Below are 57,671 nucleotides of genomic sequence, written 5' to 3' on the forward strand. Positions count from 1 at the left end.
CATGGCTAATTGGGAAATCAACAAAGGTGTAGGCCGGACGGTAGAGTTCAAGGGCTTGAAGGCGCAGTACCTCTTCCTCTTTGCAGGAGGGTTGCTGGCAGTCTTTATTCTCGTTGTCGTGCTCTATCTCTGTGGAGTCAGCCAAGTAGCCTGTCTTGTCATAGGTGTAGTGGGTGCCAGCCTTGTGGTATGGCAAACGTTCACCATGAATAGAAAGTACGGGCAGTACGGACTGATGAAGAAAGGAGCAGTGCGTATGCACCCACGCTACCTTGCGAACCGCCGTACGGTCTGCCACCTTATCCGTAACCTTCAACCAAAGAAAGCGAAGAAATGAGAAATAAAAGCAAGATAACAACTTTGGAATCGAAGTTTCCGCTGCTCTCCATAGAGCAGGGCTCTATCGTAAGCAAGGATGCAGACATCACGGTGGCTTTCCGTGTGGCGTTGCCTGAACTTTTCACCGTCACTTCCGCAGAGTATGAAGCCATGCACTCCGCTTGGAACAAGGCTATCAAGGTGCTACCCAATTACAGCATCGTACACAAGCAGGACTGGTTCATCAAGGAGGACTATCAAGGAAAGCTCTCCGATGGCGGACTGAGCTTCCTTGCCCGTTCCTCTGAACGGCACTTCAACGAACGTCCCTATCTCCACCACTCAGTCTATCTCTTCCTTACCAAGACCAACAAGCAGCGTATGGCACAGCAGAGCAACTTCTCTTCGCTTTGTCGTGGACATCTGTTACCCAAGGAAATCACCAACAAGGATGAGGTGATGAAGTTTATGGAAGCAGTGGACCAGTTCGAGCGCATCATCAATGATACCGAGCAGATAAGGATTGTCCGCATGACTGAAGACGAGTTAGTTGGCACAAATGAAAAGGGCGGTCTGCTTGACCGTTACTTCTCCCTTTCGGAAGAAGGACACGCTTCTTTGGAGGACATCCGCTTGGGCGCAGACCTTGTGCGGGTGGGCGACAATCGCCTGTGCCTGCATACGCTTTCCGATACGGATGACCTACCGACAACGGTCAGCACGGACAGCCGATATGAACGGCTATCCACCGACAGAAGTGACTGTCGTCTTTCCTTTGCCTCTCCCGTAGGGCTGATGCTACCCTGCAACCATATCTATAACCAGTACCTCTTCATCGAGGACAGCGATGCCAACTTGGAACGATTCGAGAAGCAGGCAAGAAACATGCACTCGCTGGCACGCTACAGCCGTAGCAACCAAATCAACGAGGAGTGGATACAAGAGTATCTCAATATCGCCCACTCGCAGGGGCTGACATCTATCCGTGCCCATTTCAACGTACTGGCATGGAGTAGCGATAAGGAAGAACTTCGCCAGATCAAGAATGACGTGGGCTCTGCACTTGCCTTGATGGAATGCCATCCTCGCCACAACACCATTGATGCGGCAACGCTCTACTGGGCAGGCATACCCGGCAATGCGGCAGACTTTCCTGCAGAAGAGTCGTTCTATACTTTCATCGAGCCTGCCCTCTGCTTCTTTACGGCAGAAACAAACTACAAGGATTCGCTCTCTCCCTTCGGCATCAAGATGGCTGACCGCCTTTCTGGAAAACCTGTTCATCTGGATATATCGGATTTGCCAATGAAAAAGGGAGTCATCACTAACCGCAACAAGTTCATCTTGGGTCCTTCGGGCAGTGGTAAGTCTTTTTTCACCAACCACATGGTACGCCAGTATTACGAGCAGGGGGCGCATGTCCTCTTGGTTGATACAGGAAACTCATATCAAGGATTGTGTGAGCTTATTCACCGCAAGACCAAAGGCGAGGACGGTGTGTATTTCACCTATACGAATGAAAACCCGATTTCCTTCAATCCCTTCTACACCGATGATTACTTCTTCGATGTGGAAAAGCGGGAAAGTATCTGCACGCTCTTACTGACCCTTTGGAAGAGTGCCGATGAGCATATCACCAAGACCGAGGCGGGCGAACTTGGTTCAGCCGTAAACTCCTATATCGAACTGATATGTGCAAATCACAGCGTTACGCCCTGTTTTAATACCTTCTATGAGTATCTGCGGGATGTGTACCGCAAGGATATGGAAAAGCGTGACATCAAGGTAACGCTCTCGGATTTCAACATCAATAACCTCCTGACGACACTCAAGCAATACTATAAAGGCGGTCGTTACGACTTTCTTTTGAACTCGGACAAGAACATCGACCTGCTCACAAAACGCTTCATCGTCTTTGAAATCGACCAAGTGAAGGACAACAAGGACCTCTTTCCTGTGGTAACGATTATCATTATGGAAGCCTTCATCAACAAGATGCGAAGACTCAAAGGCATCAGGAAAATGATACTCATCGAGGAAGCGTGGAAAGCCATAGCTTCGGCAAACATGGCGGACTACATCAAGTATTTGTATAAGACCGTCAGAAAGTATTTCGGGGAAGCCATTGTCGTAACGCAGGAGGTGGACGATATCATTCAGTCGCCCATTGTCAAGGAGAGTATCATCAACAACTCCGACTGCAAGATACTGCTTGACCAGCGTAAGTACATGACCAAGTTCGATGGCATACAGGCGATGCTTGGTCTTTCGGAAAAGGAAAAGAGCCAGATACTATCCATCAACCAGAACAACGACCCGAACCGACTCTACAAGGAGGTATGGATAGGGCTGGGCGGTATGCAGAGTGCCGTCTATGCCACAGAAGTGAGCATGGAGGAATACCTGACCTACACCACGGAGGAAACCGAGAAAGTGGAGGTGATGAACAGGGCTGCACAGCTCGGTGGGGACATCGAAACGGCTATTCGTCAGCTTGCCATAGAGAAAAGAAACCATAAAAAGAAATAAGTACAAACCATCAAAACTATAGTAACAATGAAAAAGTACATTTTCATGGCTCTCTTAGGATTGAGCCTTTCTGTTCCCAAAGCCCACGCACAGTGGGTAGTAACCGACCCTGGCAATTTTGCCGGCAACATCGTCAATTCAGTCAAGGAGATAGCAACAGCTTCGAAGACGGTGAAAAACACTCTTGACGGTTTTAAGGAGGTGGAAAAACTCTACAACGACACCAAGAAGTATTACGATGCCCTGAAGAAGGTGAATAACCTTATAGGAGATGCCTACAAGGTCAAGGAGTGCATCCTGATGGTGGGCGATATCTCGGAGATTTACGTCACCTCGTATAAGAAGATGCTCTCGGACAAGAACTTCCGCCCTTCGGAACTCGCTGCGATGGCTTCGGGCTATGCCAAGCTCTTGGAGCAGAGTGGGGAGAGTCTCAAGGAACTAAAGTCCATCGTCAAGTCGGGTGTCCTCTCGATGAACGACCACGAGCGCATGCAGGCCATCGACCGCATTTATACCACGTTGAGGGAAAACCGCTCGCTCGTGTCGTATTACACAAGGAAGAACATCTCCGTAAGTTACGTCCGTGCCCGTGAGAAGAACAACCTTGCCTCTGTCAAGGCACTCTACGGCAATACGGCAAGCAGGTATTGGTAAATCCACAGACAAAAAAAGAACTTGAAAGAACTTTCATAAAACACTTTTGCTTATGGATTTTGCCAGTTTACATGAGCTACTACGCTCCACCTATGACGAGATGATGCCGCTCTGTGCCCAGATGACGGGCATTGCCAAAGGCATTGCGGGCTTGGGTGCACTCTTTTATATTGCTCTTCGGGTATGGGCTTCCATTGCCCGTGCCGAGGCGATAGACGTCTTTCCCTTGCTGCGCCCCTTCGTGCTGGGCTTCTGCATCATGTTCTTCCCGACAGTCGTACTGGGTACGATGAATGCCGTTCTCTCGCCTGTAGTGCAGGGAACGGAGATGATGGTACACCAGCAGGAGGGGAACCTTGCAGAACTTACAGCCAAGCGGGACAAGTTGCAAGAGGAAGCCTACCTTAGGAATCCTGAAACAGCCTACCTTGTCTCCAACGAGAAGTTCGATGAGAAGATAGAGGAAATGGGCATCATCGGACCTGAAGATGCCGTGACGATAGCGGGTATGTATGCCGAGCGTGCTGCCTATCAGACCAAGCAGTGGGTGATGAAGATGGTGCATGACCTCATGGAGCTGCTGTTCCATGCCGCAGGACTTATCATCGACACGCTGCGCACCTTCATACTCATCGTCCTCTCCATTCTCGGTCCGATAGTCTTCGGCATAGCCGTATGGGACGGTCTTGCAGGTTCGCTCACCGCATGGTTCTCACGCTATATCTCTGTCTACCTGTGGCTGCCTGTCAGCTCTATCCTTACGGCACTGCTCACCAAGATACAGGTGCTGATGGTACAGAAGGACATCGAGGCACTCAGCGACCCCAACTACCTGCCCGACGCGGGGACGTGGTACTACATCGTCTTCTTCCTTATCGGCATCGTAGGTTACTTCTGCGTTCCCACCGTAGCAGGCTGGATTATCGAAGCAGGTGGTGGTATCGGCTCTTATGGTCGCAATGTCAATCAAACGGCACAGCGCGGTGCGCAAAGTGCCTACACGGGCGGAAGATATGCCGCAGCAGGTGCCGGGTCGGTCATCGGCAATGTCGGTGGACGTATCAAGGGTGCGCTGCTCAAAGGAAAATAGAAATCGAGCAATAATGCTTAATTAACCAACAGCTATAAAAGGAAAAAAGAAATGGAATTTAAATCACTTGGTAATATCGAGACCTCATTCAGACAGATAAGACTCTACGCCTTTGTCTTTGCCATCGTCTGCGTGGCAGTAAGTGGTTATGCCCTCTATGCCTCGTACAACTTCGCTAAGGAGCAGAGGGAGAAAATCTATGTGCTTGACCAGGGAAAGTCACTCATGCTTGCCCTCAGTCAGGATGCAAGTCGTAATCGTCCCGTAGAGGCAAGGGAGCATGTACGTCGCTTCCATGAGCTGTTCTTCACCATTGCGCCTGACAAGGATGCCATTGAGAAGAATATGGAGCGTGCCTTCGTTCTGTGTGACAAGTCGGCTTTCAACTATTACAAGGACTTGGCAGAGAAGGGCTATTATAACCGCGCCATATCGGGTAATGTCAATCAGCGCATAGAGGTGGACTCTATCCACTGCAACTTTAATACTTACCCTTATGCGGTAACAACCTATGCACGAGAGTTTATCGTCCGTCAGAGTAACGTTACAGAGCGTAGTCTCATTACGACCTGCACGCTGCAGAACTCTGTCCGTTCGGACAATAACCCGCAAGGTTTTCTTATGGAGAACTTCCTTGTGAAGGAAAACAGGGATATACAGACTTATAAACGATAAGGCTATGGCAAGGAAAAGAAACTTTTTACTCTCACGTCACTATCTGCGCTTTCACCTATGGCTCCGCCATCGTTGTGAAAGGCTCACGATAAGGCAGAGAAAGGAAATCGTCTATGGGCTGAGCTTCATCTATCTGCTCTGCTCACTCTGGATGATAGCGCAGTTCTTCCTTCCTCCAAAGAAGGAAAAACTACCCATCCCCACGGGAAAGCTGACGGACAGTCCCATACGGACGGACAGCACCTTACAGGAGTTACACGGCAATTTTTACCTACAACATCATCAAACAATCAAGGAAAATGGATAATAAACAGAAAGAACAAATGAAGAAAGGCTTGGTCTTCGGAGGATTAGGACTGCTGTTTGCCCTCTCGATGTGGTTTATCTTCGCGCCTTCGGGCAAGGATAAGACTGCAGCGGAGCAGGGGCTCAATGACAGCATCCCGCAGGCAACGACAGAAAAGCTCACCGAAAACAAGCTCAAAGCCTATGAATTAGGCGACAAGGCACACGAGGAAGAACAGACCCGTGAGGAGATGGGCAGACTATCGGACTATTTCGCACAGAACACTGCTCCATCAGAGGCGCAGCGTGCAGAGACAGCTGCTTCTACGGCAAAGATAGAAAGCTCCATGCATCGTTATGAGGAGAACAATCGCCTCTTGAACTCCTTTTACGCTCCCGACCCACACGAGCAGGAGCGTGAAGCCCTGCGCTCGGAGATAGATAACCTTAGAAAGGAACTCTCTGCCAAAGACAGCAGGGAGGACAATGAAGAAAAACGGCAGCTTGCCTTGATGGAAAAGAGCTATCAGATGGCAGCGAAGTATCTTCCCAAGGCTTCTGCCGTTCCACCATCTTTGGGTAATGACTTTACCGAGGGTAAAGGGCAAACGGCAACGAACAAAGGTCAGAGTATGGGCAGTAATATAAGCGGAGGTTCGGCCGACTTGCCTGCAATGGAAATCTTGGCGGAACGCAAACAGGTAGTGTCCTCACTGGGGCAGCCGATGAGCGACGCTGACTTCATCAAGGAGTATGGCACGAAAGCACGCAACTTGGGCTTCCATTCGCTCGCAAGTGCGGCTGCACCCACGATGCGCAACACACTCAAAGTGGTGGTGGACAGGACAACGACGCTCAAAGAGGGCGACAATGTCGTGCTTCGTCTGCTTGAAACCGCCAAGGTACAGGGACTGCACATTCCACGGCAGAGCCGACTGATAGCTATCGCCAAGATAGAAGGTAACCGTATGCACCTGCTTGTCAAAAGCATTGAGGTGGACGGCCATATCATAGCCGTCAAGCTCTCGGCATACGACATGGACGGGCAGGAGGGTGTGTATATACCAGGTTCGGAGGACATCAATGCGCTTAAGGAAGTCGGGGCGAACATCGGTGGTTCAATGGGCACATCTTTTACCTTCGCTTCCTCTGCCAAGGACCAGATTATCTCCGAGGCTGCCCGTGGGGTGATGCAGGGTGCAAGTCAGCTGCTTCAGAAGAAACTTCGCACCATCAAGGTAACGCTCAAGGGTGGCTACCGCCTTTTCTTGGTTCAGTCCAAATGAAACAATCGAAAATGATAAGTAAAAATAACATCAAATCAAAAGGAACAATGAAGAAAATTATTTTATCAATGGCTATGCTTACCTTGGTGGGAGCAACAGCCACAGCACAGGAAAACAATGATGGTCTGACACCAAGCCGTCCGCTTACTTCGGGAGAGCTTTTTCAAGGTATGAGCCGTTCCATTCCTAACGGGCGTGTCGTCCTGCCATACGGCTTGGACGTAACCTTTGACAAGACCGTGCATCTTATCTTCCCTTCTGCTATTCGCTATGTAGACTTAGGTTCGCAGAATATCATCGCAGGAAAGGCGGAGGATGCTGAGAACGTACTACGTGTAAAGGCCTCAGTGAAGGACTTTGAGACGGAGACCAATATGAGTGTCATCTGCGAGGACGGCTCATTTTACGCTTTTAATGTAAAATATGCCGATGAACCGGAAAAGTTAAGTATCGAGATGAAAGACTTTCTCTCTACAACAGAAGGCAGGCTGCCAAGCAATCGCTCTGACATTTACTTCAAGGAACTCGGTAATGAGTCGCCCGTATTAGTAAAGCTGATGATGCAGACCATCTATCAGAATGACATACGCTGCATTAAGCACATCGGTGCACAGCAGTTCGGTATGAAGTTCCTGCTTCGTGGATTGTATGCCCATAATGGCTTGCTGTATTTCCACACTCGTATGGAAAACGGTACGAATATGCCGTACTCGGTGGATTTTATCACCTTCAAGGTTGTAGATAAGAAGATGGCAAAGCGCACCGCCATTCAGGAGCAGGTGCTTCAGCCACTTCGTGCCTATCATCAGGTGATGCAGGTGCGTGGTATGGGTAGTGAACACACTGTGTTTGCACTCGAGCAGTTTTCTCTTGCAGAAGACAAGCAGCTTGAAGTGGCGCTCTATGAGAGAAATGGCGGTCGTACACTGACTTTTTATGTAACGGCAGAGGACCTGCTGCTGGCAAAGAGGATTGATAACCTCAAACTGAAATGGTGATGAAGAAGAACAATATCATTATGACAGTATGCGTTGCGGTGGCTATGACTTTCAGTCTGCCATCGCAGGCACAGCGACTGATACCCAAGCAAAGGGGCGTAGAGGTCGTTGGGAGTATTCCGCTTATCAAGGGTGAAAAGTTCCTTGTTGCTGACAATTTCGGCATGGGAGCATCACTTACCCGCTATCTGGGTCGTGAGAACTATACCTTTGTTATGGCAGAGTATGAACAGCAGAATATGCCGTACAGAAGTTATAACGTAAAACTCAAGGATGCACTCTTACAGGTGGGCTATATGCTCCCTGTTCTCTCCGACAGAGGTAAGAACGTATTTCTCTATGGTGGCATATCCGCCTTGGGTGGCTATGAGGAACTCAACAAGGATAAAAGGCTGCTGCCCGATGGGGCGACACTGCTCGACCGCTCCCGCTTTGTCTATGGCGGTGCCGTGCATGGCTCGGCGGAAGTGTTCCTAACAGACAGGGTTCTCTTTCTTGTCAAAGCGCAGGGCCGTTTCCTCTTTGGAACGGACGTGCATCGTTTTCGTCCGGCTGTTTCTGCTGGACTAAGGTTTAACTTTTAAGTAGAAGAAAAGATGAAGAAGATATTGAATACGATTTGGGTAATGGGTGTGCTGACCCTTGCTGTGTTTTGCCTATCTGCTTGTGATAGGGATTTGGATGTTCAGCAGTCTTATCCGTTTACGGTGGAGACAATGCCGGTTCAGAAGGATATCGTAAGGGGGCAGACGGCTGAGATACGCTGCACGCTCAAACGAGGTGGTGAGTTTGCCGACACCCGTTATACCATCCGATACTTCCAGCCCGATGGCAAAGGTATGTTGAAGATGGACAACGGCACGGTGTTCAAGCCGAACGACTGCTATCCGCTCACCAAAGATGTGTTCCGCCTATATTACACTTCGCTGTCAGCCGACCGCCAGACGATTGACGTGTATGTGGAAGACAACTTCGGCAGGGTGCATCAACTGACTTTCAGTTTCAACAACGAGCGAGAAGAGGGCAAGGACAAACTTGCATCTTCTCACCACTAAAAACGTAATTGATGCGAACGATAAATTCTTTCATTTTACTTTGTGTATTCTGCCTGTTCTGTCAGCCAACCCTTGCACAGCGCAGGGTGCGGCTGGCAGACTTGCCTCCTTTTGAGCGTGCAGTAGTTGTTGTAAAATACTTTGAGGGCATGCACAGCTGGAAGAATTACCCGTATGTTGGATATGGGCATCAGCTGCAACGGGGAGAGCGTTTCACAGCGGATATGACGGAACGGCAGGCAGACTCCCTGCTCCGTGCCGACCTTTGGAAATGCTTTGAACACTTCAAAGGCTATGGCAAGGATGCGCTACTACTGACCTTGCTTGCCTACAATGTGGGTGTGGGGCGATTGCTTGGTTATGGTAAGCACTCCAAGAGTAGGCTGCTACGAAAGATAGAAGCTGGAGATAGAAACTTCTATTGGGAGTATGTTTCGTTCTGCCGATATAAGGGAAAAGTTTTGAGAGGGTTGGTCAGGCGCAGACAGGTGGAGTTAGCCCTGTTCTTTCTTCCTTAGCAAATATGAAATATGATGGATTTGTTGATTATCAAGAAGTTTTGTTAAATAATAAATTGTTATCTTCGCTATAATTGTGTATCTTTGCAAAGTTTTTCATTATTAAATTTATTATGCTTATAGGGGACAACATAACGATACGAACGGTACATGGACTTGAGGATATTGATATGCAAAAAATAAGAGCATTCCTGCAAGGAGCTGTGTATTCTTGGTGTATCACTCGCAAAAACGAATGGTTTTGTGCCAGAGATTTTATAGGAGGGGATAATTATTATTGGGAGCACTATCCATTAGGTGTCTTGTATTTCCGCCATATAAATGCGGGGTATGGTCATGAATATGCCTTTGATCAAGCTGCCAAGGACGCAGGTAAAATATTGAAAGGTGTTCTACAAGATGACAATCGAGTGTTTGAAACCGAAGGTGGATATACGCGTCGTTATCGTTGGAAGAATCAATAAATATTTCTCTTAGATATAACAAAGGTGGTTATGGCATAAGTATGAACACCTCTTCCCATTCCGAACAGAGAAGTTAAGCCTTATTGCGCCGATGGTACTGCATATTCTGTGGGAAAGTAGGTACTGCCACGTCCATTAAACAGGCTCGGGACGTAAAGCCAATAACGGTAGGGTCTTTTATTTAACAAATTATTTACATATGAATACAAATAATGTTTTCAGAAAGTAGGTGATTGACTTAAGTAAAAAACTTAGTCAATCCCTCAAAAGGTTTATAACCAACAAGAAAGTTATGATTATATTTACAAATATAATTCCGCTGATTATTGGTTTGATAAATCTGAAAGCCAGTATAATAGTTACTGCTATTATAATGTGTTATTAGCTGTATAACAGCAAGAATGGAACGGATTAAGTTTCCGGGGGTGGAGCAACGTGTTTGCTCCACTTTTTTTGAGATATTAGTTACATGGCTTTTCTGCGACTTTCTTTTGCTTCTTTTCTTTGGTCGCCTACTCGTTCAAAGAGAAAGAAAAGAAGCCACGCAAATTTCGGCTTGCGTGGCTTTTACTATTATTCAGAAAGATATTTTTGCACTTTCGTTATTCTACTTATTCGTTTGTTGGGATGTCTGTCAAAAGCCCAATTTATTTCATCATCGGGCAAAGTGCAGTGAATGCTTCCACCCATGACTAGCCCACAATTTTGCAGGACTTTCTGCCGTGCTTCCTCCTTGCTCCCCGCAACCACATCAAACACTCCATCGAAGATGTATTGCGTTCGAACTCTATAAACCTTCTTCATAATCTTAAAATTCAACCTTTAATAATCTGTATTCTTTTGGCTCTCCATTGGACAGTCTGCGGTGTTTAAGCCAAAAGTGATGTGCGCCATAGCCGTATGCAAAGAACTTATCAAGCTCTGTTTCTTCAGCTATTTTGTTGATAGCTGACCTTAACTCCTCTTTGCTGTCGGATAGGGTTATTGCGTTGATAACCCTAATGAGAATATGCGGTATCTCATCCGTCCAATTGTAGATAATGTTTTCAATCTCTGTTTTCATATCTCTGATAATTTAATGGTTCATACTTTATGCTGTCGCTTTCATTCTTCGGCTTATAAGTCCTCGATTGGCATTGACAAGGTTTACTATCTGCTCGTGGTATTCTGTGTTCTTGTTGCACACCCCACGACTTTGCACCACTTCCAAAGTTCGTAATGATACTTCAATGGTCTCTATTCGCTTGCCTTCAATGGTAGCCGAAAGGATAAGGGAGTCCTCCTTGAGATAATATGCATTAGAGAATACGCAATGGTGCATTGATACACCTTCTTCCAAATGCTCCTGCACGCTCTCTAATACGTGGACTTGGATTGTGCCGTCCGTGAAACAAATACCGAAAAACTTGGATTTGAGTTCCTTGAAACGCTTTTCATCTTCCATTGCCTTCTGCTGCTTCTGTTCTATCTCCTCCCTTTCACGCACTCTGAGAAGTTCCTCGTGTCTGCGGTCGTGTTCGGCTTTAAGGTCTGTTGGGCATAAATATTTTGGATTATGAATATCCTTTCCTAATCTTCTAAGTGTATCTACATAATCACACCAAAGGGAAATGTCTGCTATCTCATAGCCATTACGGACTGCTATCTTGTAGGACTGCCATAGTTCCTCAAAAGTCCTCCTGTTGCCAAGAAAGTAACGTAAATGGTCTGTGCGACCTGCTTTTAACAATGTTTCCACACGGCTGTCTGTAAGTAATGCAGGAATAAGCTGGGTAGGCACGATGCCATAGAAATTATCCTTAAAACCATTTCTACGAAGTATATCTGTAACCTTGAACTTCGGATATATGGGTGAGTAGGCAATATGCTGATAGGCTTCATTATCGTTGCGTATCGCCATAGGACTATAATAGGAAAAGGTATCAACATAGTGTCCCAATACCCTCTGTATGGCAACCACAGCTTTTCGTCCCTGCATATTCCACCAATATTGCCCAATCTCAATGATTGAAGTTTGTGCTTTGTAACCTTTTTCCATACCCACAATAAGTAGGAACATACGTAATACTTGAAACTCTCCACAAGTGGTAAGTAGGGTGAAATACTGCTTCTGCTGCAACTTGCGCTCATAGGTTTCCTTGACTTGCAACTTTGCCCTGCAATGAGGGCAAGTGCAAGTTTTTCTATGTTTGTCCATTACCCAACTATGCCCACAATCCATACAAGTAGTGCGACCTTTTGGCAAGCGGTAGGCGAAGTGGTCTATGCACTCACGGAATGCCCACTTACTTTGTGTCGTGGTTATCGGGCGAAGATGCTTGCTTTGTTCCAAAACTGCCTTTTCAAATTTGTTTCTCGGTTTCATAGGCTTAAAAATCGAATAGTGATGGTTGTACTTGGGTTGCTATGTTCTCCGTCTTTTTCACTCGTGCGTTACGGCTCTGTATTTTGGCAAGTTCCTCACGCTGATATTGCTTAATGGCTTCCTGCCTTGCTTCGGCTTTTTCTTCTTCCGTTAGTTCCACAACGTGATTAACGGCTACTTGGCAGGAAACAGCCTTACCCACCTCTATATCGTCCTCATCGTAGTAGTGAACAGCCATAGAGAAGATTTCATCATCATCAAAGCCGTTGCAACCGCTTTTCTGCACTTCATTAAGAATGTAGGTGATGCACTCCTCGATATTCTTGTTCGGTTTCATCAAGTTAGGGGCAAACAAAGGGTCTGTCATAGCACGCTGATTGAGATACTCGGCTATTGTCCGTGTGAAATGTTCTGTTCCTTTCATTGTCGTATATGTTTTGATGTTGTTAATACTTGGGAATTTCTACTATTTGATTGATGCGTCCATACAGGTAGGCTCTTAGGCTTGTTCTGTCGGGTGCGTAATACTCTGTCCATTGTCCGTACTGATTGACAAGATATTTCTTCAGTACATCAAAGAAGTCAAAGCGATAGCCTTGCAGTGGAACGGCTATTCGGAAATAGGTGTTTGAGTTCACCGCTTCACATAGCCAATTCTTTTCCTCACGGCTCATACACTCACCACGATTGAGTTTCACACGTAGGAGATATACTTTGCTGTTACAAAGGTTCTCCAAAGGGGGGACGTCCCATTGTACAAACTTAATTGCCAACACTTGCTCACTTTTTTCAGCCGTAGGGTTAATGCGGTAATGAGAGGAGGAGCTATATCCTTTTCTGTTCATCGAAGATGTTGTATTTACTTTTTGCTTATCCATAGCGACATTTTTTTTATGCGTCCAAAGATCGGAGTATGCTGATTCCTTTTTGTAGCAAAATAGAGGTAGCGGGGCAGGCTTGCACAAGGTTTTGGCGGAAAATACTACCCGTAGGTGTGGAGATTTTCCAGACAAACCAAGCGGCATAGACCTTTTGAAAGCCACAAGCCCCGTACTACCTTTGCGGATAAAAAGGGAACAGCATCCGTCTTCTTGTCATCGCATATCGTGGAGCATTGGAAAAGAAGCAAAAGTGCAACGCCTGTAGTGGAAAATAGAAAAGGTGGCTATCTCAAAATGCGAGATAACCACCTGATGAAATAACATGAAAGGTTTTACAGAGCTGTGCTTCTCAAAGCACGCATAGCAGGATGGCACAGAGAATAGCCAACCAAAATAGAATGCTCAGCAGCGCAAATGTTACTTTTAGAATTACCCTGACTATAAAGCGTAGTATCAGAAAAACTGCAATGACTGACACAACAGTTACGACTTGTGGCGTTACTATCTTCGAGATAAGCCAAATGACACCGATAACGACGGAAAGCAGGATAGTGAGTTCGATGAAGCGTGTCCAACCGAAGCGGCGGACTTGCTTGGGAGAAGTCGGCTGCTGCTTGATATTATCGGTTTTGTTCGATGCGTCTGCCTTGATGAAGGCAGGTGTGTGAACGTCTTGATTCATGATGATTGTATTCATATCGGAGCTTTTAATAGTTCAAGAGCAATAACAAGATGCGCAGGCTACACAAAGACAAGTGTTGGTACAAACTCTTGGCGTGTGGAGCGGAGCGTTTATCTTGGCTCTTGACACTACAAAAGCTCCCGATGGTGCTGCATCAAGTCATGTTTTCACCGCCTATCGTTGGCAGACCATTGACCTCAATGAGCAGAACGATTGTCCCTGTCAGTTCGGTGTAGAGTTTCTCATACTCAGGACTTGCGCCAAAATCGTCCGTGAGTTCATACTTGTCGAAAACGCTTTGCATAGCCTTGTTCTTCAGAAGCATTGGTGCTAGTCTTTCAGGAAGAGGAGAAGGAAGTTCTTTCTCGAACTCATCCTCTAAGACAGACACAAGCGTGTCGTACTTGGAGAAATGCAGTCCTTGATACAGAACTTCGCTTGCCATTACCTCCGCCTCCGGGTGAGAAAAACCTTGTGCTACAGCATCGCAGTAAGCTGTCAATGCTTCGTCTGCGCGAGCAGTTACAAACGTATTTTCATTCACTCTCTCTGGATAATGCTCTCCGAGATACGCTTCCAACTTCAAACGGAAGTAAGAAAGCTCTTTCTTTGTTGTTGTCATAATCTTCTTGGTTTAGGGTTGTACATTATTTTGAGTTGATGCCCATAGCAACATTGAACTTGTCTAACTTGCCAGCCAACTGTTCCATATCGTGTTCTATCTTCTTGTTGGTTATACGGGCATAAATTTGTGTCGTTTTAATGTTGGTATGTCCCAACATCTTCGACACACTTTCCATAGGAACGCCCTTGCTGAGCGACATGGTCGCAAATGTATGCCGGGCAAGATGGAAGGTCAGATTCTTCTTGACACCGCAAAGGTCGGCAATTTCTTTTAAATATGCGTTGGTTTTCTGATTCGTTAGGATGGGAAATAGTTTGCCGTTCCGATAGGTCTTATGACTGTACTTGGCGATGATACTCTTGGGAATGTCAAGCAATAAAACATTTGTCTCCACACTTGTTTTCTGTCTCTTGGTCATAATCCACTGCTTATCATCAAGTGTTACGATATTGTCCGGTGTGAGATTGGAAACATCAATATATGCCAGACCTGTGAAACATGAAAAGATGAAAACATCCCTTACTAACTCCAAGCGTTGAATAGCAAAATCCTTGTTGGCTATCTTCATAATTTCCTCATCCGTGAGAAAACCACGATTTACCGGCTCCAAGTGGAAACGATGATTGAGGAATGGGTCGTGAAGAAGATAGCCACGCTTTTGCGCATAGATGGTCACGGTTTTCAGTGCCTTCAATTTCTTGACTGATGTGTTATAGGCACACCCAGCCGCCGTACTCAGGTACAGCTCAAAGTCCTGTACTACGGATGGCGTGAACTCTGCCAGTCCAATATCTTTCTTCCCATACTTATAGATAAGGAATTCTGCGAAATGCCTTCTTAAAACGCTGTACTTTTGCAGGCTGTCCTTGCTGATGGTATGTCCGACACGCTGTCTGACATCTTCGTTGAACTTGTCGAATATAGGGAGAAAGGTCGTGTACTCCCTGTCTTTCCCGACAAAGAATGAGCGGATTTTATCCAATGACAAGGATTCATCATCCTCGAATTTGTGGTAAATGTTATTCAGCATTGTGGAAATGGAGTCCAATGCGGCATTAGCGGATAAGGCTTCTGCCGTCCGACCTTTGAGCCTGCTGGTAGTGTTATTCCACAGCGACTTGTCCACGAATATTTTCGTAGATCCGAAATTAGCCATCTCTCCGTTAAGGAATACTCGGAGCATTACAGGCGACTTTCCTTCTTTGTTCTCATAGTTTGAACGTAGGTAGAAGGACACCTTGAAATTTGTTCTCATAATGCATCATTCTTTTGTGTAGCACTCGGCTGCAAAGTTAATACTTAATACATTGAAAAAGAAAGAGTTGATGCCGTCAATATGGTATTCAAAATCCCGTCACTGCTACATTTTTTGCTACTGCAATTTTTGTGTAGCAGTAAGTGTAGCAGAAATTGACCGAAAGATGACTGTCAAAATATAGGGTTATGCCGTCAGGCTATGGAGGTATATACAAAGAAAAATCGTTGTAAAACCTTGATTTTACAACGATTAGCTAATTTTTGAAGGCTAAATTGACAACCCTTGTGAAGTCCTTTTGAAGCCTATTAGCGGAGAGAGAGGCTTGTGAACTTTCGGATATACCAACCTGTAAAATGGAGGAAACGGCATGAGAGCAAGCAATAATTCAAAGAGCAAAAATAGCACGTACAATCATCGTAGTTACTTTGATTGGGGCAGTAATATGCAGGTTGTCCGCAAGGGCAAAGGCGAGATTGCCATGACAGAGAGTGAACTTGTGAGGTTCTTCGGTGTAACATGGAGGAAACTCAACCATAGGCTGCAAACAATAATAAAAACCTCCGACCTGCATCCCGATGAGAGAGTTGCAGGTGAGGAGGAAGTCATAATCAACGGACAACTCAAAGGTTATGCACCGCTCTATCCGCTTCCTGTCATCATCGCCCTGTCCTTTCTGTTGGACAGCACGGAAGCGCATTTGTTCAGAAAATACATCAGTAGAAGATTGCAGACAGAGGCTGCCATTGTAACGCCAATCTTCCTGTTGGGCAATACCAAGAACTGATGGATATATTTCCTTTTTCTTTCACCGATTATATCTTACTACATTACTACAATAGGAGTTAAAGCGGTGAAAGAGAAAGGATTAACGTGTAGTTGGGTGCTCAAAATAATTATACTACGCAATAACTACATTTGCCTTTCTTCTTTCACCGCTTTATTACGGTTAAAAAGGGAATTATATGCTATTTGTTATTTGCCTGACTATCCTCTGAAGCACGCTTTCATTGCTTACAAGTATATATGCCGTGCCCGCCATTCCGCAGATAATTTTATACCTGCAATCCGTTGTCCTTACCTGTGCCGTGAACACGCTGCCTGCTGCCGTTTGTCGGGGTGTATGCAATGTAGCTGTTATAATACCATTGGCTGCTCCGTATGTTCCTGCATAGTAGCCCTCAACTTCGATGTTTGCAGTCATTCCTCTCGCTATTGTATTCACGTATTTATAGGGAATGTCTATCGTGCCCTGATGGGCATTTGTTATCTGCGCTTTTGCGCTAATTGTTTTTGGGTATGGATAAAGTATGCACCTACTAGCAGTTCCACACTCCATAGAATCATGTTGTTTATAATATGGAAAATGCCACATTGTTATAGTCGATTCTTAACGTCCTCTCCAGCACCTGTCCCCTTGTAGTTGCTGTGGGTAGCATTTATCTTATAGGTAACTGTAATAGAGAATTTACGAGTATTTAAGAATTTTCTCAATGACATTTCACGAATGTCGTTTTTAAGAGTCATAGTAGATTTTGCTGTATTGAGCAAATCTTCGCATTGCAATTTTATACTCCATTTATCATGTGCGAATGCTTTATACAAACCAAGGTCACACTGCCATGTGTTACCTATATACATGTTTTCCGCATTACCACTGGTACGCCATGAAAAGTCTGCATTCAGCCAAGCGTCGAAGGGAAGATTATAGGCATTGTTGAATCTGAGGATGCCCATAGGCTTATTCAACTTCAAATCCTCACCTCGGTACTTGATGGAGAGAAATTGCTGCCTGACGGCTACCATCAAGCTGGGATGGTATTTTCCAAAAGAAGGAGACACGTTAATCATTCCAGAGAGTTCACTATATCCATTAACATTTTGCTTCTGTATCAAAGCTATTTCAGGGCTTTCACCATATTGGTTATATACGGACATCATATAATCCTTCACGTGTGTATAGTTTGCCATCAATGTAAGCCATTTATAGTTAGCCATTAATTCCACATAGTCACGAATAGAAGGACGCAAGTTCGGATTGCCTGACTGATAGGTGTATCTGTTGATATATTGGACATTGCTACTCAACTGACTGAAAGCTGGGCGAGTAATCTTGCGAGAATATGATAACCGTGTACGCACGTGTCCAATGGGCATGGACAGCATGGCCGAAGGGAAAAAATGATGATACTCTCTACTTTGTTCGTCCATCTTCACTCCATTCTCAAAATAATTACTTACCACATACTCATAGCGTAATCCAGCAGATACATTAAGCTTGCCCAAAGTTTGTCGTATCTCCGCAAAGCCGGCGCCATTAGTTTCTTTGATTTTCGAGTGGAAATCATTGATATATTCTACTCCGCTCTCATATTCGTCCGTTCGATGAAGAAAACTCCACTCCGCTCCAAAAGCAAGCTGTCCTTTCCAAACAGGATAGGTAGCAACGGCTTTTGCTGCATACAACTTGTTATTAATGTCATTTTGAGTGGATATTGTGCGGTTTTCAAGCGAAGTTGCCTTTTCTGCTACATGCTGGTGTGTATCTGCGTTATTCCAAAGAGCATCCATATTGAGGGCAATTCCCCATTTACCCATCTTGCCCGAATAATATCCAGATACTAAATGTCTTCTGTTATGAGATTTTTCCTCACTTTCGGTACTAAGCTCATTATTTAAAATCTTGTCGACTTCCAAAGCTGTAAAGGAATTATTCCTCGTCTTTGAAGGCAGATACGAAAAGTCGTAGAGAATACCAACAGAATGATTTTCGTTGAACACATAATTGAGACCTAATTTTCCAGTAAGCATGTTGGATTTTGCATAACGTTTTGCATCAGTCGTTTGATATAACAAATTTGACGGGGCATAGGTATATTGCTGCGAGATATTTTGCTGACGGAACTTGTTACGGTCATACCCTACCATACCAAATATATCTAACCCATGAAGGCGATAGTTGAAGTTTAGCTCTTCTTTGCCATATAAATAATGTGTCAGTCCCATTTGGGTACGGCTATCCATACTAAAGCCTTCTCCAACAGGTTTGAGCGTTTTGATACGAATGACTGCATTTACCGAGGCATCGTATTCTGCACCAGGAGTGGTGACTACCTCTACATCCTTAATTTTATCGGAAGTTAATTGATCCAGCTCTGCTTGATTTCTCATCAATCTTCCATTAATGTAAATGATTGGTGCTCCTTTTCCCAACACTTCTATCCCATCATTTGACTTAATCACACCAGGTGTTTTACCTAACACATCCCTTGCACTGCCAGAATGGGCTAATGATGATCCTTGAACATGAGTAACTAAAGCGTCGTTTTTGAGTTGAGTTATGGGACGGGAACTTTTCACTATCACTTCTCCAAGCATGGTCGTATCCTCAACCATGAGTATGGTACCGACATGACCATCAGTACATTTTTTATAGATGGTCTGATAACCTATTAATGAGACTTTAAGGATAGCTTCTCTCTGTTCAGAGTTGATGACAAATTCTCCCTTGTCATTACTAACAGCACCTTGTATAAAAGAAGAGTCAGCGTGATTCAGAAGGCAAACATTTGCATAGGGTAAAGGTTCTCCAAAGGCATTGATAGTTTTACCTTTGAAAATTTGTGCATTTACTGAGATAGAAAGAAAACACGCAACTGCTATACATGCAGTTATTTTCTGTTTCATCTTTTGTTTCATCTTTTATCAACTATTTAAATTAAAACTCAAGAGTAGGTCGTTCTACTCCTCTATCAGCAGCACAAAGTTAGTCATAAGAGACATCTTATGACGACTTAACAGCTAATAAAAAAGTCTTAATAGAAGAAGCGTAACCATCAGACTATCAATGGTTACGCTTCTAAAAAGTCTTAATCAGAACCTGCTGTCTCTTAATACGGACTAAACAACATTGATGAATGCAATAATATCCTCCCCTTCCGGCACACCTATCTTCTTCCGAATAGAAGTTTTGCGGACATAAATAGTCGCGCTCGTCTGCTGGGTAACAACACTAATCTCCTTGGTCGAGAAGCCGGCGCAGAGCAGACAGCATATCTGTGTCTCCTTTTCCGTGAGCAGATTGCCATAGTGGTGCATTAGGCGAGTATAAAACTGATTATAGAGTCGGTCTATAACAGGATAAAGGTCTGGCCAGACCAACAAGTCGTGCGTAGGAATTTCACCACCACTGATGGCAGAAATACGTTTGAGCAAAGCTTGATTCTGTTGAGTTGGTGTACTGGCAACCAGGCGAATGATGCCCAGTTGCTGCAACAGTACCTTTCTAAATAACACCTCATCGTTCTCATCACCTCTTTCTGTTGATGGCAGTTGTTGCGCCTTGTCAAGCATATCAGTAAGGATGCCGATACGCTCCTCTGCCTCAGCTAAACGCTGGTACTTCCGTCGATAGAGCCAATAAGCAAGTCCTATACCACCCAATAAGTTACTATGTTTGCAAAGGCTAACGTATTGAGACGAGTTAGACATCGCTCTTCGGAGGCTTCGCACCTCCGGCCGCATGGCAAGCCTCCGTGGTGTTTTTCATAGTCTGCAAGGAAAAAGTTGGTACGATAATAATTGGATTGTATATTTGTAGTGCAAACGACAAATGACAAACAATTAGAACCGTACCGATATGCAAAGAAACAAAATTTCCTTCAAGGGACAAAAGATTTACATAGGAATTGATGTCCACGCAAAAACTTGGGAGGTCTGTGTGCTGACCGAGTCGGGTTACAGAGAGAGGCACCCGCAGCAAGCCTCCGCAAAGACGCTCTTTGACTTTTTGAAGAAGCATTTCCCAGATGGGGAGTACCATGCCGTGTACGAGTCCGGCTTCAGCGGCTTTGCCACATACTACGCCCTCAAGGAGTACGGCATCGACTGCGTGGTGACCCATGCCGCGGACGTTCCGACCACCCAGTACGAGGAGGTGATGAAGACAGACAAGGTGGATGCGGCCAAGCTTGCCCGCTCCTTGCGCGCCGGGGACATCCGTCCCATATACATCCGTGAAAGGGAGAACATCGACGACAGGGCGGTAATCCGCATCAGGAAGACCATACAGAAACAACTGTCGGGCTACAAATCAAGGGTGAAGCACCTGCTGCACTGCAACGGCGTGGAGATTCCCGACCGGTTCGCAAGCCCGGGGACACACTGGTCAAGGGCCTTCATCGAATGGCTCAAGGAGGATGTCGTGCTGCTCTCTCCCTCAAGGCTGTCATTGGACCTGCTCGTCAAGCAGGTGGAGACGATACGCCAGACGCTTCTGGACGCGACAAGAGCCGTACGCAGACTTGCACGGACGGACAGGTACGGGAGCAATTGCGAGCTCCTGATGTCGATACCCGGAATAGGCGTAAGCGTAGCCATGTGCATACTGACAGAAATCTACGATGTGAAGAGATTCCGCAACGAGAATCAGTTCGCCAGTTATCTGGGGCTGATACCCACCTGTCATAACAGTGGCGGGAGGACCTCAAGCGGAGAAAAGACCTTCCGTGGCAACAGGCATCTCGGGCCGATGGTCATAGAGGCCGCGTGGATAGCCGTCTACAGAGATTACGGACTGGGACTGGCCTACGCCAGATACAAGCAGTCCATGAAACCGCAGGAGGCCATAGTCAAAATTGCAAGAAAGATGTCCAACATCATTTTCTCGCTACTCAAGAACGGCAGGAAATATGAGCCATACAGATGGGATAAAGAATAACATGCAGACTTTCGGACAACTTCATAAAACGACTCCTGTTCATTGTTGATGGACCTTCGGGTGTCATCTCCGATAAGACTGTTGCGTTTTACCTGTATTCTGAAGAAGTAAATTGTTGGGCGGATACGTCCGTGTCAACTCATAGAAGTTTGTCTGACAGGTCTGTTGTTCGTGGTCATTCCCTACCCGGCGTTTCCATGTCGGGCTGGTGGCTGTTGCTTCTTCTAAAGTCATCGTACTTAGGAACTTCACGATAAGTGATTGATAAATAAATAGTTAATAAATAACAAATATTTTCCAATTATTTGGATAGCAACATAGAAGACCAAGAATAGGAGAACAACACCCAAAAGCATCAGAAGTCGGGAGCGATGCAACTCGTAATTAGCAGCCTGCAAGCGATTCCGTGCTTCCAAGCGGCGCAGAGAAAGATTCTCATTTTCTATCATAACTGTTGTAACAGAGTCGCAGTAATGTTGAAAAGCATGTGACGAAACAGGCTTCCCGCTTCCGAAATTCAGAATGTTACGCAGCTGCTCTATGCTTGCCTTATGGCTGAGGTTACCCTGTTTTGTCCATCTTACTCCACGATTATTCGTTTCAGCTCTGCCAAGGTATATCTGTGCTGAATCCAACTGGTGCAGATTTATATAATTGTTGGCAAGCGAAACATAGATGGCAGAAGAATCTGCGTACTTCGGAACAAACCTCTGACAATGGAACAAGTAACGATTAGACTGCACGTAATCGCCACGAGCAGCCAGCACATCAGCATAACTAAGGATACGTTCCGCAGCTTTTTCTTCTTCGCCACCTTCCATAGACAGACTGATGCTTTCCTTAAAACATGAGTCACTTGCCATGTCGCCAACATGAGACAGACTGATGCCAAGAGCGTAGAGTAACCGTCCTCGCATATTTCTATCTAGACTGTAATGCCCATTGAGCACCATTTGTGCTGTCTTGGCAGCTTTAGCGTAATTGCCAGAGTGATTCAACAAAAGAACCTTCTGCTCTACCAACTGCGCCCATTTTCCAGCATTACTTTGCTCATGAGCAATCTTAATACCCTCCTCTAGCTCCTTCAATGCAGCCCTGTCTTGCCTTGTCCACTGCAGATAGGAGGCTTTTAGCAGATAACCGTCAAGTAACTTTGCCACATCCCCCTGCTGCCTATAATAATCCACGACATGAGATACTAGACTATCTTCAACCAACGAAATTCCCATCAGATAGTGCGCCATAGCATGATTCCACGCATAATGCATTACACCGGCCTCACTCATCTGTCCTACATTCTCCATTTCATCCAACAATTTCAAAGCACTGTCCGGACGAGTTGTAAGCAGCGAGTCTGTAATTGCCAATGTTTTCTGCTCGTTGCGAACAGAACAGGAAAGTAGGGACTGCAGGCAGAAAAGATATAAGAGTCGTATAATTATTTTCATATTAAGAAGTACTGCTAAGCTATTTAGCCACTATTAAGCTCCCACAAAAGTACTTCTTTTGGAGAAGAAATCCAAATAATGAAGAAAATATTGCTGTGGCATGCCGTAAAGGATAGTTATATCAAACATTTATGTACCTATCTTATCCTGCATAACAGAGAAGAAAGTAAAAATGCATAAAGCTGTAATATCATAAAACTATTTATACTGTCCTATTTCCTGTAACTCTCTTCCAGTAACTTTATCAAATCTGAAGCCTTATAGAGAATCTTCCCTGCAAACTGCGTGTAGGGGATAATCTTTCTGTCTCGATAGTCCTGCAAGGTACGAGGGCTGATATACAATCTTTCACACACTTCCTTGCCTGTAAGGAAATGCTCACCGCCAAAGAGCGGCTTGTGTGTCTGTGCCACTTCCTTTATTCGTTTGCTCACACTGCTGATGGCGGACAACACTACTTGCATCTCGTCCGCATCCATATTCAAATCTCTTACTGATTCCATTGCCTTTTCAGTTTATTTGTTATTTTTTGATCTCACAGATTTCGTTTGTAATAACCGTTCCACGTCCTCAGCCCTGTAATAGCACTTGTGCCCGATTTGGGTAAACGGCAGTATGCCCGTATCACGGTAATGCTGCAAGGTGCGCTTGCTGATGTTGAGCAGTTGGCACACATCTCCGTTGTGCAGCCATTCGGTATGTTTACTCTGTTCTCCAAATGCCCTGTGGCAGGTCTGGGCAAGGGCAAGTATCTCGTCCCTCAGCATTGCCCATTGCTTATCGGTAATGATAAAATATCCCATAGTGTTATATTGATTTATTTATATTTTCCTTTTGCGATTTGCTTTCCGTCGCATATTTCTGCGTGCAAAAGTATGCGGTTCTTTCCCATCTGCAAAGCAGTGGGGAACAGCGAGGAAGAATAGGGAAACCGAAAGAAAAACGGTTCTCTTTCTTATCTTTTTTCCGTGTCTGGTTTTTCATTTTCTACATCCGTTTTAGTCAATGCAATACTTCGCAGATTAGAGCAGATAAACACGTACTTTTCTTACCCATTTTCTATACCTATCCTCTTGCTCTTGGCTTAAATCCTTGTTTTTCTGCTGTTTTCTGTCAGAAATCCGTGCTAAATTCACAGCCAATGAGCGCAACATTATGCAAGCACTCTCCGAATGCTTGGAACTTACCCATTCTCTTGATAACTTCGTTCTTGAAAACAAAAACAAGCATATAATGAAAAAGAACGCAGATAAAGGAAAATCGGAGGGCTACTACAATACGTCCAGACAGAGAAAGACTTCCTCCAAGAACTCGGAGATAGAAGCCTACCTCTCCATGCACTATACCTTCAGATACAACACGGTATTGGGGAGAACCGAATACCGAAACAGGGCAAACAGCGATTTCACAAAGGTGGGTCGCTATGAAATCAACACGCTCCGCAGGGAGATAGACAACGACATCGGGATAATAACCTCGTCGGATAATCTATACTCTATCATCGAGAGCAGTTTTTCTCCACGTATCAATCCCATACAGGAGTATTTCAAGGCATTGCCCTTGATAGATATAGGCAGCGATTGTGGCAGCAGCAATACTTCTTCCCATTCAATGAAAGCCATTTCCGATTTGGCAAGTTGCGTTGTGGTGCGCAATCACGAAAAATGGCTACCGTATCTCACCAAATGGCTCGTGGCAGTGGTCGCCAACGTAATGGACGACCGTGAGTGCTGTAACCATACCTGCCTCGTGCTGACAGGCGAGCAGGGAAAGTTCAAGACCACCTTCCTTGACCTGCTCTGTCCGCCTGCCCTGCACGGTTACAGCTATACGGGCAAGATATATCCTCAGGAGAAGGATACGCTCACCTATATCGGGCAGAACCTCATTGTGAACATCGACGACCAGCTCAAGGCCCTCAACAAGAGGGACGAGAACGAACTCAAGAATCTCATCACCTGCCCGATGGTCAAGTACCGCATGCCCTACGACAAGTATGTGGAGGAACATCCCCACTTGGCAAGTTTCGTGGCATCGGTGAACGGCAACGACTTTCTTACAGACCCCACAGGAAGCAGACGATTCCTGCCCTTTGAGGTGCTGTCCATCGACATCAACAAGGCAAAGGCAATTTCTATGGACAGTGTCTATGCGGAAGCCAAAGCCTTGTTGAACGCAGGTTTCCGCTATTGGTTTGACGATGAAGAGATAGCGGAGCTATACAGGGAGAGCGAGGACTTTCAAGTGCAGACCGCAGAGATGGAACTGCTGTTGCGCTGCTTCGAAAAACCGACAGAGGATAATCCCCATTGCTCCTATATGACCACTACGGAAATTCTTACCTATCTGGGTATCTATACCCGACATCCCCTGACTTCCAAACTTATGGGCGAAGCCCTTAAAAGGGCAGGCTTTGAAAAAGTGAGCAAAAGGCGTGACGGCAGCAGTCCTGTCTATGTGTATAAAATAAGGAAGATACTGCCCTGCCCTTTGCTTGATAGTTGTAGTAGTCTGATGTAGTAGGGTGTGTAGTATTGTTATATACTACAATGTAGTGTTGATTATCAACAACTTACAACAAAATAGTATGTAGTAAGAAGAAAGATGAAAAAGTTTGGAAAGGAAAAAGTTTGGAAAGAGGAATATCGTAGAAGCATTGGCTGATACGATTTGGCTCCCTGATAGCATTTAAGTAAACCATAATATTTCAATCAATTAAAATGGCAGAACAATGAAAGAAGAAGATTTATCACTCATCAAGCGATACTCTATCGTGGAGTATCTTGAAAGGAAAGGCATCAAGCCTGTACGCAGGACACCTGCCTATGCCCTGTACCGTTCACCGCTTCGTGCGGAAACACATCCGAGTTTCAAGGTGGACACAGAGAAGAACCTCTGGATAGACTATGCCGAAGGCAGGGGCGGAAGTATCATCGACCTCTGTATGCGCTTGGAGAGCTGCACGCTATTGGAAGCCATCCGTCATTTGGGACGGAACGCTCCCGATGATTCTGCATATAGTTCTCGCAACGACTTCGCATCAAACTATTTCCAACCTTCAATGGTTGCAAATGGGGCAAGGAAACTGATAAGTATATCAGACACCTTGCCGCCACATTTACAGGAGTACCTTACAAAAGTACGCTGCATCAACTTGGAAAATGCAAAGCCATTCCTCAAATGTATCAGTTACGAGGTAAAGGGCAGGCGATATCAAGCCTTCGGCTTTGTCAACTCATCGGGAGGGTACGAGCTTCGGGATAATCAATCGTTCAAGGGAACAGTAGCCCCGAAAGACATTACTCCGATATTCACGGACAGAGCGGAGCCTGTATGTATCTTTGAAGGCTTCATGGACTTCCTATCCTTCCTTTCAATGAAAGAGAAAATTATCAACCACTGCCTTGTGATGAACTCGGTGAGCAATGTGGCAAGAACTGTCCGCTATCTGAACGACCACAACCTGACCCATATCCGTGCCTTCCTTGACAATGACGATGCAGGACGGAGAACCGTGCAAGAATTTGTAAAGGCAGGTTTCAAGGTGGAGGATATGTCCGTACATTACAAGGGCTTCAAAGACCTCAACGAGTTTCATGTCAGCCGTATGCGTAAGCAGGAGCAGCAGAAAGTGCAGGAACGGACACGGATGTCGGTTACGGAGCAAAAGGAAAGTAAGAAATCAAAACAAGTCAAACATAAAATGAGATAAAGATATGGAAAAGAAAAAAGTCAGTAACGAGGGAATGGAGAATACCATCCATTCCGCCAAGCAATATTTAGGACTCAACCAAATCGAAAGTCCGTCTGAACATCTCATTGCCGGACTTCGGGCAAGGAGAGCCAGACTTACTCAAGACCCAAACAAGCAGGACACAGAGAATACCACGCACTCTGAACCTGTACTGAATACTGAGAATGCAACCGTTCAAAGGCGCATCAGTGCCAAGATGAGAAAGGAGACGCTCGAAGCCTACAAGCAAGCCTACCTTGTTCCGACAAGACTGAACAACCGTAAGGCGGTCTATCTGAGCAGGGAGACACAGGAGCGTGCCGACTTCATCGTGCGCAGGTTGGGCGACAGAGGCAGCAACCTTTCAAGCTTTGTGGAGAACATCGTACGCCTCCATTTGGAGGAATACGGTGAGGACATAGAGAAATGGAGGAAGCTTTGAACCCACAGGAAAAAGGTCGAGGGTTTTCCTGAAAATGGACGCCCCTTTCACTCAAAACCCTCGACCCTTTTCAGAGAACAGGACAACAGACATTTGCTGAACATACCGAATGACCGGAGTGTCCCGAACGTAATGAGTCAAAGAATGCACGGCATTCACTTTTTGACTACAAAACGCCTTGTGCGTAAACGTTTCGTTAGCTGACATTGCAAGACGTCAGTTTGTACCCACAAACTGCCCTTGCTCCCCTCGTTAGACTGTCGGGGAGATTAGACCGTAATCACTCCGTTCTCATCGGTCAGTATTCAGGAATTAAGAAACAATGAATCATCTACAATGATAAACTTTCAAGGAAACTTATATGAGCAGATACAAGGGAAAAGCTGCCCGATGGCAGCAACAGGATAAAGAAGAACAGCGGATGAACAAAACGGAGTTCATCAAGGTAAGATGCACCTTAGAGGAGAAGCAGCGTATCAAATCAAGGGCGGAAAGCACGGAACGGAAGTTCTCCGATTATTGCCGTGAGATACTCCTTAATGGAGAAGTGACTGCCGTTCCCAAGATGACAGACAATGAGAGGGAAGCCATTGCCATCCTCCAACATACAGGAAGATTCTACGGGCAGGTTTCCAATCTCATCAAGGTCAAGGACGAAAGATGGGTACTCATCACAAAGAACCTTTCCTTATGTGCCAAAGAAGCATTTAAGCGGTTTTACGACCCGCATTTTCGTGTGGATGATGAGGTATATAAGGTCTTAAATCTAACAAGAGATGATAGGGAAATGTAAGGCGATAGCACACGGAAGTACGGCTCTGGACTATATTTTCAGAGAAGGCAAACTCGGCAGTCGGCTTGCCTTCCACAATCTTTGCAGCAGGGAGCCAAAGAGCATCTATGAGGAAATGAAAGTCGTCAGCGACTATAACAACCGTTGCAGGAACAAGTTTCTCCGTATCGAAATAGGCATTGCACCGCGGGACGAGAAAAAGTTGCCTGTATCCGAACTGATGCGGATAGCTCATTTGTTTGCCAAGCGAATGGGACTTGACAACCACCAATGGGTGGCAGTAACGCACAAGGACACCGACAACAGACACATTCATATCATTGCCAACCGCATCAGCCTATATGGAGAGGTCTATGATACCACTTTTGTGAGCAACAGGGCTGCAAGGGTGGCAGAGGAAATCAGCAGGGAGAAAGGCTTGACCATTGCAAAAGAGGTCAAGGCAGAAAGGAAACACCAAAAGACAAAGGCTAATCCCACGAGAGAGCAAACAAAACAGCAGGTACAGCAAATCTGCTATGCCTTGCTTGACAAATACAAAGGTACAGGCATCACGGGACACTCTATGTTTCTCTACGAACTTCACAAGAACGGCATTTCCATAGAGCGTATGAAGAACAAGCAGGGCAAGGTATATGGCTTGAAGTTCTCATACGGAGGACTATCATTCAAGGCTTCCGAAATCGGCAGGGAGTTCGGCTACCATTCCTTGCAGAAGAACTTTGAAACAACCAACAAGGAAGAATCAAGGAAACCACATCTAACAGTACAAGAGCCGACAGAAAAGAAAGAACAATCTGATACAGGCTACCAACTTGTACCTCCAAGCCGCTCCTCTATCTCACGAGACAATGATACCTCACAAGTGCAGAATCCCATTGGTGCAGTGGCAGGCACCATCGTTAGCGCAGCCGATGAAGTGGTGGCGGGGCTGGGCGATTTGATTACACCAACCGCACAGGGCAATGACTATGCTGAAGCAGCATGGCAGCGTAAACTCAGATACCAAGCCAATAGAAAGAAAAGACGAGGAAGAGGAATATAACCTACAACCAGACAATCAATCAAAAATGCAGAAAGAAGAATATTTCATCAAAAACGCTTGTTATTCGGTAACAAAGTCTTATCTTTGCAAACAGAATAACAAGCGTTCTTTGTTAGGCAGAAAACAGCGAAGCCAAGTAGCTCGCTCGTTTCCAAATCGTTACCAGTTTAGTTGTACAAACAAGGTAACTCCTTTATTTTCAATAAGTTGTATTTTAAGAATTATCTTGCATTGCAACTAAGCAACTGTTCTCGAACAGCTTGTAACTTACTGCAAACAAGCGATTTAGAAAATGAATGGAAATACATTTCCAGCCGCTTAACCGGTATTGTAAAAAATACGGGCATACGTGATTCTCGGGAACATTGCCGGCACAGGAGAGAGTAAACAATCAGGACAAAACAGGGGGCCTCTCAGAGGGTGTTTTCAGGTTTGCTCTGCTCCTGCTGCGAACAGAACCATAGGCAGATTCTTTGCAGCGGCCTGGCACGACTTTATCCGGTGAGAGGACTTTTCCGACAACGGCTTCACACAGTGACTTGGGGAGTGCAGCAGCTTTGCACGCCCTTACAGGGTAATAGTCCCTTTTCTGCGGACCTGCACTTCTTTAGAATGACTATGGCCCCGCTGAAACCAGTGCGCTATAATCTCTCGAAAAGCTCTTGTCAAAGTCCTTGTCAGAAAGGTACACGCAAGTCTCCGCCAGGAGGTGGCGGCAATGGTTCATCGTTCATCTTGCTGCCGATAATCTCTCCTCCCAACGGATCATCAGACATGGGAGCAGAGAATGCCGCATCTTCCGGATTGGAGAAGCGGGTATATTCGCCCCGGAAGTTCAGGAGCACATCCCCCGTCGCACCCTTTCGGTGCTTGGCAATGATGATCTGTGCCATGCCATGGAGGTCGTTGCCCTTCTCGTCCTGCAGAATGTGATAATATTCAGGACGGTGTACGAAGAGCACCATATCGGCATCCTGTTCTATGGCACCGGACTCACGCAAGTCGCTCAGCTGCGGCCGTTTGCCCTCCACTCCCTCACGTTGTTCTACGGCACGGCTCAGCTGCGAGAGTGCCAGCACGGGGATGTTCAGTTCCTTGGCAAGCCCCTTCAGCGAGCGGCTGATGGTCGACACCTCTTCCTGTCGGCTGTTGAAGCGCATTCCGTTGGCATTCATCAGCTGAAGATAGTCGATCATCAGAATCTGGATGTCATGCTCACGTACCAGCCTGCGCGCCTTCGTACGAAGCTCGAAGATGGAAAGACCGGGGGTATCATCTATATAAATAGGTGCTCCCTGCAGCTTCCGGATATTAGAGTCGAAGCGTTCCCATTCGTCATTCGTCAGCTGTCCGTTGAGAATCTTGCTGCCCGGAACAGAGCAGACATTGGAAATCAGACGGTTCACAAGCTGCACATTGTTCATCTCAAGAGAGAAGAAAGCAATGGGCTTACGGTAGTCGACGGCGATGTTCTTGGCAATGCTGAGGGCAAAGGATGTCTTTCCCATGGCAGGACGGCCGGCAATGATCACCAGGTCGGAAGCCTGCCAGCCCGCCGTAATCTTGTCAAGGTCGTGAAAACCGCTGGGGACTCCCGTCAGGCCGCCTTTGTTGTTGGCAGCCTTGAGCAGCAGCTGGTGGGCCTGTTCGACAACCGTGTCTATCTGCACGTAATCCTGCAACATGTTCTTCTGGGAAATCTCGAACAGCGCACCCTCGGCTTTCTGCATCAGGTCGTCGACATCGACCGTCTCGTCGAAGGCATCTGTCTCGATCATCGAAGCAAACTGAATCAGCTGTCGGGCAAGGAACTTCTGTGCAAGGATATGCGCATGGTACTCTATGTGGGCAGAGGAGGCTACGTTGGAACTGAGTTCCACGATATAGGCTGGCCCGCCGATCTCATCAAGCGTCCCTTTACGGCGAAGCTCCTCGACGACGGTCATAATGTCGACAGGCTTTTCCTGCAGATTCAGCGACTGTACCGCTCCGTAGATTTTCTGATGACGGGCTTCGTAAAAAGTCTCCGGCTTGATGATTTCAGACACGACCGTAAAGGCGTCCTTGTCAATCATGAGGGCACCCAGGACAACCTTCTCTATATCCGTCGCCTGCGGCTGCAGATGTCCGAAGGCCGTGTCGATAGGAGCCTTGCTGGCCCTACGACTGCTTTTGCTGTTACTATTTCTTTCCGGCATTTGGCAGCAAAATTACAAAAAATATTCCATTCATGACAGCAATATTACAACGTTTTATTATCTTTGCAGAAAGAATTCTTAAAACAACATTTCAGACTATGATTACATTCCCTTGCTGCAAAATCAACCTTGGATTAAACATTGTTGCAAAACGGCCGGACGGCTACCACGACCTTGAAACAGTCTTCTACCCCATTCCTCTCTGTGATGCCCTCGAAATAAAGAAGATGGACGAGGAGTTCCCTTCTCCTACGCCTGTTGACCTCAAGGTGACGGGTAATTCCACCGGATGTGACGAAAACGAGAATCTGGTGGTAAAAGCCTATCAGATCATAGCGCATGACTATGCACTCCCACGTGTACATGCCCACCTTGTCAAGCGTATTCCCATGCAGGCCGGACTTGGCGGCGGCTCATCCGATGCCGCCTACATGATCAGACTGCTTGACGAACGCTTCCGGCTGAACATGGGTAGTGCCGAGATGGAACGCTATGCAGCCCGGCTGGGAGCTGACTGTGCCTTCTTCATCCGTTCGGAGATCGCCTATGCGACAGGTGTCGGAGACATCCTTGCGCCTGTGGATGACGAGGACAGCAACCTGGAAGGATATTACCTTGTGCTGGTAAAACCGGATGTAGCCGTATCAACGGCCGAGGCATACGAAGGGATAACACCCAGGAAACCGAGAAAATGCTGCCGGGATATCGTACGGCAGCCCATTGACACCTGGCGCAATGAGCTGACAAACGACTTTGAAGAATCAGTATTTGCAAAATTCCCTGGACTTGGTGCTGTGAAGAACAAACTGTACGACTGCGGGGCGATATACGCACAGATGTCTGGCAGCGGGAGCACACTCTTCGGCATCTTCGGGCAGAAGCCTTCTGCCATAGAGGAGAAATTCCGTGGAATGTTCACCTATTGTGTCAGACTATAACTTCCCCAACCCGCCAAAAAATGGAAAAAGCATTAACCGTTTACAAGGCTTCGGCAGGATCGGGAAAAACGTTCACACTGGCTTCCGAATACATCACCCTGGTGGTAAAGAACCCGCAGGATTACAAAAAAATTCTTGCCGTGACTTTCACGAACAAGGCCACACAGGAAATGAAAATACGCATCCTGTCACAGCTGTACGGAATTGCCCATCATCTTCCCGACTCACAGGCGTATTTCGACCAGGTCGCCAGAAAGACCGGGTTTCAGGAAACGGTTATCCGAGAAAATGCCGCCGAGGCGTTGTCGCTGCTCACACATCATTACAATGAGTTCCGGGTGCAGACAATCGATGCTTTCTTCCAGTCTGTATTGCGGAACCTCGCCCGTGAACTCAATCTTACGGCTAACCTCCGCATCGACCTCAACGACGACCAGGTGGAAGCGCAGGCTGTCGACGAGATGATCGACAGCCTCGAGGAAGGAGAAGAAGTCCTGAAATGGATTCGTGACTATATCGACAAGAACATCGAAGATGACCAGGGATGGAATGTCATTGGACAGATAAAAGACTTTGGAAAGAACATCTTCAAGGATTTCTACAAGGACCACCAGCAGGAACTCAACGAACGCTTCAGTGAAGAATCATTTTTCGACGGTTTCATCACGGATTTACGTAAGAGACGCAAGATGAGTCCGAAAAAGATGAATGACCTGGCAAAACAGATGCTTCAGACTATCGATGATGCCGGTATCGATCCATCCTACTTTCTCAAAGGGCTGTACAGTTATATCACCAGACTTGCCGAGGACAAGCCAACAGGCGACGGACCGTCTGCGAATGTCGGAAAATGCCTGGAAAGTGCAGACAACTGGCTTCTGAAGAAATGTCCATCAGAAGAACGGGCAACCATCACCGCACTTGTTTCGGAATCATTATACAATGACCTGGTGCAGTTGGAGACACTCCGGAAATCTTCTTGGAGAGAGTTTCAATCCTGCAACCTCACGCTCAGACATCTCTCACAGCTCCGACTGCTGCACGCCATATCAGAGGCTGTCGACGAGATAAACAAAGACACGAACCGGTTTATGCTAAGCAACACACAATCATTGCTTAGCACATTGATGAAGGATTCTGACACACCTTTTGTATTTGAAAAGATGGGAGCCTACCTGAAACACATCATGATTGATGAGTTCCAGGATACGAGTACTATTCAATGGAAGAACTTCCGGAAGCTGCTTGACAACTGTATGGCGCAGATAGATTCGCACAATCTGATTGTCGGTGACGTCAAACAGAGCATATACCGCTGGCGGCAGGGTGACTGGAAACTGCTGAACAATATTGAACATGAATTCTCCGGGGAACAGATAAAAATACAGCCGCTTGACACCAACTATCGGTCGGAGGAGCATATCATCCGATTCAACAACGCTTTCTTTTCACGTGCCGTAAAGCAGACTGTAGAAGAATTGGAAAGTGACGGTATCGGAGAGGCAAACCAACTGACAGAAGCCTACAAGGAAATAGCACAGCATCCAAAGAGAAACGACGGGAAAGGCTGTGTACGTATAAAATTGTTTTATTGTGGGAGAAACGAAAAGGAGTACAAGGAGAAGGTCCTTGAAGAACTGACCGACAATGTGCGTGAACTCCTTTCACATGGATACCGACAAAAGGACATTGCCATACTCGTACGCTCAAAAGGGGTCATACAAGACATCGCAGATGAATTTCTGCATACGTTCGGGACAGAAGTCACAATCGTGTCCGACGAGGCTTTTCGGCTGGATGCGTCCTTGGCTGTCAATGTGATTGTCCATGCGCTCCGATTACTGACACATCCGGAAGACAAACTCACAGAAAGCAAGCTCGTCAAGCTCTACCAGCAACAAGTCCTACAGACCGGAAAGGATGACAACGCCTTATTTGTTGAAAAAGGCTCCTATAGTGCAAGACACTTGTTGCCAGATGATTATATCAATAGATTTGAGCCTTTATTAAGAATGTCACTCATGGATCTTGTCGATGAAATCTATTCTCTCTTCAGTCTTGACAGCCTCGAAGGCCAGAGTGCGTATGTCTGTACGTTCTATGATACATTGAACGAATACCTACGTGACCATCCTGCGGATATTGACGATTTCATCGAAGAATGGGAAGAAAACCTTTCGGCCAATACCATTCAGAGTGACGAGGTTGAGGGCATCCGGCTGATTACCATTCACAAGAGCAAGGGACTGGAGTACGACAACGTGTTGATTCCATTCTGTGATTGGGAACTGGAAAAAAAGAAGGGTAACACAATCTGGTGTCCGGGAGAAAACAAAGAGAAGCCTTACGGTGAATTGCCGCTGATTCCCGTAGACTTCTCAAAGAAAAACATGATGGGCACGGTCTTTGAGGATGACTATAAAGCGGAGCATCTGCAGAATACCGTAGACAACATGAACCTGCTCTATGTTGCATTTACACGTGCGGGAAAGAATCTCTTTATAACGGGCAAGCGGACTTCGGACAAGCGGTTCAAAGAACTTCAGAATGGCGGCACAGCTTCCAACCGGTCGCAGATTATACAGCTGCTCCTATCTGAACTCGCAACGGAGCTTAACAGTGCAAGACTTGATGACCAAGGAGAAAAAGAGACACTCGCTTTTGAATATGGAAGCTTTCCAGACAACGTTCAGAGCATAAAGAAGAAAGCTACCGCCAATCCCTTTGAAGTTACTCCGGACACGCACACACTGAAAATCGAGACCTTCCCCCATCCTGTCAGCTTCCGGCAAAGCAACAAAAGCCACGACTTTGTGAGGGGGGAAGACCTTGATCCATCTGAGAGGAGCCGGTATATAAAGGTGGGGAACATTCTCCATCAGTTGTTTTCAACTATCCTTACCGAGGCCGACATAGAACCGCGGCTGAAAGAACTGGAGCAGGAAGGAATCATATACAACGACGAGATTACATCAAAAGAGCTGAGAGAAAAGATTGCCGATGCGCTCAAGAACGAAATGGTAAAAGGCTGGTTCAGTCCTCGCTGGAAACTCTTCAACGAGTGTACGATCCTCGAATATGACTGTGAGAACAAAGAAGCACAAGAGCACCGTCCGGACCGCGTCATGACCGACGGCAAAGAGCTTATCGTCGTCGATTTCAAATTCGGCAAGCCACGTGAAGAGTACCGCGAACAAGTGCAGCGGTATATGAAACTGCTCACAAACATGGGCTATCAGCACGTGTCGGGGTATATCTGGTATGTTATCAGAAACGAGGTCATACCCACTCCGTTCCATACCTGAAGCAGAAAAAGACGAAGCATTGCAGTCCTGTTGTTCTGCAAATATCATGGCGATTATCCCAGACAGACGGGAAAGAAATCCCATAAGAACGGAAATAAGCAACAGAGTAACCAATTAGAAAATAATCGGTTAATAACAGACCGTTAAATCACGACAAGAATCAGAAAGAATCAATCTCTACACCTCATTGTGTGAGGGGGACATTTTAAATTATGATGACATTCCTTGAATACGTAGCACAAGACCTGCTCAAAAAGTACGGCACAGATATGTCTGATGTGGCAGTTGTCTTCCCGAACAAACGAGCCTCCCTCTTCCTGAATCAGGCACTGGCTCGGATGGCGGGACACCCCCTGTGGAGTCCTGCCTATGTCACGATCTCCGATTTCTTCCGTCAGCATTCCGGACTTACCGTTGCCGATCCCATCAAAAGCATATGCGACCTCTACAAGACCTATGTAGAGGTGACCGGCAATGTCGGAGAGACACTCGACCAGTTCTATGGATGGGGGCAACTGCTTCTGGCAGACTTCGATGACATCGACAAGAACCTGGCAGATGCACGCCTGATATTCTCCAATATCAGCAACCTCAGAGAACTGGATGACATCAGCTATCTCAACGATGAACAGAAGGCAGAACTGCACCGTTTCTTCGCCAATTTCGATGATAAGCCTGAGGGAATCCGAGAACGGTTCATAACTCTTTGGGATCGGTTAAATGACATATACAACCGATTTCGGGAAAAGCTTCGTTCACAGGAACTTGCTTACGAAGGGATGCTTTACAGGGATGTGGCAGAACAGGCAGATATCCAGACCAGATACCAGCACTATGCTTTCGTAGGTTTCAACGTTCTTCAAAAAGTTGAGCAGCGAGTCTTTAAACGCTTCAAGGAAGAAGAAAAGGCGGATTTCTATTGGGATTACGACCGCTATTACATGGGACGGACGAATGAGGCGGGCAACTACATCAGACAATGGCTCAACAGGTTCCCTAATTCCCTGCCAAACAACAATGACGAATTGTATGACAATCTCGGTAAAGAGAAAGAAATCAGCTTTGTATCCGCTCCCACCGAAAACCTGCAGGCACGGTACATTACGGAATGGCTGCGCAAGGACGGCAGATACAAGGACGGCACGCATACCGCAATCGTTCTTTGCGACGAGCATCTGCTCCAGACTGTCATCCACTGTATTCCAAGCGAAGTCGAGACCTTAAACATTACCACAGGATACCCGCTGCAGCAGACTCCAATAGCCTCAATGGTGACGCAATTGCTGATTCTTCAGACAGAAGGTTACTCCGTACAGGAACAAGGCTACAGACTTCATCATGTCAGCAGGGTATTACGGCATCCATACGGAAAGTATCTCATTCCGAATGTTTCGGAGGTCCTCGAACAACTGAGCAAAAACCACCGGTTTTACATCCCACCCAGAGCCGGGACCCTCCTTGAATATCATCCAAGTGACAGACAACATCTGCCAGCTTTGGCAGACTGGCTGGCAAGAAACATCCGGCTCATCGGAGTAAACGGCGCAGCAGACAAGGATCCGCTATTCGAAGAGTCTGTATTCCGTATGTTCACGCTTCTCACAAGACTGAGCGACTTGATGACAGGCGGCGACCTTGAGGCCGACAAAGTTGTCTTCCGCCGGCTGCTGACGCAGCTTGTCTCGTCTACAAGCATTCCCTTCCATGGGGAGCCGGCACGTGGCGTACAGGTAATGGGCGTGCTGGAGACGCGCAACCTGGATTTCGACCATGTACTCGTTCTTTCCTGCAACGAAGGCAATATGCCAAAAGGTGTGGATGACTCGTCGTTCATTCCCCATCTCATCCGCAAAGCATACGACCTGACAACTGTCGACAACAAGGTGTCAATCTACAGCTACTATTTCTACAGTCTTATCCAGCGGGCAAAGGATATTACCTTCCTTTACAACAACTCCACACAAGGAAGCAGGACCGGAGAAATGAGCCGCTTCATGTTACAGCTGATGGTCGAATGGAATCATCCTATCCGCCGGATGACGCTTCAGGCCGGCCAAGTCCCTATGCGCTGTGAGGCAAAAGCCGTTACAAAAGATGAAGCAGTACTAAACAAGCTCGATGAAATCAGCTATTTCTCGCCGACCGCCATCAACACATACATAAGCTGTCATTTAAAGTATTACTTTAAATATATTGCAGAGATAAATGAGAACGAAGAAACTGACATCGACGATGTTGACAACAGGATGTTCGGCAACATCTTTCATTCCGCCGCCCAGCTCATGTATGAGAAACTACTGCCAAAAGAAGTCATCACTGACAAAAACATCGACTACGTGCTGAAGACCGGAAAGAGCGCACAGCCATTCACGGCAGACGGCATAAAGTCTACTATGGATGATGTGGTTGACGAAGCATTCGCAACAGAACTTTTCCATCAGCAACCGGGGAGCAGAAGACATCCCAGACTTAATGGTCTACAACTCATCAACCGGGAGGTCATAAAAAAATATCTCTATCAATTACTGCGAATAGACCGGCGTACGACTCCACTGCGTGTTATCGGGCATGAATTCAATGTGAAGCGGACCTTGCTCATCAACGTGAACGGGACCGAGAAGCAGATAGAAACAGGCGGACGCATAGACCGGCTCGATGAAGTGTTCATCGGCACAGAAAAAGCCCGGCTGCGTGTTGTCGACTATAAGACCGGAAGCAAGACCGCTGAACCTCTGAAGAATGTTGAAGCAGTCTTTGACCCGAAAAACATAGAGAAGAAAAGCGACTACACAATGCAGGCCATGCTTTACAGTCTCATCGAATCAAGGTATGACATCCTACACAACCCTGGCCACCGCCCGGTGAGCCCTGCCTTGCTTTTCATCCAACATTCCGGCGGCGAAGACTATACGCCTGTAATAATCATGGACGGCGAGGAGATGACCGATGTCACTCTATACGAAAAGGATTTCCTCAGAAAGCTCACAGAAACGCTTGAGGAAATCCATAATCCTGATGTGCCCTTTGCACCGATCGACGACCTGGAGCGATGCAAGTACTGCCCCTACAGGCAGATGTGCGGGCGATAAGTACAAACCGGCGGTAATCCCCCATCATCGCCTATCCGATAATCTTGAACTTAGCAAACTTCAGCAGGAGCTGCTTCTTACCGGCATTGCGGAACTCGACGGTCGCCTTGGCGTTCTCGCCTGTTCCTTCGAGTCCCAGTACCTGACCGACCCCGAACCGCTGGTGTTCGATCACGACCCCTACGCTGAGTCCTGCAACAGAAGCAGATGATAGAGGCGATGTGGATAACGGAGAGGAAACCGTCCTGCCGCCATTTGCCATCGCTGACGAAAGCCGCCTGAAACTGCCACCTTCAGTGACCAGCCTGCGCTTCGTACGGTCAGAAAGCGGATCAACGGCCACTTCTGGTTTCTTACGTCCGGTAATCTTCAGTTGCGGATCGGCACGGAACTGACTGGCCACAGGGGTGGCATTCTGCCATCGCGGCCCCATCTGCCGGAAATCCTGCCCCCACGGCCTGCTGCCGGTATACGCCCTGTTCGGTTCATATTCACGCTGTCTTCCCCTTCCATATCCTCCATCTTCCTCATCCCAAGGCATTTTATGCCGCTGTCTCTCGAAGACACCTGTGGCATAATCATCTGTACGAAGGAGAGAGGAGTCTATATCGTTCAGAAAGCGACTGGGGTTGTCAACCTGTATTGTACCGTAACGGAAGCGGTTCTTCGCATTGGTCAGGATGCAATGCCGCTCGGCACGCGTGATGGCTACATAGAGCAGGCGGCGTTCTTCCTCTATCCCGCGTTTTGAACCTGACGACATCGGACTGGGGAAGATGTTTTCTTCCAACCCGACGACAAATACCGTCGGGAACTCCAGTCCCTTTGCAGCATGAATCGTCATAAGCGTCACCTTCGGCACATCATCTTCTTCCTTGTCTGCATCCGTATAGAGTGCCACTTCCTGAAGATAGTCCGCCAGGTAAACGTTTTCCTCGCGTCCTTCCTCACGTCCCGTGCCAACAAACCCCTGCATGGCCGACATGAATTCCTCCAGGTTTTCACGGCGTGCCAGGTCCTCCGGTTCATTGCCAGAACGGATATCAGCCCCCACACCGCTTTTCTCGATAATCTCGCATCCAAGCTCATAGGCATCCGTCAGTGCCGCTTTCTTTATAAAGCTGCTGATGAGCATCCTGAAGGAAGAAAGTTTCGCCAATGTTCCTTTGTTGACATCCAGACCGTATTCTGCCGGACTGAGGATTGTCTCCCAAAGCGATACCGCATGCTGCTGGGCACAGGCAATGATCTTCTGTACGGTCGTATTGCCGATGCCACGTGCAGGGTAGTTGATGACCCGGCGGAAGGCCTCCTCGTCATCAGGGTTGGCAACCAGTCTGAAATATGCGATGATGTCTTTGATTTCCTTTCGCTGATAGAAGGAAAGCCCGCCGATGATCTTGTAGGGAATCCCCTGCTTGCGGAACTCATCCTCGAAAGGACGGCTCTGTGCATTCGTGCGGTAGAGGACAGCGAAGTTGTCATAATCGCAGGAGTCACCGTGTCTGATGCGTTTCAGTTCAGCAGCAACAGCCATCGCCTCCTCCCTGTCGCTGTAGCAGGGCTTGTAGAGTACCTTTTCACCTGCGGCTTCCTTTGAATAGACTTCCTTGGGAATCTGCCGTTCGTTGTGTTTCATCAGCGAGTTGGCAGCCTGCACAATGAACTGTGTCGAACGGTAATTCCTTTCCAGCTTGAAGAGGCGGGCATCAGTGAACTTGTTTCTGAAATCGAGAATATTGTCAATGTTCGCACCACGGAAAGAGTAGATGCTTTGGTAGTCGTCGCCGACGACACAGATACGGCGGTGTGTCTCCGCCAGCAGACTGATGATGTTCACCTGCGCATAGTTCGTGTCCTGATACTCGTCAACAAGAATATACTCAAACTGCTGTCCGTACTTTTCCCTTATCTCACGGTTGTCACGGAAGAGCAAGTACGTGTAAAGCAGAATATCGTCAAAGTCCATGGCATTCGCCTGCCGGCATCTTGCCTCATAAGCCTTGTATATCAGATGGACCGCCGGCATACGGGCGTTTCTGTCACGTTCGGTTGCCGCACGGTCTTCCGCATACTCATCAGCCGTTATCAGATGGTTTTTCGCCATGGAGATGAAGCTGTGAACCGACGACGGCTTGTATGCCTTCTCGTCAAGACCCAAGGCTTTCACAATACTCTTGATCAGCAAGCGCGAATCCGCCTCGTCATAGATGGTGAAATTGCCGCTGAACCCGACAGCTTGCCCTTCACGCCGCAGGATGCGTGAGAAGATGGAGTGGAAAGTCCCCATGTAAAGCCGCTGTGCCTCTCCAGCAGTCGTTATCCGGGCTATCCGCTCTTTCATTTCCCTTGCAGCCTTGTTCGTAAACGTGAGAGCAAGGATGTTCCTGGGGGAAAGGCCTTTGTTCAGCAGATAGGCAATCTTATACGTCAGCACACGGGTCTTGCCGGATCCGGCACCGGCAATGACCAGTGAAGGACCTGTACAATATTCCACCGCCGCACGCTGGCTCTCGTTCAGTGCGGAGAGAATCTCCTCTTCTCTATCTTGATCTTTCATTCTGATACTTGATGCTAATGGTTCTTGTCATCGGGCGAAACGGCATGACAGACTGCTGTACGAAAAGGCTAATGTTCGTCAGGGAAGGCCGGAATAAATGTCATCTGGTGTTCAATCTGTCCGATACGTCTGCGCATATAAGGTCCGGGATTCTTTGAAGAGAACCGCCGGGGATTGGGCAGCGTGGCCGCAATAAGGGCACAGTCGCGCCGGTCCAGCTGGATGGCTTCCATGCCGAAGTTCTGCTCGGCACAGGCTTCAACGCCATAGATTCCATCACCCATTTCGATAGAGTTCAGATAGACTTCCATGATGCGCTGCTTGCTCCACAAGGACTCGATGAGAAAGGTGAAATACGCCTCCAGGCCTTTCCGCAGCCATGACCGTCCTTGCCACAGAAAGACATTCTTCGCCGTCTGCTGGGATATGGTAGAACCGCCGCGCAGCTTCTTCCCGTTCTTCAGATGGTCTTCTGCCGCCGCCTCGATGGCCTGGTAGTCAAAGCCGTGATGGACAAGGAAACGCTGATCCTCGCTCGCCATTACGGCAACCGGCATCGACTTCGGCATCTTCTCCAAAGGAATCCAGTCGTGATAGAGCTTGACGGATTCACCTTTTCCTATCTGCTCAAAGCAACGGCTGAGCATCAGAGGAGTAAAATAAACAGGGACAAAGCGATAGACTACCACCGCCAGTATTGTGGAAATGAAGGTCAGAGCAAGCACCCACCTTATCACTTTAAAAATCTTCTTGACCATAGAAAATGAATTAACCGCCTGCAAAGTTACTAAATCTTATCCGATAGCAAGCGGGGATGGGGAAGATTTTGGAACACGGCTTTGGACCGGTCCAACCGGAACCGTCCTTCCCGACTTCCCTACCCGGCCTTTTTACCACACCTACTGCCAGCCTCCTAAATTGGACCAGTAGATAATTAATGGGATTATCATTTACTGCACACAGATTCTTTCCTGTCAGTGTGCCGAGGGTAAACACCATTGGTGTTGAGGGTGTACACCCATGGTGTCAAGGCTTAGCACGGATCACGTCAAGCATTATAAGAATCGGATAGAAGTAGTGCTATTTCTGAAAGTAAGCTTTCAGATGAAGAGTCCGCCGCAGAAGAATATACTTCAGGATAAGACATAGTCTGACATTCATCCACGGCAGATGCGCCTGTGATCGGTCTGCCGTGAAATTATTTTCCTGTCACTACCGTCACTCTTCAAATACATATAACACGCTAATAAACAACGTATTGAGACCTCTGCAAAACCTACCATCCTCTCAATTCTCACCTATACACTCTTAGAAGAATGAATATTTTTGACCAAAAGATGCCGCTGGAGGTTACTTTTTGAGTAGATAATAATCTTTTATCGGTGTATTTTCATATTATCTGATAGAATTTGACACAATAATCCCAGGTGTTCGGTATAAGTTGTAGGCAATGGATTCCATAATATGCTGCGCATGTGTTTTTGAAAGTCCGACGTATCTTGCTATTCCAGCACCAAACCATCTATGCATAGAACCAAAGGTACGTTCTACTTTGTAGCGTATCTTACTTATCGCAACGTTGATACGCTGCTGCCTTTCTGTAATTTCATGTCCTCTTGTTCCCTTATGCATGATACGACTTTTAAGTTTCATACGTTTGAGGGTTTCTTTGTTCTCCATCGAGTCATATCCTTTATCGGCATAGACAAGTGCTTTCCGTGGCAATTTAGCTTTCTTTAGGGGTGTTTCTAAGTGTTTCATATCACTTTCATTGGCAGCTGTCGTTTCCTCGGCAAGCACCAATCCGTTTTCATCCGTTACCGTGTGACGCTTGTAACCGAAGTGGAGCTTTCCCATCTTCTTTACCCAACGGGCTTCTGTGTCTACGTTAGGCTTGACAACTTCTTTGAGCATGGCTTTCTCCGAAACCTCCATGTTCTCATCCTCTTTTCTATCCTCAACGACCTCATAGCTCTTACCTCCGCGGGGGCGACGGGGAGTATTCGTAATGCTGGCATCAATAATGGCGCCACGCTTTACAATGATTCCTTTAGCTTCCAATTGCCTATTAAACTCCTCAAGAAGCGTATCATACAAATCCGCTTCAACAAGAATGTTGCGAAAACGGCACACAGTAGTACTATCAGGAACAATATCTTCCATGCCAAGACCTGCAAAACGACTGAAAGACAGGCGGTCGTTAACCTGATCTTCAACTTCTCCGTCACTCAGACCATACCAAGTACGAAGTAATTCAATCTTGAATAAAACAAGGCTGTCATAGCTGGGCCGGCCAGTAGACTTATAGCCTTTTGTATAAGCCACTTCTATTATAGCACGAATAGGTGCCCAATCAATGACTGTGTTTATTTGTGAAAAGAATGTCTGCTTGACCTTTCTTTGACCAAGGAATAGGTCAGCAAAACTTGGAGAGGATAATTTCTGTTTCATACCATAAAGGTACAAAAAATATTTAAGAAAGACAAATTATAGGAGGAGTTTTGCAGAGGTCTCGTATTAGTGAAAGATGTTAAAAGTGACGGCAAAAGATAAACGACACGCTGCCAATAGTCGGAAACAGTGCAACAAGAACAGTCCTATGCAGGAAAATACGTCCTGCTGATAGCTTTACACTGCTGCATCCGGTCAGTGACAATGCGAAATCATAAAGGGAATATCAGAAGGGAAGGCCAATAGCCAGATGGAACGCCTGTGCGTCCTTGAAACTGGATATATTGTAAAAGCCGTTCTTACCTGTGTCATACGGCACGTGCAGACCGATACCCCAGTCGACACGGAGCATGAAGTAACCAAGATCGTAGCGGAGGCCCACACCGGTGCCGAGTGCCATCTCCTTAAACAGGTTCTTCATCTTGAAGTAGCCCCCGGGGCGGCCTTCGTCATAGTGCATCGTCCAGACATTGCCGGCATCGAGGAAGACCGCTCCATAGAGCGAACCCATCAGCCGGGGACGATATTCAAGGTTCATCTGAAACTTGATGTCGCCTGTCTGTTCTACATACGAGCGGCGGCGCTGGGTAGACCGGTAACGTCCCGGACCGATCTGCCGTGCGTTGAAGGCACGGATGCTGTTGGCTCCGCCCACATAGAACTGCTCGGTGTATGGAGCGAAACGGCTGTTCCCATATGCCCAGAGAGCTCCTGCATTGACGTGGGCGGCAACACTGCTCTTCTCCGCCACTGTCCATATCTTGGTAAGATTAGCCTCTACCTTGAGAAACTGTGCGAAAGGATTCTTGAAGAGCTGCTTGTTCTTCTCGCTCCAATGACGGCCCGACAGGGTATAAGCAGCCGACAGCACATTTGACGCTTCACTCACAGTAGTCCATATCTTCACGGGATTACGATAGCGGGCAGGACTCATGAAAGTGTACTGGAACAGCATCTTCGGGATGAACTGGTCCGCCATCGACACCTCCAGATACGGCACGCTGTCAATGAGTTCCAGATAACGGTCGGTCACTTTGTGCATGTATTCATACGTCAGTGAAAGCGGCGAGAACGAGTAACTGTTTCGTTCGTTGGGCTGCCACTGGTAGGTCAGTTCTCCAGACACCACATGCCGCTTGAAGTATTTGGCACGGTTCAGCACGTCGACAGAGGCTTTCAACGTTGTGGAAGGCGTAGTATAATAGGTACGGGGCGGTTTCGGCTTGTATGCCAGCCCTTTCTCCGCAGCCTCTTCTACCTTTCTCTGTATCTTCATCCAGCGTTTACGGGGAGGCGCAACGAAAGGATTGACAAGGCGTGGAATCTGCAGGTTCGCCTCGACACCGTACTCATAGTTATTGATTCCCAGACGGCTGCGTCCGTCGTCATCACTGTTCGACGACCATTCGTAGGCACCGTGTACACGCAGATTCAGCCTTTCCCCGCCACGGAAGGCATTGCGCTTGGTAAAACCGATAATGCCCTCGGGACCGTATCTGCCGCTTGTCTTTCCTTTTCCATACGCCTCTACATAGAAGTCGTAAGGCTTGCCGAACAGGCAGTCTACCTTCATGTCGAGCACACGACACGTGTCCGTAGTGTCACGGGGAGTGAAGGTGAAACTCGTGGAAGTAAAGATCCCACCGGCAGCCAGCTGCCGCTGGCTCTGCTCATGCAGTTCATGATTGTACAACGTGCCGGGCCACATCTTCAGGTCGTTGGCTATGGTACGCATACGGAGCGGCATATGCGACCCGTTGTAGTTCACAATGACATCGCGGAAACGCCGCTCCTTCTCCAGCTTCTCCATAAACTCACGCTGCAGATTGATGGTAACCGTCCCGATTGTCCACGTCCGCAGAGCACGCGGATTCACAGAATCGGCCATCTGCAGACGAACGGCAGCCTCGCCATGGACAAGGGTCGTATCTGCAAGATAACTGGCATCGCTGTTCTGATAATAGTAGTAACCGTTGCTACGGAACAGTTCCGTGATCCGTTTACGCTCCTGTTCGAGTGTCGATACATCGAAGGCATCTCCCTTGTGGATGACCGCCTCGTCGAGGTGGGCCGTTATCAGACTGTCGGCCGCCGGTGTGAAATTGGTGTAACGCACGGTGTCAAGCGTCCACAGATGTCCCATGTCTACTGCATAGCGAAGGCGTGCCTTCTTCGGATTGCGCTGTGCTATACGCTCGTAGCTTATCTTTCCGTCAAAATAACCACGCTTCTTCAACAGATTCTCGCCTACGGTGACACGCAGGTCGGGCGTAGTGGAACTCATTAGTACCGGTGCCGAGCCGAACGCTTTTACCATCCAGCGACTGAAACGGGTGGTATCCTGAGAAAAGGCATTCCACACCCAGAGGCCTACAGGGAAAGGCGACCGTATATGCGGGCTGCCCAGCAAGGCAGCATTGGGCATGGTTGCCAGGATCACGTCAAGCTCTTCCTGTACGGCAATGAAATGCTTGTTACGCTGGTAGTTGCTGTATCTTGTCGACTCCATGCCAGTGTACAGCTGCTCGCCGTCGGGAATGGCGGAGGTAGTGCTGCAGCCGGTCAGGTTCATCAAGACAACCAGCCCTAACAGCCCTATGGGGCTTATGTAGCTTACCACATTGAGCCACCTGTGGTTATTTTTTCTTCTCATTGACAAAATTAATTAAGCTGTCACGGTGCGGAGTCTCTGCCGGCGGCAGGATGACAGGCTCATCCTCCTTGAAGCGGAAGATGTCCCTGAAATGGCGCAGCTTACGCCTCCACATGAAACCGGCGCCGAATTCGCTCAGGCTGCCCTCCAGCCAGTCGTAGGCCTCACGCTCATAGTAGAGCTTGAGGTACTTCGTCTCCTTCTGGTTCAGGCGGTATTCGAGCGAGAGATTATCGAAGTAGGCTCCGTTCTCTTCAGAGAACTGCGATCCGGTTGCGACACGTCCTCCCATCACAATGCGCAGACGGTTGTTCCACAACCGCTTGGAGAACTTGAAGGTATAGTCAGTGTGCAGGTTGCCGTTGACATCAGCAGCACTTTCCATGTTGGCCGTAAGGTCCAGTCCCATGGAGTTGAGCGCACGGCCTGTAATAGCATTCACCTGTGTCTGAAGGAAGCCTGCCAGAGCACCGCTCATCGCCGTGTTGGCACTTGCCGAGTTCTCTCCGTCGAAATACATACCCGATGCCAGCATCGTAACGGCAAGTTTCGAGCGTTCTTCCACACTCTTCGTGTTCAATGTGTTCTGCATCTCCTGATCCTCAGGAGCAGAGATAATGAACTCGACTCCGGGCTTGGGGAACTGCCGGGTAAGGCTCACGCCGCACTTGAAGTCCACTATTCTTCCTTCCCCGGTACCATTGGAGACACTGGTCCTGACATCTTCCGTCGCCGTAATGTTCAGCGTCGGACGCATCGGATCGCCTGTGAATTCAACGTAGCTTCCGTCCTGGATATTGAACGTACGCAATGGAATGACCGGCAGGGAGTACTTCATCTTGCCCTCGCTCAACGTGTACCGGCCACGGACCTGCACCCCGTTCGTGGGGTCGTAGTTGAGCTGCAGGTTACCGCCTCCAATGAAGTCGATGTAGTTAGACTGGTCGGCGTTCAGCGCACAGAGCACATGCGCCTGCTCGTCGATGTCTACGGCAAGCCCCATCGTGAAGCCCGTAATATCCGGCCGCTTGACGACATCCACCGTAGAGTCGGTGAAATCGGTGAACTGTACAAGGTCTTTCAGTTCGGTATCTGTGGCCAGTGTTCCGTCACGTACGACATACGTCATATCCGTGTTACCCAGCACATCGAGCTTGCCGCCCATCTGCAAGTTGTCCAGCGGTCCGCTGATCCGTCCCATGAAGTCGACGAAAGCCTTGCCGTACACCTCCGAACGCGGATTCTTCTTCGCATTGATGATCTGGAAGTTCTTGGCTTGCATACGGGCATCAAGCCTCATCCTGTCGAGATTGGAAAAGTCAAGATAGCCCGAGATGTCGAGAGGAGAGCCGTTGCTGGCAAAGAGTTCGAAGTTCTCAAACTCTATGTGGCTGTTGCGTATCAGGACAGGGTCGTCGGCAAAACGCATCTTTATCCCATAAGGAACACTTACCAGATAAGAAGAGTCAAGATAGACTTCACCGTTGATGTCCAGTTTCTTCAGCGGTCCTTTCACCGACAGCGTCCCTTCTCCTACTCCCTCAAGCCCGACAAGCTGGTCGGGAACAAATCCGTTCACGTAATTCAGCGGGAAGCGGTCCATCTCCAGCGTTGCATCCAACGACCCTGCTCCTTCGCTGTGGTAGGTTCCCGAGAGAATACCGACCTCCTTTCCATTCTGCGTTATGATTCCATCGACATAATGTGAACCGCCATCCTTAGGCATATAGACGAACTGTGTACCGACATCTCCCATCGGACAGTTCTCATAGACGAGCTTCTTGACTGTCATATCGGTCGACACTGTAAGGTCGCTGGCTGTCTGGACAATGTGGTAGTCGCCGTCGAGCACGCCCGAAATATTCGGTGCGAAAGGCAATACCGTGAACAGCTTGCCCAGTTCAAAGTGGTTCATGGAGACCGTAACATTCTGCAACGAAGTGCTGTCAGCATCCTCTGTCGAGACGAGCAGGCCTGCTCCGTCAGCCGCCTGAAGACGCAGGTTGGCCGACAGACGGCGGTCACGTCCGATATAGATATAGTTGGAATCGTTGACAGAAAACGACTTGTAGCCCAGAACCGACTGTGGAGAGGTAATCGACAGCTGTATGCCACGACCCTTCATCGCAGCCTGCAAAGCCAGATCAAGTCCGGTCTTCCCTTTGTTGTCAAGGATGGTAGCATGGGTCTGCAAGCCATGTTCGTACAGCACGCCACGCAGATAGCCGTGATAAGGATAGGTGTTCTCCGGGCTGTTGTTCACTGCCACGGAATAATTAATCTGTCCGCCCACGCTGGTGAGAACCGCTCTGATGCTGTCGAGATGTATTTCGTTATATACGAGCGAGTCGACATCTATCCTCCCGTCGATTCCCTTTGCCGGAGAAGAAGTCAGGTCAACATCGGCCTGCCTGAAGGCATAACCATCCTGTGCAAGCAGACTGCTGAAGAGATTGTTAGGACCACTGCGAAGCGTAAAATGCCCTGTGGGCAGCTGTCGGAGTATCGCTGACTGATCTATACGCCGGCTGGCAATCTGTCCGAGAAGGCTTTTGTAGATTCTCTGCCCCGCCTCAGCCAGCTGATGCACACTGCTGTTGAATGCCGTACTGAGCTGGAAGTCACCGCCATCGACTACGGCATGTACCGTGTCGCGGCGACTCATGAGGTCTACATTCACGTCGCCCGGGACATAAGTGTGGTGCTGGTCGGAGACATGGAGGTCGCCGATCAGACCGCGGACACGCAGGTCATCCTTGCCCGACATGGCAAATGACGCATTAACGGCAAAGCTGCTTGACAGCGGTCTGTCCACAACTCCCAGCTGATAGAGGTCTATCCGAGGGAATACACCCTTGACCGCACCATCTATCTTTCCGCCCCGCATTGCAGCGTCAACATGGAAGCTGCCTTCTGCCAACGGCACATATCCGCCTTTACGCAGCTCATTCAGCATAACTTTTCCTACGTAACCGTTTACTGCATAGTAATGCTTCATGTCAGAACGCAGGGACAGGTCAGCATCGGCCGACGTCACATAATGTTTCCCGATTAGTCCCAGAGCCTGCAGATCCGCTGTCGCCAGCCTTCCCTTCACATGGGCGTCAAGCCCTGCCGGACGTACATCCGCCCTTACATCAAAGTTCCCGGCAGCCAGAAGACGGCTCTTCTTCCTGCCTTCCTGCAAGAAACGGAACGAACGGAGGGGACCCATGACATGGTGATTGGCCGCCATATCCGAACGCACATCAACGTCAGCCCAGGTCGAAACGACATATCTCTCTTTCATCATTCCCAGTGCGTGCAGGTCCACTCGACGCAGCCAGCCACGCACGTGTCCGTTGACCGACTTCGCATTCATCCGCCCCCTATAGGAGAAGTCACCGCCCAGCATCCTGTTCGTGCTCTTTATGTGTGCCGACAGCTGCTCGCCGTGTTTCGAGACATCCCCGTTCAGTCCGTCAAGTACATACTTCCCATATTTAAAACGTTGGATACGCAGGCTTAGATTCACCGATGACCTCGGATTCATGAAATCAGTGCCGTGTCCTTGTGTCCTCACAAAGCCGGAGAAAGGCGAAAGTCCCATATGCGGAAGGAAATGCTGGAGCGGGAATGCGGACGCATCGGCCGTCAGCCGGTAAAGGCCGGTCGCCGTATTGCAGGCACCGTCCATCCAGATCCGCCCGCCCCCCTGGGTCAGCCGCATCCTGCCTGTATATAGCGTCCTGCGCACGTGGACTGTTCCATCCAGTCCTATCCCATGCGGAATGGAAACCATCCTGCGCACGGCTTTCGGCAGAAGACTGTTAATGAAGTCTATATTTCCGACCGTCCCCTTCAGATGCAGATCACTGCGTAAATGGCCTGATCCTCTCATCATATCGGCCACCCAGCCTGTCCCTGTAAGGTCAAAACAGCCGGGCAGAGACAGATGGAGCTGGCGGAATGAGACCGAACGGAGATTGCCTTCCAGCTGCCCCTGCACCGTGACACGCCCAGTGGGGAGAGCCCGGCGGATATTCCCGGGTATAGACGTGAGGAAAGGACGGAGGTCTGCAAGACTCAGATAGCCGTCCATCCGTGCAGAGAGCTGCCCGGGATGGTCATCGGCAAAAGCATTCATGTCCATTTCGAAACACCCGGCAAGTTCCGTTCCAGGCATCTGAAGACGGAGACCGGGCAGGCGGATGTGTGTGGAATCCATAGCGAAAGCCCCCCGAAAATCGTTCAGCACCAGTCCGCTCCGTTCCCTGAAGTTGGCTGTCCGCACACGCAGAGACAGCTTCGGAGCCGCATAGAGAAAAGAGTCTATGCCGATGTTCACGTCACGCATCGCCATGTGAGCCGCATCAAAGCCCTGACGTACACGGCGGACATAATTCTGGTCATAGCTGAACGTACCTCCTTGCCAGTCCAGATCTGCCACCTTATATATATTGTCATGCAGCAGAAGCTCAGTACCCTTCGCTACGGCCTTCGTGAAACGGGCATGGACACTCATCGTATCGCCCGGAAGATGAAGACTGAAAGCGGTCTTGGAAAGGTTGAGCCGGTCTATGTTGACACGCCACAAGGGCTTCTGTCTGTTCGGATCTTCAGGCACTGTATCGCCCAGAGCGACATCTATCCATCCGCCCTCGACATCCGCCTTGTTCACACGGACAGAGTCGCCGATGAGATTGACGGCATGGCTCACGATGTGCAGTCGCTGTAAGTCCCCACGAATACGGAGGTCACCGATGAAGTTGACTGTATTTGCCTTCAGTCCCGTGAAAGTCAGCTCGTTCACTTCAACCCTGCTCTCCAGCAGCGGCAGCAGGTCGACGCTGGCCACCAGACGACGCACATCGGCCACCGTATCTTTCCTGTTCGGGATGGAATCGTTCTGCCGCAGTATTCTCAGTCCATCCAGCTGGAGATCCAGAGGATAGGACAGACTGACATGATCAAGGCTCACCTCCATTCCCGTATGTGCTGACACATACGCAGCAACCTGCTTTACCGCCCAGTTCTGTACCGGGGGACAGTAAAGCAGCCCAACAAGTATCAGAAACAGAATGACCGGTGTTGCCACGGCGGCGACCAGCCACTTCAAGCTCCTTCTCATATTTATCACATTGGTCATCGGCGGCTTTTGCAAGAAGAACTTATCTTATTCGGCAGGGTTAAAACGTTAGTAAACTCAAATAACCAGACTGCAAAGTAACACAAAAAAATCGGAATAAAAGGCAGAAAAAAGAGGAAAGTGAAAACAGAAAAAGGAAAAAGGCCGTATGAATGCCACCAGACAGGGAAGAGCAGCCACACACACTGGCAGCCCGATACGTCAAATGACACAATACAACACGCCTGCGACTTCTTTCCTGACAGCGAAGAGACAGGCTGAAACGGAATTGCCATTCCGCCTATTTCATCCGCTTGTGGAGCTTGCGCAACGCCCCGTCACGGATCTGACGGACACGTTCCCGTTTCAGTCCCATGTGTTCCGCTGCCTCCGCCATAGTATAATGTATACCGGAAAGGCCGTAGAGACAGGCGATGACCTGCCGCTCACGCTCATTCAGGACACCCAGTCCCTTTTGAATTTCCGCACTGAGAATCTCCTGATTGAGCTGCTCGTCGGCATGCGGCGCATTGTCGTTTTCCAGCACATTCTGAAGTGTGAAATTATTGCTGCTGCCGACAGGTACAGGCTGGTCGATAGAGATGGCGTGCGATCGTTTCTGCTCAGACCGGTTTTTCTCATTGCGCGGCAGCCTGTAGAGAGCCGCCTGTTCTTTTATGGCTTCCTCCATGGCCTTGCGGATATAGGGTGCGGCGAAAACGACGAAACGTACACCCCTTGTCCCATCAAACCGCTGTGCAGCGTGCATCATACCGATGTTCCCCTCGCTGATGAGATCATCCTCTCCCAGCCCGCGATTGCGGTACTGATGCGCCAGTGAGACAACGTATTTCAGATTGGCCTTGGTCAGTTTCTCCAAGGCATGAGCATCGCCTACCTTTATTCTTTCAGCCAACGTACGCTCCTCCACGTCGGAAAGGGGCTGTCCGCCTGCAATCTCTTCGATGTATTTCTCGTTTGCAATCATAACAAGGATTTATTTAAATTGAACATCTGCATAACTGCCTCATGCCTGTCAGTTGCCGTTTCTCTTTCGTTTGACATACCACTTCACTATGAAATAGGCACAGACCATGACAACCAAAAGAATCAACCCGACCTTGATGTACTCTCCATACTCCAGTATCCTGTCATGAAGCTGCTCTTCCGGGACAAAAGCGTGCATATAATGCCCGAGAAGCGCAAGGATGCTGTGCCATGCCCCGGCACCCAGAGTAGTGTAGAACAGAAACCTCCAGTAGCTCATCTTTGACAGACCGGCAGGAATGGAAATAAGATGGCGGATGCCGGGCAGAAGCCGTCCCGTGATGGTTGCCACCATGCCATGCCTGTCAAAGTACCGCTCACTCTTCTCCACTTTCTCCTGGTTCAGCAGACAGGCGTGTCCCCACCTGCTGTTGGCGAACCGGTAGATGACGGGACGGCCGAGATACCAGCCTGCAAGATAATTTATTGTCGCACCGCAGTCTGCTCCCAGCGTAGCGAAGAGGATGACCAGCCACATATTGAGGTTTCCGCCGGCGGCATGGTAAGCAGCCGGAGTGACAACCAGCTCTGACGGTACGGGAAAGACGGTACTTTCGAGGAGCATCAGAAGAAAAATAGTGCCATAATCAAGCTGTGAGAGCATGGCTGTGATAAAGTTCATTGTGATGATTTTATTAATGAATATTTGTTCTGTTCTTATTCGTCCTGTCCCCGGAAGCCGGCAGTAAGGTAGTCCTGCGGACTTGTACCCTCCGGAAAAAGGTCGGACAGCACCTCGACACACTCCTCCGGGTTCCTTTCGACAGCTTTCCGCAGAAACAGCTTGTATTCTTTTTCCTTCTTCAGTTCGTAGCAGCAGCGTGCGAGATAGGCGAAGCCGATGTCCCATTCGTCATCCGTTTCGGGCAGCAGGTTGATGAAGATACGGTAAGCATACTCCACATAGCCGTTGTCGAAAGCAGAAATACCGATGTGGACGAGCGTCAAAGGCTTGTTCTTCGACTCTGACAGCGCCTGCCGGTAACACCGCTGCGCCTCGACGGCCTGCCCCTGCATGAGTCGGATATGTCCGATGGTAACATCTATGATGCTGGTGTCCTGATGAGGGCACAGCTGTTTGTACCGCTCGTAAAACTTCAGCGACTCTTCATAGTTCCCAAGCGTGAAGAGACCGTTTGCCTTGTTGAGGACAGCCTCTTCATCGTCAGGGTTGATGGCAATGGAATACTCGCTCGAGGTGATGGAATCCTGGATGTCATCCCTCAGAAACTGGTTCTGCGCCAGCTGGTTCCAATAAGGACCGGAGTAAGGGTCGGTATCCAGCAGGTCATTGAGGATGGCCTCGCTCTCTTCGTATCGGCCGTGGTTTCTGAGGATGTGTGCATGAAGTTCCTTGTAGTCCCTGTCGTCTGTCATCGTCGAACGCTTCAGCCATTTCTCGGCGTAGTCCGTCTCCTCATAATCGGAGAACAGTGCGGCAACGTCAAGGATATAGTCCTCAAGGTCGTCTGGGTCTACCGTCTCGTCATAATGGGCCTGGAGGAAGCGGTCGGCAGCAGCGGCATCCCCCCCGGCGACCATGATTTCGGCCTTCAGATAAAGATAGTCCAGGTCACTCTTGTCGACTATCGTCTCCGCAATTTCACCGGCGAGCTGCGGATTGTCGTCGGTGAGTAGCGCCATACGCGACTTGAAAGCAACCGGAGCCGTAGCGGTAGGATACATCCGGACAGCATAGTCGGCCGCCTCCATGGCCTTGCCGTCCTCGCCGACAGTATGGTAATACTCGGCAACATCAGTCAGCTCCTCGGGGTCGGGGAGTTCTCCGATGTCGCCATGCTGCAGTGCCTCGTACCTGCGGAGCAGCTGCCTGAATCTGTCGCTGTGATAGTATATGTCCAAATCAACTTATTGTTATGCTTTGGCTTTCTTCGCCCATGTATCCTTCAGACCGACGGTCTTGTTGAAGACAAGGTGACCGTCCGTCGTATCCGGGTCGAGCATGAAGTAACCGGTGCGCTGGAACTGGAGATAGTCGCCGGGCTTCTTCTCTGCGAGATACCGCTCGACGTAACAGTCCGTACGCACCGTCAGGCTCTCCGGATTGAGCAGCTCACGGAAGTCGCGCTCGTCGGCCGACGGGTTCTCAATGCTGAACAGACGGTCGTACTCACGCACCTCCGCCTTCAGACAATGATCGGCACTTACCCAGTGGAGCGTACCCTTGACCTTGCGGTCGGCTCCGGGCATACCGCTCTTGCTGTCGGCGTCATATTCCGCCTGAATCTCCGTGATGTTTCCTTCAGCATCCTTCGTACAGCCGGTACATTTCACTATGTAGGCATTCTTCAGCCTCACTTCCTTGCCCGGAGTCATACGGAAGAACTTCCTGGGGGCATCCTCCATGAAGTCGGCACGTTCTATCCACAGGTTCTTCGAAAAGGTGATGGTATGCGTACCGTCCGTCGCATTCTCGGGATTGTTGACGGCCTCCATCTCCTCGGTCTGACCGTCAGGATAGTTGGTGATGACGAGCTTCACGGGGTCGAGGACGGCACTGACACGTGTCGCCTTCCGGTTCAGGTCCTCGCGTACGGAAGCCTCCAGCAATGCTACGTCGTTGAGTGCGTCGAACTTGGTATAGCCGATGGAGTCGATGAAGTTGCGGATGGATTCCGGCGAATAGCCACGGCGGCGCATACCGCAGAGTGTCGGCATACGAGGATCGTCCCAGCCGTTTACAAGATGTTCGTCGACGAGCGTATGGAGTTTGCGCTTCGACATCACCGTATAGGTGAGGTTCAGACGATTGAACTCGATCTGCCGCGGACGGTTGTCGTGCAGGTTGTCTGCCGTACCGTCGCATTCCTTCAGGAAGTCGACGAACTTGTCGTAGAGCGGACGGTGGGGAACGAACTCCAGCGTGCAGATAGAGTGAGTGACACCTTCGAAGTAGTCGCTCTGGCCGTGTGCGAAGTCGTACATCGGATAGCAGTGCCACTTTGTCCCCGTGCGGTGATGCGGAATCTGGATGATACGGTACATGATCGGGTCACGGAAGTGCATATTCGGATTGGCCATATCGAGCTTCGCACGCAGCACCATGCTTCCCTCTGCCGCCTCGGCAGTGTTCATCTTGTTGAAGAGTGCGAGGTTCTCCTCCACCGGACGGTCACGATAAGGTGATGCCGTGCCGGGAGTGGTCGGTGTGCCCTTCTGTGCCGCAATCTCTTCGGATGTCTGCTCGTCAACGTAGGCCAGGCCTTTCTTTATCATCCACACGGCGAAGTCCCACAGCTTCCCGAAGTAGTCGCTGGCATAATAGATGCTGCCCCACTTGAAGCCGAGCCAGCTGATGTCGTGGAGAATGTTCTCTACATACTCCGTATTCTCCTTGCTGGGGTTGGTGTCGTCGAAGCGGAGGTTGCAGACACCCTTATAATGTTCAGCCACACCGAAGTCCATGCAGATTGCCTTTGCATGGCCGATATGAAGATAGCCGTTCGGTTCCGGCGGGAAACGTGTCTGGATGCGCCCTCCGTTCTTACCCTCTGCGAGGTCTTCCTCTACCAGCTGCTCCACGAAGCTCAAGCTGCGCTTTTCTTCATTGGTGTTGTTTTCTATCGTAGTCATATTTCCTTGTTTGTTATTATGCTGCAAAGTTACTTATTTTTTCTCGTTTATGACAGACTTTGTTGTAATTTAATGGCGTATGTACTTCGACAGGCTGCTGTATTCGTCCCGAAAGGGCACGGCAGGCATACGGCCATGCACATCTTCTCCTTTTCCAGACGGAACAAAGTGCATTCGGAAAGAGCAGATGGACCGATGACGATACGCCGCCGGAGAATCTGTTTTTCTGCATCGGGCAATGCAGAGGAACATCAGCAACCTGCAGAACTGCTGCACTGCAAAGAAAAAACCATGACGGACTGCCGTTTCCCGGGCCTGCAATATTAGAAACGAACTGTTGCATACCGGTTGGACATCCCTGTAGTTTTTTCGTTCTGTCAGGATATTTCACAAAGGAATCCGGACAGACGCTTATCAGCATTGCAAGCAAGGCCTGATTGAGGGGCAGAAGGGGCTTAGTTGCAGTCCTGACAAGGCCTGATTGCAATGCAACTAAGCCTTTTCCCAACTCCACCACGTAACACGCTGGTTGCCTGATGATTGAAAGAAAGCCTCCAGGCAGTCACGCATATCACCCGGTTTAACTGCCCGCTTATGGTTGTAAATATATTTCACAACATCGGACCGGATAGAAACTGATACGGAATCAGGAGGACGGGGGAAGACGGCTCTTTCCCAATCGGACAAAAAACGGCTGACATACCATAATATATAACAGTCACCGAATAAAGGTGATCCTGCCCCTGCCCTCTCGTCCCGAAGTCAGATGAACCATGAAGAAAGAAGCATCCATGTACCTTTAGGGGATTTCCTCCTACAAGTAGGGAAAATCCCTTTACCAACTCCTCTTTTCTTTGTTCCTTTGCATCGTGAAAGTCAGGAAAACGCTTCCAGAAGCACAGTTTTCCGGCGTACGAACAAGAACAGTTAAAGACAACGATTATGAGAAAGATGGTTCTAACCCTCATCGCATCGCTCATGCTGAGCGCATCAACCAGCGCAATGAGTTATGAGCAGGCCCGAGCACAGGCACTCTTTCTGACCGACAAGATGGCCTATGAGCTGAATCTGACAGAAGAGCAGTATGAAGCTGCCTACGAGATAAACCTCGACTACCTCATGAGCGTCAATACGGTAGACGACCTCTATGGGCCATACTGGTCGCACCGCAACATAGACTTGAGCTATATTCTATACGACTGGCAGTACCGTGCATACGCCGAGGCCGCTTACTTCTACCGCCCGCTGAGGTGGGACGCCGGCTACTGGCACTTCGGCATCTACGCCCGCTATCCACGCCGCGACTATTATTACTTCGGCCGTCCCGGCTTCTACAATGCCTACTGCGGCGCACACAGCTGGCGCATGAACGGAGGCAGAAGCTGGTACAACGGCAGAGACCTCTTCTACGGCAGAGGCTACGGACGGGCGTACGGCATGAGAGACGGCTATCTGCACGGCGACTTCAACGGGGACGGGAACGGTTATTATTATAACGGCAACGCCTACCAGAACGACCGGCCACGCAGCTTCGGCAACCAGCAACGCAGCAACTTCGACGGCCCGCGCAGCAGCCAGTATTATGCCCCCCGTGAGAGCTCGACCCGGACAACGGTGACGCGGCCGAACTACAGCAGCGGATTCGGCGGCAGCAGAAGTTTCGGCAATGCCACAAGAAATTATGAACCCAGCCGCACGTTCAGCGATCCCGGCCGTATGCCAGGCACTCCCAGCCACAGCTTCGGCGGAGCCGCAACCTTCGGTGGAAGCCGGTCGGCCGGCGGAAACGTATCAAACGGAGGCGGCACATTCGGCGGACACAGATAAAGCAGGCCGTGGCCTCGACGACAGAAAGAAAATCGTAAA

At 48.4% G+C, this 57,671-nt stretch carries 46 protein-coding genes, 1 rRNA gene and 1 pseudogene; 24 read left to right on the forward strand and 24 right to left on the reverse strand.

Features of this window, described 5'->3' with window-relative positions:
- Position 1: 1 nt before the first annotated feature.
- From DYH27_RS12930 to rrf, 13 genes are all read left to right on the forward strand, one after another.
- Entirely contained in the window at positions 2-337 is a 336-nt protein-coding gene (locus DYH27_RS12930; protein WP_025068486.1) for a DUF4133 domain-containing protein, read from the forward strand.
- Complete coding sequence (locus DYH27_RS12935) at positions 334-2,847, forward strand: TraG family conjugative transposon ATPase (RefSeq protein WP_115338029.1); 2,514 nt, start codon at positions 334-336, stop codon at positions 2,845-2,847. Before DYH27_RS12930 ends, DYH27_RS12935 begins: the two co-directional genes overlap by 4 nt.
- A 27-nt stretch (positions 2,848-2,874) precedes the next feature.
- Positions 2,875-3,504 carry a DUF4141 domain-containing protein gene (locus DYH27_RS12940; RefSeq protein WP_024985983.1) on the forward strand — a complete coding sequence of 210 codons (630 nt, stop codon included), beginning with the start codon at positions 2,875-2,877 and terminating at the stop codon, positions 3,502-3,504.
- Between the two features lie 52 nt (positions 3,505-3,556).
- On the forward strand, positions 3,557-4,594 hold the full coding sequence (gene traJ, locus DYH27_RS12945) for a conjugative transposon protein TraJ (protein ID WP_029216702.1): 1,038 nt from the start codon (positions 3,557-3,559) through the stop codon (positions 4,592-4,594).
- A 51-nt stretch (positions 4,595-4,645) separates the two neighbouring features.
- Entirely contained in the window at positions 4,646-5,269 is a 624-nt protein-coding gene (traK, locus tag DYH27_RS12950) for a conjugative transposon protein TraK (RefSeq protein WP_025068476.1), read from the forward strand.
- 4 nt (positions 5,270-5,273) lie between these two features.
- A complete protein-coding gene (locus DYH27_RS12955; RefSeq protein ID WP_004353772.1) occupies positions 5,274-5,576 on the forward strand; it encodes a hypothetical protein in 303 nt (100 codons plus the stop codon).
- Positions 5,569-6,840 carry a conjugative transposon protein TraM gene (gene traM, locus DYH27_RS12960; RefSeq protein WP_025068475.1) on the forward strand — a complete coding sequence of 424 codons (1,272 nt, stop codon included), beginning with the start codon at positions 5,569-5,571 and terminating at the stop codon, positions 6,838-6,840. The genes DYH27_RS12955 and traM overlap by 8 nt, the downstream gene beginning before the upstream one ends.
- A gap of 47 nt (positions 6,841-6,887) precedes the next feature.
- Positions 6,888-7,838 carry a conjugative transposon protein TraN gene (traN, locus tag DYH27_RS12965; RefSeq protein WP_025068507.1) on the forward strand — a complete coding sequence of 317 codons (951 nt, stop codon included), beginning with the start codon at positions 6,888-6,890 and terminating at the stop codon, positions 7,836-7,838.
- Complete coding sequence (locus tag DYH27_RS12970; protein WP_115338030.1) at positions 7,832-8,422, forward strand: conjugal transfer protein TraO; 591 nt, start codon at positions 7,832-7,834, stop codon at positions 8,420-8,422. The genes traN and DYH27_RS12970 overlap by 7 nt, the downstream gene beginning before the upstream one ends.
- 12 nt (positions 8,423-8,434) lie before the next feature.
- Positions 8,435-8,893: a DUF3872 domain-containing protein gene (locus DYH27_RS12975; RefSeq protein WP_115338031.1), complete on the forward strand. Its 459-nt coding sequence runs from the start codon at positions 8,435-8,437 to the stop codon at positions 8,891-8,893.
- Between the two features lie 11 nt (positions 8,894-8,904).
- Positions 8,905-9,411, forward strand: coding sequence for a glycoside hydrolase family protein (locus DYH27_RS12980; protein ID WP_004353768.1), 507 nt, complete (start codon positions 8,905-8,907; stop codon positions 9,409-9,411).
- A 113-nt stretch (positions 9,412-9,524) separates the two neighbouring features.
- Positions 9,525-9,875 (forward strand): hypothetical protein, encoded by a 351-nt coding sequence (locus tag DYH27_RS12985; protein WP_004365010.1) that lies wholly within the window; start codon positions 9,525-9,527, stop codon positions 9,873-9,875.
- A gap of 20 nt (positions 9,876-9,895) precedes the next feature.
- Positions 9,896-10,007 (forward strand): 5S ribosomal RNA (gene rrf / locus DYH27_RS12990).
- 441 nt (positions 10,008-10,448) lie between these two features.
- Here rrf and DYH27_RS12995 read toward each other — a convergent pair.
- The 8 genes from DYH27_RS12995 to DYH27_RS13035 all read right to left on the reverse strand — a co-directional run bounded on the left by DYH27_RS12995 (position 10,449) and on the right by DYH27_RS13035 (position 15,683).
- On the reverse strand, positions 10,449-10,682 hold the full coding sequence (locus DYH27_RS12995) for a hypothetical protein (protein WP_025068466.1): 234 nt from the start codon (positions 10,680-10,682) through the stop codon (positions 10,449-10,451).
- 1 nt (position 10,683) lies between these two features.
- Positions 10,684-10,938, reverse strand: coding sequence for a hypothetical protein (locus DYH27_RS13000; protein WP_004346428.1), 255 nt, complete (start codon positions 10,936-10,938; stop codon positions 10,684-10,686).
- 27 nt (positions 10,939-10,965) lie between these two features.
- Positions 10,966-12,240, reverse strand: a complete 1,275-nt coding sequence (locus DYH27_RS13005; protein WP_025068467.1) for a PcfJ domain-containing protein — start codon at positions 12,238-12,240, stop codon at positions 10,966-10,968.
- Positions 12,241-12,244: 4 nt separating this feature from the next.
- The gene (locus DYH27_RS13010) at positions 12,245-12,664 is read right to left on the reverse strand and encodes a PcfK-like family protein (RefSeq protein ID WP_004351561.1); all 420 of its coding nucleotides are present in this window, start codon (positions 12,662-12,664) and stop codon (positions 12,245-12,247) included.
- 22 nt (positions 12,665-12,686) lie between these two features.
- On the reverse strand, positions 12,687-13,118 hold the full coding sequence (locus DYH27_RS13015; RefSeq protein WP_025068468.1) for a hypothetical protein: 432 nt from the start codon (positions 13,116-13,118) through the stop codon (positions 12,687-12,689).
- Between the two features lie 352 nt (positions 13,119-13,470).
- Positions 13,471-13,818, reverse strand: coding sequence for a hypothetical protein (locus DYH27_RS13025; protein WP_025068469.1), 348 nt, complete (start codon positions 13,816-13,818; stop codon positions 13,471-13,473).
- A gap of 139 nt (positions 13,819-13,957) precedes the next feature.
- Entirely contained in the window at positions 13,958-14,425 is a 468-nt protein-coding gene (locus tag DYH27_RS13030; protein WP_115338032.1) for a DUF1896 domain-containing protein, read from the reverse strand.
- Positions 14,426-14,450: 25 nt separating this feature from the next.
- Positions 14,451-15,683, reverse strand: coding sequence for a site-specific integrase (locus tag DYH27_RS13035; RefSeq protein ID WP_036857452.1), 1,233 nt, complete (start codon positions 15,681-15,683; stop codon positions 14,451-14,453).
- A 370-nt stretch (positions 15,684-16,053) separates the two neighbouring features.
- Between DYH27_RS13035 and DYH27_RS13040 the strand changes: the two genes are divergently transcribed.
- Positions 16,054-16,470 (forward strand): hypothetical protein, encoded by a 417-nt coding sequence (locus tag DYH27_RS13040; protein ID WP_025067267.1) that lies wholly within the window; start codon positions 16,054-16,056, stop codon positions 16,468-16,470.
- A 174-nt stretch (positions 16,471-16,644) separates the two neighbouring features.
- On the opposite strand, the pseudogene DYH27_RS13045 reads toward DYH27_RS13040, so the two are convergent.
- From DYH27_RS13045 to DYH27_RS13055, 3 genes and pseudogenes are all read right to left on the reverse strand, one after another.
- Positions 16,645-17,009: pseudogene (locus DYH27_RS13045) on the reverse strand (HlyD family secretion protein); the annotation flags it as partial.
- A 51-nt stretch (positions 17,010-17,060) separates the two neighbouring features.
- Complete coding sequence (locus DYH27_RS13050) at positions 17,061-19,370, reverse strand: TonB-dependent receptor domain-containing protein (protein ID WP_394357758.1); 2,310 nt, start codon at positions 19,368-19,370, stop codon at positions 17,061-17,063.
- 213 nt (positions 19,371-19,583) lie between these two features.
- Positions 19,584-20,126, reverse strand: coding sequence for a helix-turn-helix transcriptional regulator (locus DYH27_RS13055; protein WP_025067268.1), 543 nt, complete (start codon positions 20,124-20,126; stop codon positions 19,584-19,586).
- A gap of 196 nt (positions 20,127-20,322) precedes the next feature.
- Here DYH27_RS13055 and DYH27_RS13060 point away from each other — a divergent pair, with 196 nt between their 5' ends.
- Positions 20,323-21,402 carry an IS110 family RNA-guided transposase gene (locus DYH27_RS13060; protein WP_004352736.1) on the forward strand — a complete coding sequence of 360 codons (1,080 nt, stop codon included), beginning with the start codon at positions 20,323-20,325 and terminating at the stop codon, positions 21,400-21,402.
- Positions 21,403-21,650: 248 nt separating this feature from the next.
- Here DYH27_RS13060 and DYH27_RS13065 read toward each other — a convergent pair whose 3' ends face one another.
- The 3 genes from DYH27_RS13065 to DYH27_RS13075 all read right to left on the reverse strand — a co-directional run bounded on the left by DYH27_RS13065 (position 21,651) and on the right by DYH27_RS13075 (position 23,653).
- Entirely contained in the window at positions 21,651-22,769 is a 1,119-nt protein-coding gene (locus DYH27_RS13065) for a hypothetical protein (RefSeq protein ID WP_244595190.1), read from the reverse strand.
- A gap of 293 nt (positions 22,770-23,062) precedes the next feature.
- The gene (locus tag DYH27_RS13070; protein WP_004384701.1) at positions 23,063-23,353 is read right to left on the reverse strand and encodes a helix-turn-helix domain-containing protein; all 291 of its coding nucleotides are present in this window, start codon (positions 23,351-23,353) and stop codon (positions 23,063-23,065) included.
- Between the two features lie 12 nt (positions 23,354-23,365).
- Positions 23,366-23,653 (reverse strand): helix-turn-helix domain-containing protein, encoded by a 288-nt coding sequence (locus DYH27_RS13075; protein WP_025067269.1) that lies wholly within the window; start codon positions 23,651-23,653, stop codon positions 23,366-23,368.
- A gap of 352 nt (positions 23,654-24,005) precedes the next feature.
- On the opposite strand from DYH27_RS13075, the gene DYH27_RS13080 reads away from it, so the two are divergent.
- From DYH27_RS13080 to DYH27_RS13100, 5 genes are all read left to right on the forward strand, one after another.
- Positions 24,006-25,370 (forward strand): VapE domain-containing protein, encoded by a 1,365-nt coding sequence (locus tag DYH27_RS13080; RefSeq protein ID WP_004384704.1) that lies wholly within the window; start codon positions 24,006-24,008, stop codon positions 25,368-25,370.
- Between the two features lie 211 nt (positions 25,371-25,581).
- Complete coding sequence (locus tag DYH27_RS13085) at positions 25,582-26,562, forward strand: toprim domain-containing protein (RefSeq protein ID WP_004384705.1); 981 nt, start codon at positions 25,582-25,584, stop codon at positions 26,560-26,562.
- A gap of 4 nt (positions 26,563-26,566) precedes the next feature.
- Positions 26,567-27,025: a DUF3408 domain-containing protein gene (locus DYH27_RS13090; protein WP_004384706.1), complete on the forward strand. Its 459-nt coding sequence runs from the start codon at positions 26,567-26,569 to the stop codon at positions 27,023-27,025.
- Positions 27,026-27,386: 361 nt separating this feature from the next.
- On the forward strand, positions 27,387-27,818 hold the full coding sequence (locus tag DYH27_RS13095; RefSeq protein ID WP_004384707.1) for a plasmid mobilization protein: 432 nt from the start codon (positions 27,387-27,389) through the stop codon (positions 27,816-27,818).
- Complete coding sequence (locus DYH27_RS13100; RefSeq protein WP_004384708.1) at positions 27,802-28,863, forward strand: relaxase/mobilization nuclease domain-containing protein; 1,062 nt, start codon at positions 27,802-27,804, stop codon at positions 28,861-28,863. The genes DYH27_RS13095 and DYH27_RS13100 overlap by 17 nt, the downstream gene beginning before the upstream one ends.
- A gap of 677 nt (positions 28,864-29,540) precedes the next feature.
- On the opposite strand, the gene dnaB is transcribed toward DYH27_RS13100, so the two are convergent.
- Positions 29,541-31,061 carry a replicative DNA helicase gene (dnaB, locus tag DYH27_RS13110; protein ID WP_004354349.1) on the reverse strand — a complete coding sequence of 507 codons (1,521 nt, stop codon included), beginning with the start codon at positions 31,059-31,061 and terminating at the stop codon, positions 29,541-29,543.
- A 98-nt stretch (positions 31,062-31,159) separates the two neighbouring features.
- Here dnaB and ispE point away from each other — a divergent pair, with 98 nt between their 5' ends.
- The 3 genes from ispE to DYH27_RS13125 all read left to right on the forward strand — a co-directional run bounded on the left by ispE (position 31,160) and on the right by DYH27_RS13125 (position 38,393).
- Positions 31,160-31,999 carry a 4-(cytidine 5'-diphospho)-2-C-methyl-D-erythritol kinase gene (gene ispE / locus DYH27_RS13115; protein WP_025067270.1) on the forward strand — a complete coding sequence of 280 codons (840 nt, stop codon included), beginning with the start codon at positions 31,160-31,162 and terminating at the stop codon, positions 31,997-31,999.
- A gap of 20 nt (positions 32,000-32,019) precedes the next feature.
- Positions 32,020-35,304 carry a UvrD-helicase domain-containing protein gene (locus tag DYH27_RS13120; RefSeq protein ID WP_025067271.1) on the forward strand — a complete coding sequence of 1,095 codons (3,285 nt, stop codon included), beginning with the start codon at positions 32,020-32,022 and terminating at the stop codon, positions 35,302-35,304.
- A gap of 212 nt (positions 35,305-35,516) precedes the next feature.
- Positions 35,517-38,393 carry a PD-(D/E)XK nuclease family protein gene (locus DYH27_RS13125; RefSeq protein ID WP_025067272.1) on the forward strand — a complete coding sequence of 959 codons (2,877 nt, stop codon included), beginning with the start codon at positions 35,517-35,519 and terminating at the stop codon, positions 38,391-38,393.
- Positions 38,394-38,424: 31 nt separating this feature from the next.
- On the opposite strand, the gene DYH27_RS13130 is transcribed toward DYH27_RS13125, so the two are convergent.
- The 9 genes from DYH27_RS13130 to DYH27_RS13170 all read right to left on the reverse strand — a co-directional run bounded on the left by DYH27_RS13130 (position 38,425) and on the right by DYH27_RS13170 (position 55,805).
- Positions 38,425-40,953 carry an ATP-dependent helicase gene (locus tag DYH27_RS13130; RefSeq protein WP_025067273.1) on the reverse strand — a complete coding sequence of 843 codons (2,529 nt, stop codon included), beginning with the start codon at positions 40,951-40,953 and terminating at the stop codon, positions 38,425-38,427.
- Between the two features lie 68 nt (positions 40,954-41,021).
- Entirely contained in the window at positions 41,022-41,711 is a 690-nt protein-coding gene (mtgA, locus tag DYH27_RS13135) for a monofunctional biosynthetic peptidoglycan transglycosylase (RefSeq protein WP_025067274.1), read from the reverse strand.
- A 637-nt stretch (positions 41,712-42,348) separates the two neighbouring features.
- On the reverse strand, positions 42,349-43,404 hold the full coding sequence (locus DYH27_RS13140) for an IS5 family transposase (protein ID WP_025067275.1): 1,056 nt from the start codon (positions 43,402-43,404) through the stop codon (positions 42,349-42,351).
- A 226-nt stretch (positions 43,405-43,630) separates the two neighbouring features.
- Entirely contained in the window at positions 43,631-46,057 is a 2,427-nt protein-coding gene (gene tamL, locus DYH27_RS13145; protein WP_025067276.1) for a translocation and assembly module lipoprotein TamL, read from the reverse strand.
- Positions 46,041-51,185, reverse strand: a complete 5,145-nt coding sequence (locus tag DYH27_RS13150; protein WP_029754953.1) for a translocation/assembly module TamB domain-containing protein — start codon at positions 51,183-51,185, stop codon at positions 46,041-46,043. The genes tamL and DYH27_RS13150 overlap by 17 nt, the downstream gene beginning before the upstream one ends.
- A 280-nt stretch (positions 51,186-51,465) precedes the next feature.
- Entirely contained in the window at positions 51,466-52,152 is a 687-nt protein-coding gene (locus DYH27_RS13155; RefSeq protein ID WP_025067278.1) for a sigma-70 family RNA polymerase sigma factor, read from the reverse strand.
- Positions 52,153-52,200: 48 nt separating this feature from the next.
- Positions 52,201-52,833: a DedA family protein gene (locus DYH27_RS13160; RefSeq protein WP_025067279.1), complete on the reverse strand. Its 633-nt coding sequence runs from the start codon at positions 52,831-52,833 to the stop codon at positions 52,201-52,203.
- Between the two features lie 35 nt (positions 52,834-52,868).
- Positions 52,869-54,074 (reverse strand): tetratricopeptide repeat protein, encoded by a 1,206-nt coding sequence (locus DYH27_RS13165; RefSeq protein ID WP_025067280.1) that lies wholly within the window; start codon positions 54,072-54,074, stop codon positions 52,869-52,871.
- A gap of 12 nt (positions 54,075-54,086) precedes the next feature.
- Positions 54,087-55,805, reverse strand: a complete 1,719-nt coding sequence (locus DYH27_RS13170) for a glutamine--tRNA ligase/YqeY domain fusion protein (protein ID WP_025067281.1) — start codon at positions 55,803-55,805, stop codon at positions 54,087-54,089.
- Positions 55,806-56,747: 942 nt separating this feature from the next.
- Here DYH27_RS13170 and DYH27_RS13180 point away from each other — a divergent pair.
- Complete coding sequence (locus DYH27_RS13180; RefSeq protein WP_029216380.1) at positions 56,748-57,632, forward strand: hypothetical protein; 885 nt, start codon at positions 56,748-56,750, stop codon at positions 57,630-57,632.
- Positions 57,633-57,671: the final 39 nt, after the last annotated feature.

The organism is Prevotella denticola (genome assembly GCF_900454835.1).
GTDB classification, from domain to species: Bacteria; Bacteroidota; Bacteroidia; order Bacteroidales; family Bacteroidaceae; genus Prevotella; species Prevotella denticola.

What these genes read in the sequence shown, in the direction of transcription:
- DYH27_RS12930 (WP_025068486.1), top strand. Translation starts at nt 2, where the DNA reads ATGGCTAATTGGGAAATCAACAAAGGTGTAGGCCGGACGGTAGAGTTC.
- DYH27_RS12935 (WP_115338029.1), top strand. Translation starts at nt 334, where the DNA reads ATGAGAAATAAAAGCAAGATAACAACTTTGGAATCGAAGTTTCCGCTG.
- DYH27_RS12940 (WP_024985983.1), top strand. Translation starts at nt 2,875, where the DNA reads ATGAAAAAGTACATTTTCATGGCTCTCTTAGGATTGAGCCTTTCTGTT.
- traJ (WP_029216702.1), top strand. Translation starts at nt 3,557, where the DNA reads ATGGATTTTGCCAGTTTACATGAGCTACTACGCTCCACCTATGACGAG.
- traK (WP_025068476.1), top strand. Translation starts at nt 4,646, where the DNA reads ATGGAATTTAAATCACTTGGTAATATCGAGACCTCATTCAGACAGATA.
- DYH27_RS12955 (WP_004353772.1), top strand. Translation starts at nt 5,274, where the DNA reads ATGGCAAGGAAAAGAAACTTTTTACTCTCACGTCACTATCTGCGCTTT.
- traM (WP_025068475.1), top strand. Translation starts at nt 5,569, where the DNA reads ATGGATAATAAACAGAAAGAACAAATGAAGAAAGGCTTGGTCTTCGGA.
- traN (WP_025068507.1), top strand. Translation starts at nt 6,888, where the DNA reads ATGAAGAAAATTATTTTATCAATGGCTATGCTTACCTTGGTGGGAGCA.
- DYH27_RS12970 (WP_115338030.1), top strand. Translation starts at nt 7,832, where the DNA reads ATGGTGATGAAGAAGAACAATATCATTATGACAGTATGCGTTGCGGTG.
- DYH27_RS12975 (WP_115338031.1), top strand. Translation starts at nt 8,435, where the DNA reads ATGAAGAAGATATTGAATACGATTTGGGTAATGGGTGTGCTGACCCTT.
- DYH27_RS12980 (WP_004353768.1), top strand. Translation starts at nt 8,905, where the DNA reads ATGCGAACGATAAATTCTTTCATTTTACTTTGTGTATTCTGCCTGTTC.
- DYH27_RS12985 (WP_004365010.1), top strand. Translation starts at nt 9,525, where the DNA reads ATGCTTATAGGGGACAACATAACGATACGAACGGTACATGGACTTGAG.
- DYH27_RS13000 (WP_004346428.1), bottom strand. Translation starts at nt 10,938, where the DNA reads ATGAAAACAGAGATTGAAAACATTATCTACAATTGGACGGATGAGATA.
- DYH27_RS13005 (WP_025068467.1), bottom strand. Translation starts at nt 12,240, where the DNA reads ATGAAACCGAGAAACAAATTTGAAAAGGCAGTTTTGGAACAAAGCAAG.
- DYH27_RS13010 (WP_004351561.1), bottom strand. Translation starts at nt 12,664, where the DNA reads ATGAAAGGAACAGAACATTTCACACGGACAATAGCCGAGTATCTCAAT.
- DYH27_RS13015 (WP_025068468.1), bottom strand. Translation starts at nt 13,118, where the DNA reads ATGGATAAGCAAAAAGTAAATACAACATCTTCGATGAACAGAAAAGGA.
- DYH27_RS13025 (WP_025068469.1), bottom strand. Translation starts at nt 13,818, where the DNA reads ATGAATACAATCATCATGAATCAAGACGTTCACACACCTGCCTTCATC.
- DYH27_RS13030 (WP_115338032.1), bottom strand. Translation starts at nt 14,425, where the DNA reads ATGACAACAACAAAGAAAGAGCTTTCTTACTTCCGTTTGAAGTTGGAA.
- DYH27_RS13035 (WP_036857452.1), bottom strand. Translation starts at nt 15,683, where the DNA reads ATGAGAACAAATTTCAAGGTGTCCTTCTACCTACGTTCAAACTATGAG.
- DYH27_RS13040 (WP_025067267.1), top strand. Translation starts at nt 16,054, where the DNA reads ATGAGAGCAAGCAATAATTCAAAGAGCAAAAATAGCACGTACAATCAT.
- DYH27_RS13050 (WP_394357758.1), bottom strand. Translation starts at nt 19,370, where the DNA reads ATGAAACAGAAAATAACTGCATGTATAGCAGTTGCGTGTTTTCTTTCT.
- DYH27_RS13060 (WP_004352736.1), top strand. Translation starts at nt 20,323, where the DNA reads ATGCAAAGAAACAAAATTTCCTTCAAGGGACAAAAGATTTACATAGGA.
- DYH27_RS13070 (WP_004384701.1), bottom strand. Translation starts at nt 23,353, where the DNA reads ATGGAATCAGTAAGAGATTTGAATATGGATGCGGACGAGATGCAAGTA.
- DYH27_RS13075 (WP_025067269.1), bottom strand. Translation starts at nt 23,653, where the DNA reads ATGGGATATTTTATCATTACCGATAAGCAATGGGCAATGCTGAGGGAC.
- DYH27_RS13080 (WP_004384704.1), top strand. Translation starts at nt 24,006, where the DNA reads ATGCAAGCACTCTCCGAATGCTTGGAACTTACCCATTCTCTTGATAAC.
- DYH27_RS13085 (WP_004384705.1), top strand. Translation starts at nt 25,582, where the DNA reads ATGAAAGAAGAAGATTTATCACTCATCAAGCGATACTCTATCGTGGAG.
- DYH27_RS13090 (WP_004384706.1), top strand. Translation starts at nt 26,567, where the DNA reads ATGGAAAAGAAAAAAGTCAGTAACGAGGGAATGGAGAATACCATCCAT.
- DYH27_RS13095 (WP_004384707.1), top strand. Translation starts at nt 27,387, where the DNA reads ATGAGCAGATACAAGGGAAAAGCTGCCCGATGGCAGCAACAGGATAAA.
- DYH27_RS13100 (WP_004384708.1), top strand. Translation starts at nt 27,802, where the DNA reads ATGATAGGGAAATGTAAGGCGATAGCACACGGAAGTACGGCTCTGGAC.
- dnaB (WP_004354349.1), bottom strand. Translation starts at nt 31,061, where the DNA reads ATGCCGGAAAGAAATAGTAACAGCAAAAGCAGTCGTAGGGCCAGCAAG.
- ispE (WP_025067270.1), top strand. Translation starts at nt 31,160, where the DNA reads ATGATTACATTCCCTTGCTGCAAAATCAACCTTGGATTAAACATTGTT.
- DYH27_RS13120 (WP_025067271.1), top strand. Translation starts at nt 32,020, where the DNA reads ATGGAAAAAGCATTAACCGTTTACAAGGCTTCGGCAGGATCGGGAAAA.
- DYH27_RS13125 (WP_025067272.1), top strand. Translation starts at nt 35,517, where the DNA reads ATGATGACATTCCTTGAATACGTAGCACAAGACCTGCTCAAAAAGTAC.
- DYH27_RS13130 (WP_025067273.1), bottom strand. Translation starts at nt 40,953, where the DNA reads ATGAAAGATCAAGATAGAGAAGAGGAGATTCTCTCCGCACTGAACGAG.
- mtgA (WP_025067274.1), bottom strand. Translation starts at nt 41,711, where the DNA reads ATGGTCAAGAAGATTTTTAAAGTGATAAGGTGGGTGCTTGCTCTGACC.
- DYH27_RS13140 (WP_025067275.1), bottom strand. Translation starts at nt 43,404, where the DNA reads ATGAAACAGAAATTATCCTCTCCAAGTTTTGCTGACCTATTCCTTGGT.
- tamL (WP_025067276.1), bottom strand. Translation starts at nt 46,057, where the DNA reads ATGAGAAGAAAAAATAACCACAGGTGGCTCAATGTGGTAAGCTACATA.
- DYH27_RS13150 (WP_029754953.1), bottom strand. Translation starts at nt 51,185, where the DNA reads ATGACCAATGTGATAAATATGAGAAGGAGCTTGAAGTGGCTGGTCGCC.
- DYH27_RS13155 (WP_025067278.1), bottom strand. Translation starts at nt 52,152, where the DNA reads ATGATTGCAAACGAGAAATACATCGAAGAGATTGCAGGCGGACAGCCC.
- DYH27_RS13160 (WP_025067279.1), bottom strand. Translation starts at nt 52,833, where the DNA reads ATGAACTTTATCACAGCCATGCTCTCACAGCTTGATTATGGCACTATT.
- DYH27_RS13170 (WP_025067281.1), bottom strand. Translation starts at nt 55,805, where the DNA reads ATGACTACGATAGAAAACAACACCAATGAAGAAAAGCGCAGCTTGAGC.
- DYH27_RS13180 (WP_029216380.1), top strand. Translation starts at nt 56,748, where the DNA reads ATGAGAAAGATGGTTCTAACCCTCATCGCATCGCTCATGCTGAGCGCA.